The organism is Streptomyces sp. NPDC050856 (genome assembly GCF_040653855.1).
In the GTDB taxonomy this organism is placed as follows: domain Bacteria; phylum Actinomycetota; class Actinomycetes; order Streptomycetales; family Streptomycetaceae; genus Streptomyces.
In genome coordinates this window covers 55,850-104,200 of record NZ_JBFAGV010000023.1, presented here as the reverse complement: position 1 = coordinate 104,200, position 48,351 = coordinate 55,850, and the positions used below count along the sequence as shown (strand labels likewise).

47 protein-coding genes and 6 pseudogenes are annotated in these 48,351 nt (G+C 70.1%); 17 read left to right on the top strand and 36 right to left on the bottom strand.

What is annotated here, in order from left to right:
- Positions 1-508: 508 nt before the first annotated feature.
- Both AB0H53_RS20785 and AB0H53_RS20780 read right to left on the bottom strand, forming a co-directional pair.
- Positions 509-802 carry a hypothetical protein gene (locus tag AB0H53_RS20785; RefSeq protein WP_362115163.1) on the bottom strand — a complete coding sequence of 98 codons (294 nt, stop codon included), beginning with the start codon at positions 800-802 and terminating at the stop codon, positions 509-511.
- Between the two features lie 65 nt (positions 803-867).
- Positions 868-1,062, bottom strand: coding sequence for a hypothetical protein (locus tag AB0H53_RS20780; RefSeq protein WP_362115161.1), 195 nt, complete (start codon positions 1,060-1,062; stop codon positions 868-870).
- A 283-nt stretch (positions 1,063-1,345) separates the two neighbouring features.
- Here AB0H53_RS20780 and AB0H53_RS20775 point away from each other — a divergent pair, with 283 nt between their 5' ends.
- The 4 genes from AB0H53_RS20775 (at position 1,346) to AB0H53_RS20760 (ending at position 5,881) form a co-directional block, all read left to right on the top strand.
- Positions 1,346-4,273, top strand: a complete 2,928-nt coding sequence (locus AB0H53_RS20775) for a Helicase associated domain protein (RefSeq protein WP_362115158.1) — start codon at positions 1,346-1,348, stop codon at positions 4,271-4,273.
- Positions 4,273-4,440: a hypothetical protein gene (locus AB0H53_RS20770; RefSeq protein WP_362115155.1), complete on the top strand. Its 168-nt coding sequence runs from the start codon at positions 4,273-4,275 to the stop codon at positions 4,438-4,440. Before AB0H53_RS20775 ends, AB0H53_RS20770 begins: the two co-directional genes overlap by 1 nt.
- Positions 4,441-4,559: 119 nt before the next feature.
- The gene (locus AB0H53_RS20765) at positions 4,560-5,561 is read left to right on the top strand and encodes a hypothetical protein (RefSeq protein ID WP_362115152.1); all 1,002 of its coding nucleotides are present in this window, start codon (positions 4,560-4,562) and stop codon (positions 5,559-5,561) included.
- Positions 5,562-5,641: 80 nt separating this feature from the next.
- Positions 5,642-5,881 (top strand): hypothetical protein, encoded by a 240-nt coding sequence (locus tag AB0H53_RS20760; RefSeq protein WP_362115150.1) that lies wholly within the window; start codon positions 5,642-5,644, stop codon positions 5,879-5,881.
- Between the two features lie 62 nt (positions 5,882-5,943).
- Here the strand turns inward: AB0H53_RS20760 and AB0H53_RS20755 are convergent, their stop codons facing one another.
- On the bottom strand, positions 5,944-7,011 hold the full coding sequence (locus AB0H53_RS20755) for a hypothetical protein (RefSeq protein ID WP_362115148.1): 1,068 nt from the start codon (positions 7,009-7,011) through the stop codon (positions 5,944-5,946).
- Positions 7,012-7,130: 119 nt separating this feature from the next.
- A complete protein-coding gene (locus AB0H53_RS20750) occupies positions 7,131-8,765 on the bottom strand; it encodes a replication-relaxation family protein (RefSeq protein WP_362115146.1) in 1,635 nt (544 codons plus the stop codon).
- Between the two features lie 696 nt (positions 8,766-9,461).
- Between AB0H53_RS20750 and AB0H53_RS20745 the strand changes: the two genes are divergently transcribed.
- A complete protein-coding gene (locus tag AB0H53_RS20745; RefSeq protein WP_362115144.1) occupies positions 9,462-9,908 on the top strand; it encodes a hypothetical protein in 447 nt (148 codons plus the stop codon).
- A gap of 391 nt (positions 9,909-10,299) precedes the next feature.
- Here the strand turns inward: AB0H53_RS20745 and AB0H53_RS20740 are convergent, their stop codons facing one another.
- Both AB0H53_RS20740 and mobF read right to left on the bottom strand, forming a co-directional pair.
- Complete coding sequence (locus AB0H53_RS20740; RefSeq protein ID WP_362115142.1) at positions 10,300-11,256, bottom strand: hypothetical protein; 957 nt, start codon at positions 11,254-11,256, stop codon at positions 10,300-10,302.
- Positions 11,257-11,333: 77 nt separating this feature from the next.
- Positions 11,334-12,341: a MobF family relaxase gene (gene mobF / locus AB0H53_RS20735; RefSeq protein WP_362115140.1), complete on the bottom strand. Its 1,008-nt coding sequence runs from the start codon at positions 12,339-12,341 to the stop codon at positions 11,334-11,336.
- A gap of 295 nt (positions 12,342-12,636) precedes the next feature.
- Here mobF and AB0H53_RS20730 point away from each other — a divergent pair, with 295 nt between their 5' ends.
- Positions 12,637-12,990 (top strand): hypothetical protein, encoded by a 354-nt coding sequence (locus AB0H53_RS20730; protein ID WP_362115138.1) that lies wholly within the window; start codon positions 12,637-12,639, stop codon positions 12,988-12,990.
- Positions 12,991-13,274: 284 nt separating this feature from the next.
- Here the strand turns inward: AB0H53_RS20730 and AB0H53_RS20725 are convergent, their stop codons facing one another.
- From AB0H53_RS20725 to AB0H53_RS20690, 8 genes and pseudogenes are all read right to left on the bottom strand, one after another.
- Positions 13,275-14,393: a methyltransferase domain-containing protein gene (locus AB0H53_RS20725; protein ID WP_362115136.1), complete on the bottom strand. Its 1,119-nt coding sequence runs from the start codon at positions 14,391-14,393 to the stop codon at positions 13,275-13,277.
- Between the two features lies 1 nt (position 14,394).
- Positions 14,395-14,529, bottom strand: coding sequence for a hypothetical protein (locus AB0H53_RS20720; protein ID WP_362115134.1), 135 nt, complete (start codon positions 14,527-14,529; stop codon positions 14,395-14,397).
- A gap of 477 nt (positions 14,530-15,006) precedes the next feature.
- Complete coding sequence (locus AB0H53_RS20715; RefSeq protein ID WP_362115131.1) at positions 15,007-15,591, bottom strand: Scr1 family TA system antitoxin-like transcriptional regulator; 585 nt, start codon at positions 15,589-15,591, stop codon at positions 15,007-15,009.
- A gap of 85 nt (positions 15,592-15,676) precedes the next feature.
- Positions 15,677-15,856 (bottom strand): annotated as a pseudogene (locus AB0H53_RS20710) (helix-turn-helix transcriptional regulator); the annotation flags it as partial.
- Positions 15,857-15,902: 46 nt separating this feature from the next.
- Complete coding sequence (locus tag AB0H53_RS20705) at positions 15,903-16,400, bottom strand: hypothetical protein (RefSeq protein ID WP_362115128.1); 498 nt, start codon at positions 16,398-16,400, stop codon at positions 15,903-15,905.
- Positions 16,401-16,830: 430 nt separating this feature from the next.
- Positions 16,831-17,667, bottom strand: a pseudogene (locus AB0H53_RS20700) (helix-turn-helix transcriptional regulator).
- Positions 17,664-18,200, bottom strand: coding sequence for a DUF6879 family protein (locus AB0H53_RS20695; protein ID WP_362115125.1), 537 nt, complete (start codon positions 18,198-18,200; stop codon positions 17,664-17,666). The pseudogene AB0H53_RS20700 and the gene AB0H53_RS20695 overlap by 4 nt, the downstream one beginning before the upstream one ends.
- A gap of 1 nt (position 18,201) precedes the next feature.
- Positions 18,202-18,402, bottom strand: coding sequence for a hypothetical protein (locus tag AB0H53_RS20690; RefSeq protein WP_362115122.1), 201 nt, complete (start codon positions 18,400-18,402; stop codon positions 18,202-18,204).
- A gap of 534 nt (positions 18,403-18,936) precedes the next feature.
- Here AB0H53_RS20690 and AB0H53_RS20685 point away from each other — a divergent pair.
- A pseudogene (locus AB0H53_RS20685) lies at positions 18,937-19,280 on the top strand (transposase); the annotation flags it as partial.
- A gap of 38 nt (positions 19,281-19,318) precedes the next feature.
- Here AB0H53_RS20685 and AB0H53_RS20680 read toward each other — a convergent pair.
- A pseudogene (locus AB0H53_RS20680) lies at positions 19,319-19,431 on the bottom strand (IS5/IS1182 family transposase); the annotation flags it as partial.
- Here AB0H53_RS20680 and AB0H53_RS20675 point away from each other — a divergent pair.
- A pseudogene (locus AB0H53_RS20675) lies at positions 19,431-19,552 on the top strand (IS5/IS1182 family transposase); the annotation flags it as partial. The pseudogenes AB0H53_RS20680 and AB0H53_RS20675 sit on opposite strands and share 1 nt — an antisense overlap.
- A gap of 115 nt (positions 19,553-19,667) precedes the next feature.
- Here the strand turns inward: AB0H53_RS20675 and AB0H53_RS20670 are convergent.
- The 4 genes from AB0H53_RS20670 to AB0H53_RS20655 form a co-directional block, all read right to left on the bottom strand.
- Complete coding sequence (locus tag AB0H53_RS20670; RefSeq protein WP_362115120.1) at positions 19,668-20,369, bottom strand: hypothetical protein; 702 nt, start codon at positions 20,367-20,369, stop codon at positions 19,668-19,670.
- Positions 20,370-20,603: 234 nt separating this feature from the next.
- Complete coding sequence (locus tag AB0H53_RS20665; protein WP_362115117.1) at positions 20,604-20,831, bottom strand: hypothetical protein; 228 nt, start codon at positions 20,829-20,831, stop codon at positions 20,604-20,606.
- 18 nt (positions 20,832-20,849) lie between these two features.
- A complete protein-coding gene (locus AB0H53_RS20660) occupies positions 20,850-21,290 on the bottom strand; it encodes a hypothetical protein (RefSeq protein WP_362115114.1) in 441 nt (146 codons plus the stop codon).
- Between the two features lie 260 nt (positions 21,291-21,550).
- A complete protein-coding gene (locus AB0H53_RS20655; protein WP_362115111.1) occupies positions 21,551-22,018 on the bottom strand; it encodes a hypothetical protein in 468 nt (155 codons plus the stop codon).
- Between the two features lie 448 nt (positions 22,019-22,466).
- Here AB0H53_RS20655 and AB0H53_RS20650 point away from each other — a divergent pair, with 448 nt between their 5' ends.
- Positions 22,467-24,149, top strand: a complete 1,683-nt coding sequence (locus tag AB0H53_RS20650; RefSeq protein ID WP_362115108.1) for an IS1182 family transposase — start codon at positions 22,467-22,469, stop codon at positions 24,147-24,149.
- Positions 24,150-24,307: 158 nt separating this feature from the next.
- Here the strand turns inward: AB0H53_RS20650 and AB0H53_RS20645 are convergent, their stop codons facing one another.
- Positions 24,308-24,622, bottom strand: coding sequence for a hypothetical protein (locus tag AB0H53_RS20645; protein WP_362115105.1), 315 nt, complete (start codon positions 24,620-24,622; stop codon positions 24,308-24,310).
- A 512-nt stretch (positions 24,623-25,134) separates the two neighbouring features.
- On the opposite strand from AB0H53_RS20645, the gene AB0H53_RS20640 reads away from it, so the two are divergent.
- Positions 25,135-25,281, top strand: a complete 147-nt coding sequence (locus tag AB0H53_RS20640; protein WP_362115102.1) for a hypothetical protein — start codon at positions 25,135-25,137, stop codon at positions 25,279-25,281.
- Between the two features lie 308 nt (positions 25,282-25,589).
- Here AB0H53_RS20640 and AB0H53_RS20635 read toward each other — a convergent pair whose 3' ends face one another.
- Positions 25,590-26,426, bottom strand: a complete 837-nt coding sequence (locus AB0H53_RS20635; RefSeq protein WP_362115099.1) for an endonuclease — start codon at positions 26,424-26,426, stop codon at positions 25,590-25,592.
- A gap of 75 nt (positions 26,427-26,501) precedes the next feature.
- Here AB0H53_RS20635 and AB0H53_RS20630 point away from each other — a divergent pair, with 75 nt between their 5' ends.
- On the top strand, positions 26,502-27,935 hold the full coding sequence (locus tag AB0H53_RS20630) for a DUF6207 family protein (protein ID WP_362115096.1): 1,434 nt from the start codon (positions 26,502-26,504) through the stop codon (positions 27,933-27,935).
- 102 nt (positions 27,936-28,037) lie between these two features.
- Here the strand turns inward: AB0H53_RS20630 and AB0H53_RS20625 are convergent, their stop codons facing one another.
- The 9 genes from AB0H53_RS20625 to AB0H53_RS20585 all read right to left on the bottom strand — a co-directional run bounded on the left by AB0H53_RS20625 (position 28,038) and on the right by AB0H53_RS20585 (position 37,088).
- Positions 28,038-28,565 (bottom strand): hypothetical protein, encoded by a 528-nt coding sequence (locus tag AB0H53_RS20625; RefSeq protein WP_362115093.1) that lies wholly within the window; start codon positions 28,563-28,565, stop codon positions 28,038-28,040.
- Positions 28,566-28,697: 132 nt separating this feature from the next.
- Positions 28,698-29,687, bottom strand: coding sequence for a NucA/NucB deoxyribonuclease domain-containing protein (locus tag AB0H53_RS20620; RefSeq protein WP_362115090.1), 990 nt, complete (start codon positions 29,685-29,687; stop codon positions 28,698-28,700).
- Positions 29,688-30,282: 595 nt separating this feature from the next.
- The gene (locus AB0H53_RS20615) at positions 30,283-30,684 is read right to left on the bottom strand and encodes a DUF6009 family protein (RefSeq protein WP_362115087.1); all 402 of its coding nucleotides are present in this window, start codon (positions 30,682-30,684) and stop codon (positions 30,283-30,285) included.
- Entirely contained in the window at positions 30,681-32,201 is a 1,521-nt protein-coding gene (locus tag AB0H53_RS20610; protein WP_362115084.1) for a phage/plasmid primase, P4 family, read from the bottom strand. The genes AB0H53_RS20615 and AB0H53_RS20610 overlap by 4 nt, the downstream gene beginning before the upstream one ends.
- Positions 32,198-33,307: a bifunctional DNA primase/polymerase gene (locus AB0H53_RS20605; protein ID WP_362115081.1), complete on the bottom strand. Its 1,110-nt coding sequence runs from the start codon at positions 33,305-33,307 to the stop codon at positions 32,198-32,200. Before AB0H53_RS20605 ends, AB0H53_RS20610 begins: the two co-directional genes overlap by 4 nt.
- Before the next feature lie 560 nt (positions 33,308-33,867).
- Positions 33,868-33,996, bottom strand: coding sequence for a hypothetical protein (locus tag AB0H53_RS20600; RefSeq protein ID WP_362115078.1), 129 nt, complete (start codon positions 33,994-33,996; stop codon positions 33,868-33,870).
- Positions 33,997-34,389: 393 nt separating this feature from the next.
- A complete protein-coding gene (locus AB0H53_RS20595; protein ID WP_362115075.1) occupies positions 34,390-35,484 on the bottom strand; it encodes a helix-turn-helix transcriptional regulator in 1,095 nt (364 codons plus the stop codon).
- A gap of 969 nt (positions 35,485-36,453) precedes the next feature.
- A complete protein-coding gene (locus AB0H53_RS20590; RefSeq protein WP_362115177.1) occupies positions 36,454-36,822 on the bottom strand; it encodes a hypothetical protein in 369 nt (122 codons plus the stop codon).
- A gap of 8 nt (positions 36,823-36,830) precedes the next feature.
- Positions 36,831-37,088: a hypothetical protein gene (locus tag AB0H53_RS20585; RefSeq protein WP_362115072.1), complete on the bottom strand. Its 258-nt coding sequence runs from the start codon at positions 37,086-37,088 to the stop codon at positions 36,831-36,833.
- 239 nt (positions 37,089-37,327) lie between these two features.
- On the opposite strand from AB0H53_RS20585, the gene AB0H53_RS20580 reads away from it, so the two are divergent.
- Together AB0H53_RS20580 and AB0H53_RS20575 are read left to right on the top strand one after the other, a co-directional pair.
- Positions 37,328-37,579: a hypothetical protein gene (locus AB0H53_RS20580; RefSeq protein WP_362115069.1), complete on the top strand. Its 252-nt coding sequence runs from the start codon at positions 37,328-37,330 to the stop codon at positions 37,577-37,579.
- 43 nt (positions 37,580-37,622) lie between these two features.
- On the top strand, positions 37,623-37,961 hold the full coding sequence (locus tag AB0H53_RS20575) for a DUF6233 domain-containing protein (protein WP_362115066.1): 339 nt from the start codon (positions 37,623-37,625) through the stop codon (positions 37,959-37,961).
- Here the strand turns inward: AB0H53_RS20575 and AB0H53_RS20570 are convergent.
- Together AB0H53_RS20570 and AB0H53_RS20565 are read right to left on the bottom strand one after the other, a co-directional pair.
- Positions 37,958-38,869, bottom strand: coding sequence for a Ku protein (locus tag AB0H53_RS20570; RefSeq protein WP_362115063.1), 912 nt, complete (start codon positions 38,867-38,869; stop codon positions 37,958-37,960). The two genes, AB0H53_RS20575 and AB0H53_RS20570, sit on opposite strands and share 4 nt — an antisense overlap.
- A gap of 128 nt (positions 38,870-38,997) precedes the next feature.
- Positions 38,998-39,453, bottom strand: coding sequence for a lamin tail domain-containing protein (locus AB0H53_RS20565; protein WP_362115060.1), 456 nt, complete (start codon positions 39,451-39,453; stop codon positions 38,998-39,000).
- Between the two features lie 306 nt (positions 39,454-39,759).
- Between AB0H53_RS20565 and AB0H53_RS20560 the strand changes: the two genes are divergently transcribed.
- A complete protein-coding gene (locus AB0H53_RS20560; protein WP_362115058.1) occupies positions 39,760-40,422 on the top strand; it encodes an HNH endonuclease family protein in 663 nt (220 codons plus the stop codon).
- A gap of 111 nt (positions 40,423-40,533) precedes the next feature.
- Here the strand turns inward: AB0H53_RS20560 and AB0H53_RS20555 are convergent, their stop codons facing one another.
- Both AB0H53_RS20555 and AB0H53_RS20550 read right to left on the bottom strand, forming a co-directional pair.
- Complete coding sequence (locus tag AB0H53_RS20555) at positions 40,534-41,070, bottom strand: hypothetical protein (protein WP_362115055.1); 537 nt, start codon at positions 41,068-41,070, stop codon at positions 40,534-40,536.
- Positions 41,067-44,711, bottom strand: a complete 3,645-nt coding sequence (locus AB0H53_RS20550; protein WP_362115052.1) for a hypothetical protein — start codon at positions 44,709-44,711, stop codon at positions 41,067-41,069. Before AB0H53_RS20550 ends, AB0H53_RS20555 begins: the two co-directional genes overlap by 4 nt.
- 1,162 nt (positions 44,712-45,873) lie before the next feature.
- Between AB0H53_RS20550 and AB0H53_RS20545 the strand changes: the two genes are divergently transcribed.
- Positions 45,874-46,317, top strand: coding sequence for a hypothetical protein (locus tag AB0H53_RS20545; RefSeq protein ID WP_362115049.1), 444 nt, complete (start codon positions 45,874-45,876; stop codon positions 46,315-46,317).
- An 88-nt stretch (positions 46,318-46,405) separates the two neighbouring features.
- Positions 46,406-46,540, top strand: coding sequence for a hypothetical protein (locus AB0H53_RS20540; RefSeq protein ID WP_362115046.1), 135 nt, complete (start codon positions 46,406-46,408; stop codon positions 46,538-46,540).
- A 236-nt stretch (positions 46,541-46,776) separates the two neighbouring features.
- Here the strand turns inward: AB0H53_RS20540 and AB0H53_RS20535 are convergent, their stop codons facing one another.
- Positions 46,777-46,950 (bottom strand): DUF6420 family protein, encoded by a 174-nt coding sequence (locus AB0H53_RS20535; RefSeq protein WP_362115043.1) that lies wholly within the window; start codon positions 46,948-46,950, stop codon positions 46,777-46,779.
- Between the two features lie 357 nt (positions 46,951-47,307).
- Positions 47,308-47,532: a hypothetical protein gene (locus AB0H53_RS20530; RefSeq protein WP_362115040.1), complete on the bottom strand. Its 225-nt coding sequence runs from the start codon at positions 47,530-47,532 to the stop codon at positions 47,308-47,310.
- Between the two features lie 208 nt (positions 47,533-47,740).
- Here AB0H53_RS20530 and AB0H53_RS20525 point away from each other — a divergent pair.
- Positions 47,741-48,351 (top strand): annotated as a pseudogene (locus AB0H53_RS20525) (hypothetical protein); the annotation flags it as partial.

Genomic DNA, 48,351 nt, shown 5'->3' with positions numbered 1-48,351 from the left:
CCCAACCCACCAAAAGAATTATCTAAAAACATCACAGAACTCTGTTATTCTTGTTTTTTTGAGACTATTTCATTCGTGCTATCTTCGTATTGGGTGCCCCCCGGCTTCGCCGGGGCCGGCCCTTTGGGCCGTCAGGTTCCGCGCTTCGCTTGGAACCTGAGCCTCGCTCAGCTCGGCTGGGTGGGGAGCGGGCGCTTCGCGCCCGCTGGGGGCAGGGTCGCTGCGCTCCCCTGCCCGGCTTTCCGGCTTCGCCTCCAAGCCCTGGCCCGCTGCCGCGGGCCTGTCTGGCTACACCCAGGGGTGCTCGGTTTCGTGGCGGAGCTGGAGCCGCTGGTCGCCCGGACGGCTGCAGCCGGGGTGGGGGGCACCTGGGTGTGGCGGTACTCGCCCACCGGGCGCGGGCGTAGCCGACCAGGGATCCAGTCAGCGCTGAGCGGTGCCGACCGGGTCTCGGCAGCTCGACTCGGGCTTACTTGACTCGTTGAGGAGCTGTCCGGTTGGCGGCAGGTCAGGCATGCGCGTGGTGTGGGGCAGTCGTCTTTCGCGATGCGGCGTGGCGGACGGGCCTGCTCGCGCCTGCGGCTTCGAGGCGCCGTAGCCACAGGGAGGCGGTGACCAGGAGACCGGTGAAGACGGCCAGGAGGAGGACGGACACCCACATCCGGCGGCTCCCGGGAGACTCCCAGCCCGTCCAGGTCGCCGCCGCTGCCCACAGCGCGGCGCCCATCACGTAGAAAGCACGGACCCGGCGCAGCTGCCGCACGGCCCTCAGGGACATGACGCGATCAGTCTTCGATGCCATGCCGGCCCGTGTACCCAGGTGTGAGCCGTTCACCAGTCGGAGGAGGCCTGTGACTGGGGGCTGTCTCATCCTTGGTGTTGCCGCTCAGTGCGTCCTTCGAAATCGCGTCGTACTGCCGCGCCCTGGTCTTCGCTCAGCCCTGCCTCGTCGGGGAGGTCCAAAACGGTGCCGCAGTGGTTGCACAGCTTCCCGTCTTCGGCCGGCGTGCCGCACGCCTTGCAAAACCGGTTGCCTTCCTCATGCTCGTTCTTCTCCGTCATGATTCTCCGGTGATGGTTGCGGATGGTGACGGATGTGGAGTACCCGCGGGGCCGGTGTTGATTCCTCCGGTAGTTTGCTTCATTTTTTGCCTCCGATAGACTCTGGGATAATGCGGTCTCAGCGGTGTTAGTGTTCATGAGTCGATGAGGCGCGGTTGCCTTCCCGGTATCACGAAGGTGCACCTGGTGTCCTGGCAGGGGCGCCGTACCCCAACTGTATGGACGCATAGGCGTGTTGGTGTGTGAGACGCCTTCTTCGGTCGGCGGGAAAAGGTGAGCTGGAATGGCAGTGCAGGAACTCCGCCCCCACCAGCGTGAAGCGGTGGACGCGGTACTCCGCGCACTTCAATCGCCTGCAAGATCTACTGTGCCGGAGCGGGGTCTCCGGACGCAGGTGCTCATGGCGACCGGATCGGGCAAGACCCTCGTCGCCGCACGCAGCGCCGAGGAGCTGCGAGCGGGCCGTGTGCTGGTGCTCGTACCCTCCCTCGACCTGCTGGCGCAGACGGAGGCCGCGTGGCGCGAGGGAGGCCGCACCGGGCCGATGGTCGGAGTGTCGTCCCTGCGCGGGAGCGAGGTGTCCTTCCCCAGCACCACGGACGTGGACGAGCTGGTCGACTGGGTGCGGCCGTTCGACAAGGTAACCGTGTTCGCCACCTACGCCTCGCTCGGGCTGGGCACGCTGGAGCGCGCACACGCCGCCGGCCTTCCGGGTTGGGACCTGATCGTGGTCGATGAGGCGCACCGGACGTCGGGCCGGATCGGCAAGCCGTGGGCGGTCGTCCACGACAACACCCGGATCCCATCCTTGCGGCGGCTGTACATGACCGCCACGCCCCGCCTGTGGCAGCTCGACGAGGACTCCGAGCAGGGCGCGCCGGGTGAGCTGGTGGCCTCGATGGAAGACGATCCGGACGGGCCGTTCGGCAGCAGGGCGTTCATGTTGACGCTCTCGGAGGCCATCGACCGGGGCATCTGCGCCCCCTACCAGGTGGTGTGCGTGGACATCGTCGACACCCAGCTCCAGGCCGCCCAGCTCCTGGGCACCGAGGGGCGTTCCGAGGAAATGCGCGGGGCGCGGCTCGCCGCTCTGCAGACCGCCCTGGTGAAGGCGTCAGCCGAGGAAGGCTTCCGGCGCACGCTCGTCTTCCACCACGTCGTCCGCGAGGCCGAGGCATTCGCGGCCGGCCTCCCGGACGTCGCCGCGAAGCTGTGGGTCGACGATCCGGAGCTGTACCCACGCACGGTCTGGGCCAACTGGCTGTGTGGCGAGCACAAGCCGGGCCACCGCCGCCGGGTCCTGGACGAGTTCGCGGCCGGTATCGCCGCGGACGGCACCGTCGTGGAGAAAGGCTTCCTGGGCTCGGTTCGAGTTCTCGGAGAAGGGGTCGACACCAAAAACTGCGACTCCGTCTACTGGGCCGACGTACGCGGCTCCATGCCCGACCTCGTCCAAGCCGTCGGCCGCGCACTGCGCATGCAGCCCGGTGAGGGCAAGGTCGCATCCCTCGTCGTGCCCGTCCTGCTCGGGCCCGGGGAAACACCGGACAACATGCTCACGTCGCGGGCGTACGGCGGGCTGGCGAAGCTGCTGGAGGCGCTGCGGGCGCACGACGCCCGGGTGGTGGAGCAGCTCGCCGAACAGCAGGCCCAGAGCCGCGTGAGAGGCGTACAGAGCCGGGGTGGGGAGCAGGAAGGTGACGGGGTCGAGAGCGACCGAAGCGACCGTGGGCTGTCCATGCCGGCACGGGCACTGCTGAAGTTCTCCACGCCCCGCGACCCCGCGGCCCTGGCCGCGTTCATCAACCTACGCGTCCTCAACCCCGAGCACGAGCACTGGCGGCGTGGGGTGGAGGCCGCCGTCATCTACCACCGGGAGCACGGCAACCTGCGCGTGCCGTTCACCTACCGCGTCCCCCGCCGCGAGGAGCAGGCGAAGGCGGGAAGCAGGGACGGAGCGAGTCAGAGCACGGCCGCTGCCCGGGTCGACGCCCAAAGCGGAGTCAGGAACGGTGCCAGGACTGCGGGCGGGTCCGGAGCGGCGGTGCGGGCCGAAGTCGCGGGCAGAGGGGGCACCGTATCCGGAATCGGAACAGGAGCCGGAGCTGCCAGAACGGGCACCGCAGCCCGGGCCGGAGCCGGGAGTGGAGCCGGGAGTGGAGCCGGGAGTGGAGCCGGGGCGGGGGCGGGGGCGGGCCTCAGGACCGGAGCAAGTGCCACAGCGAGGACCGGAGCAGGCACCGGTGCCGCGGATGCGGCCGGAGCCACGGACGCCGCGGACGCCACGACGGGAGCTGAAATCGGGGCCGCCGGGATCGTGGCCGGTGGTGAGGTCAGCACCGGGGGTAGGGCGTGGCCGGCCTCGCTGGCCGCCTTCCCGCTGGGGCAGTGGATCGCCGACGCACGCCGCCTCTACGCCCGCGGAGACCTGACCGAGGACCGCATCACGCAGCTGGAGAAGCTCGGCATGATCTGGTCCCACTACGACGTCGCCTGGGATGAAGGACTCGCGGCGGCGCGCGGATGGGCCGCTGAACACGGGCACCTGCTGGCGCCGCTGGACGCCACCCACCAGGGTTACCGGGTGGGCATCTGGCTGAAGAACGCCCGGGCCGCCGCCCGCAAGGCGGCCGAGATCGAACAGCGGCGTGCCCAGGGCCTGCCCGTTCCGTCGACGGCCGGGGCGCTGTCGGAGATGCGGCGCGAGCAGCTGGACGACATCGACCCCGCCTGGTGCCCCTCGTGGCCGGTCACCTGGCAGCGGTGCTTTCACCTGGTCCGGCTCCACTTGGACGCCGGTGCGGTACTGCCCACCGAAGCGGGCGACGTCGTGCGCCAGGGCGAGGACCTCGGACGGTGGGTGCGGGCGCAGAGGCTGGGCTGGGACCAGCTCACCGGTGTGCAGCAATGGATGTGCGCACACGTCCTCGGCATCACACCCGCGACCGAGGACGAGAAACCGCCCCCGCGCCGTGCACAGGCCGACAAATGGGCGCTGAACTACCAGGGCGCCAAGCAGTTCTTCGAGCGCGAGGGGCACCTGCGCGTGCCGCGCAAACACATCGAACGGATCGTCGTCGGCAGCGGCGAGGGCCAGGAGGTTCGGGAGCTTCGGCTTGGTGCATGGATCGGGAACCAGCGCAGCCGGGTCGCGACGCTGTCCCCGGAGCGGGTGGAGTTGCTCTCCGCGATCGGGATGCGGTGGTCCTGATGGTGGGCGTCGTCACCGCGGCCGCCGCGCTCGCGGCCGGCTATCTGCTCGGGCATCTGCGTCCGTGGCGGCGCCTGGGCGACTGGGCGGCCGATCAGATCCGCTTCACCGGGACGTGGGCCCGGGGCGGCGCCGGGCGGCAGGCCGTTACCCGAGTGGATCAGTAGGGGCCGGCTCAGCGTGGTGGGCGGTCATCACAGACTGTGCGCGTCACGCGGAAACCTGATGCGGCGGGACCCCGGGCACCGTCACAATTTCAAGCACATCACCATCCCCTGGAGTTTTTATGGCGCTGCCTCTTGATCCGCTTACGGTCCAGCGGCTCGCGTACGTCCGGTACCTGTACCGCGAGGGAGTCGAGCAGAGTAGACAACCGCCGCCGCTGCGATCCCGGGCCATTACGTCCTTCCACGACGCGGTGGAGAACTTCATCGGACTCGCCGCACAGCACCTGGGTGTGGACCTGCCGAAGGGGACGGAGTTCCTTGGTTACTGGGCGGCGGTTAAGCCACGCTATGAACTCCCCAAAAGGGATCAGATGAAGCGTCTCAACGACGCCCGCGTCGCTCTCAAGCACAACGGGACCTTCCCGTCCGCGCATCAGATCGAGCAGGCCCGCGAGACCGTCGTAGATTTCTTCACCACGGTCACGCCCGACATCTTCGGCATCGAGCTCGACACCGTCGACATGGTCGACCTGCTGACTCAGCCTGAGGTCAAGCAACTGCTGCGCGACGCGCAGACGCATGCCGACATCGGCGACTACGTCCAGGGTATGGCTGGCCTCCATTTGGCGTTCGAGGCACTGCTCACTTACTACCGCCGCGGCGAAGGGGCAACCAGGTGGTCAGCCTTCAACTTCGGCGAGAAGCTGTCGCCCTTGGATGAGCCGCGTATCACGCCCTCGCACGGCATGCAGCGGCTCAAGAAGCTCGGCGACTTCATGGAACTCGCCCAAGACGCCCTCGGAGCCATCAGTCTCGGCATCGACTACCCGAGCATGGCCCGCTTCCACATCCTGACCCCGCAGGTGAACACCTACGGGGACGGCAGCAAGCGCTACATCGTTGGGAAGGACCTTGAGGCGGTGACCCCCGACGACTACGACTGGGCGCGGCACTTCGTCATCGAATCGGGCCTGCGCGCGGCAAAGGCCGACGACCTTCAGGCCATGGCCAAGAAGGCCTGGGATGCCAACATGAAGGCCGCGAAACCCCTGCCTCAGCGTTCATGGACCGGGCCCGTCAGCCCTGAGGACAGGAGCGTAACCGTCTTCGACGTCCTGTGATCCAGAGGGCTGAGCATGCAGCGCGGTGATGACACCGCTCGGATGCCAGGGGTGGAGCAGCTGTCCGAGGTGGGGATGCGGTGGTCATGATGGGTCACCGCGCCCGCCTGGAAGAGCTGCTGCGCGCGTACGGGCCGGGCAGCAGGCCCGCCTCGCACGGCCGGTACGCGCTGGTCGGTCAGCCCGAGACCCTGGTCATCCTGGAGCGGATGGAGAACAACCCGTTCGGTCTGCGCAGCGAGTGGGAGAAGGAGCTGGAGACCGTCTTCCTGGACGACCTCGAGTTCGCGTGGGGGCCGCGCATCCGGCTCAGCCGGTGAACAGCCGGGACCCAGCAGCGGGGCCGGACAGGGTGATCGTGTCCGGCTCCCCTGTCGTCGGGTCAGCCGAAGTCGAGCGTGTCCTGGGCGAAGTCGGCCGGGGCCGGGGTGGGCGGGGGCGCCGGCGGTCCGTCCGGACGGGATGCCTTCCAGCGTTCGGCCAGATCGTGCTTCCAGCCCTTCGGCGGGGGCCACGGCACGCCCCAGGCGGCGAGCTGGTCGCGCTTCCAGCCGCCGGCGGGTGTGCGGGCGGCTTCGATCTCTTCGGGTGAGGGGAGGTACGTCATGGATGGTGCGCTCTCCGTGTTCAAGAGTTGTCCCGCAATGCGGTGACGGAAGACCGACAGGTCAGATGCCTTACTCAGAGGGAGCCACCCCTCGGGCATGGGAGAGCTCGCGAGCGAGGGAGGTTCAGCGCCGACGGGTGCGTAGTACATCTCGGCACGTTCTTCCCACACGGTCGACTTCAAGGCGACCTGCTCGTCGAACACTTCCTGTCGAAGGTTGAGCGTCCCGGTCTCGTTCAGCGCCCGGACGAAGTTCAGGAGTTCGATCGTGCCGACCATCGCCCAAGCCACCAGGGGTACAGCGGCGCGAAACCGGTCGCGCAGTCCGAAGGTGTCGCCCTCCTTGCGTCGCTCTGGGTCGTGATGCACCACGTCTCCGTAGATCCAGGCCATGGCCAGCCCGTGCGCATCGAGGTCACGCTCTTCGCCCGTGGACGTGTCAGCGACCATGACCCAGTAGCCGGATTGGTCGCGCGTGGAGGGGCTCACCCGTGTTCGCCACTCAGCGCGTGCGGCCCGTATCCACGCCGCATCTTGTGGCGCTGCTCGACAGGCGTAGCCCAGAGCCGAGAGCGCCTTCATGTGAAAGCAGTCTTCCTGTTCCAGCAGAATCGGCCTGATACGCGCTGCCGCAGACTCGACCACTTCCTCGGGCGGAAGCTCGTACGAGATCCGGACCTCGCCTCGGTCGACACGAACGTTGATGCTCATGCGGGTCAGCTCGACAAGAGCGTCCCAGTCTGCGGCCAGCGAGTGCTCCTCCACCCTGCGGGCCCTCAACACGAAAGCCTCCAGCAAGCGCTGGTGCTTCTCGTCAAGGGTTTCCGTCTGCCCGCGGCTCACGCGTCCCCCCTCCCATCGATCGCTTCCAGCATGACGTGCCTTCTCCGTCGTATCCATCCAATTCGCCAGGCGGTCCTTCCAGAAGGAGAAGCGCGGCTGGTCGAAAGGCGTGCCCCAGCTCAGCGGCGCAGGCGCGAGAGCCAGCCGGTCTTCTGCTCGGGCACGGCCGGCTCCTGCTCCTGGTCGTGCTCCTCCTGCCGGTGACTCACAGCCCAGCTCTGCTCCAAGTCGGACTCGAACCGCTGGTCGCAGTCCCCGCACAGAGACGGACGCTTCGCCGGGGAAGGGCCCCAGCCGACGCGCGCGGTCGCCTTCCACCGTTCGTCGGTGAACGCGGCACCGCACTCGGTGCAGACGGGACGCTGGGGGTCGGGCCAGAAGTCATCTGGCCCTGTCTCACCGCGTACCGGCTCCTGGCGCTCCTGAGTGTCGGCCGCTGGGCTGACGGCGGCGCCGGCCTTCTGCTTGCAGGCGTCGCACAGGTGCGGGTGGGAGTCCTTCGTGGCTCCCCAGTCCGTCGGCTGTACCGCCTGCCAGCGGGCGTCGGTGAACCGCGCCCCGCAGCTGGAGCAGACGGGCCGGCGGGCCTCACGCTCGGCTGCCTGCTTCGCTGCCTGCTCCTGGGCTGCCCGCCGCATCTCTGCCTGGTACGCCGCCGCATGGGCCTTCACCCTCTCTTGCTCACGGGCGTCGGCGGCCTCGCGGCGCGGGTTGCCGATCGCCTCCAGGAGGGTCTGCGGGCCGCTGCGTCCGAAGCGGGCGAACACCGGGCCGGCCGGGCCGTGCTGGCGCAGCTGGTTCAGCCCGACCGCGATGATCGGGATCTTCCGGTCGTAGAGGTGGTGGCCGCCGGGTAGCCGCTCCCCCTGCCACAGGTGCCGGGTCAGCTCTTGCAGGCGCGGGACGGTGAGGTTGGGGTTGCGCTCGCCGATGCGGTTGAACACCAGCAGCACGGGCGGATGCGGCTCATCGCCGTACCGGCCCTTGGGGACCGTCCAGCGCGTACGCCACATCGGACGATCCTTGCCGTCGGTGTCCTTCACCTTCCGCTTGAAGAACCGGGCGTACTTCTCCAGCTTGTCGGCGAGCTCCTCGGCGGTCTCGTGGCAGTTGTCGACCTCGATGAACAGCAACGGCACCCCGTCCTGCGGGGCGGTGAGCACGATGTCGGCCTGGGCGCCGCCCTTGCCCGGCGCGTTCCACGTGCCGGTCGCCGGCAGCGGGACCTCGGTCCAGAACGAGGCGATCGTGCCGATCCCGTCCGCGGAGTCGACGGCGGCCTGAGCAGCGGCCTGGACGTGCGGCAGGTCTTTGACGAGCCTGGCCATGTTCGGCTTCGGGCGCAGCATCGCGATGACCGTCTCGTTGACGGCCATCGGATGGGAGGCCCCTGACGAGCCCGCGCCGCGCGCGGTGGAGCCCATCTCCGTCACCGGCCGGTTCAGCTCGTAGGAGGCGGCCAGAAGGCCCTTGGGCGTCAGGTTCCGCAGGGCGTCGCCCGTCTCGGTGGAGCCGCCGTTCTCGACCAGGCCGTGCCCCCGCATGTCGGAGAGCGCGGCCGTGTGCGAGGCGGTGCGGGCCTGCTTCCGCTTCGACGGGGTCTCCTTGTCGGCGTGCCGGAACGTCAGGTGCGGAGCACCGATCCGCTGGATCTGATCAGCCGTCGCGACCTTCAACGCTCCCAGCACGCGCAGCACATCGCCGCGGTAGCTGTTCGTCGACCCCGCCGGGTTGTTCTTCCTCTTCCCCGCCATCAGCTCTGCTCCCTCGTCGCTCGCGACCGGCCGCCGGCCGACCACCGCCGCTGCTGCCGCCGCTGGCCGCGCCCGGCCGGGGAGGGCGTCCGGGCCCCCCGGAACCCGATGCTCTCCTCCAATACGGACAACAGGAGGAGAGAAAAGGGTTGTGACGGCGCAGATTTCGCGCCGATTCGCGGCCTGACAAGGGGTTTTCCCCCGGCCCGGGGTGCCGGGCACCAAAGGGGGTTCCCAAGGGCCCTTCGAAGGGGGCACCCAGGGAGTCCCCTTGGGCTTGCCCAGCACGGGCCGGCCTTCGAGTCCCATCGGCCCGCGCGGTGCCGCTGCCCGGCCCTCGGGTGGGTGCTCGTCATCGTCTGGTCTCCTTCGCTGCCCCGGCCGGGGCGGTCGGGGCGAAGGAGCAGCGTGCAACCGACCCCCTTGTCCGCGGTCTGACCGTGGCCGGTAGCGGCCGCTGTCTAGGGGAAACAGGGCCGTGGTCGGGGCGGTAGCAGAGGTGGACAAGGGGGTGCGGCCGGGTTCGTGGTCGGGCCGACCACCCTGGACAAGGGGGCCCGGTTTCGCCCTTGCAGCCCCGATTCGTCCAGTTCGGGTTGGGGGGAGAGATCTCCGTCCCTCTGTCCACAGGGCAGCGCGCCCACCCTACGAAGACGACGCCGTGAACCGCACGGCGGTCATCGTGAGGAGAGCTTCATGCCGTACCTGATCCCGACCCGTACGCCGCTGACGCCCGAGCAGGTGGAGCGGGGCTTCGACTACCTCCTGGCGCTGCAGACGGGCGGCGGTACCTACGCCGCTGGTCGGGTGGAGGCGACCCCGGAGCTGGCGTTCATCCTGCTGCGGCTCGCCGAGGACATCATCTGGCCCGTCACAGCCGTGGACGGAGAGGCCGCCGACCTGTGCGCGGACTCCTTCGTACTGGACGAGGTCGGGTGCGTCCTGCTGTCCGCGCTGCGGGACTGGGCGCGGGACTCCCCCACCACGGCGGTGCTCGGCATCGCCCGCAGCATCATCCGGTTCATGGTGAGCGTCGTCCCGGACCCCGACCACGAGGACTTCGCCGACACCTTGGAGGCGTCGCGCGACGCTCACCTGGCGCTGGCGCACGCGGTGCACTCCGCACCGGGTGCGCACCGCTGACCGCACCAACCGCTCCACCGCACCGGATGGGAGCGCACCGGTGCGGTGGTGCGCCCATCCGGTGCGCACCACCGTCCATCCGGTGCGCCTCCACTCGGTGGGCGGTGCGCGCACCGGTGCGGCCGGCGCGCGGGAGTGGTGCCCACCGGGTGGAGGCGGTGCGGTGGAGTGGAGACGGTGGAGGCGTTGCGTTTCTCCTTGACCTGAGCCGAGGTCAAGGAGAAACGCACCGGGTGGAGGCGCGGCACCACTCCCGTCGATGGCGTCCACTTCCACTCGGTGGGCTCCACTCGGTGGCGTCCACTCCCGCACGGTGGACTCCACTCGGTGGAGTGGACGCGGGGCGTCGCCGGTGCGCACCACCGCACCGGGTGCGCGCCATCGGGTCCACTCAGTGGCCGGCCTCCCGACCGCGGTGCGGTCCGGGTTGCTGTGGGCGGTGCGCCTGCTGGTCGTCCGGGCGCACCACGTCGGCGTCAGCCTGTGCGGCGGTGCGGTCCGCGGGGACGCGGTCGGCGCGGGCGCGGGCGTCGTTGACCATCTTGGTGGCCGCTTCCTGGAGGCGGCGCAGTCGGTCGGCGGTGAGATCGAGGGCTTCCACGTCCGTGCGGGACTTCCGCAAGGCACGCAGCGCCGTCATGTCGATCGCTTCCCCGCGACCGGCCTTCGGCTCCTGGTCGTCGTGCTCGGGGTCGGCCGGCTCGGACGCGAGCAGCTGCTCGGGCATCGCCGCCTGCTGGTGGGCGACGAGGTCGTACGCCCGGCCCCGCACGGCGGTGGCGGTGGTGGTGCGCAGCTTCTCGCGGACCACCGCGCCGGCGAGGACGGCGCGCTCGTACTGGAGCGGGATACGGGGGATCTCCCACTCCCCCGCGTCCTGGTCCGGGGGCCACGGTTCGGCCGGCTCGCCGGGATCGGCCGGGGGTTGCCGGTCCGGCTCGGGCGCGGGGGCCGGGGGGCGGGGGCGTGCGGGGAGGTCGGACAGGGACCACCGGGCGGTGTAGAGGCGGTAGTCCGACAGCAGGCCGATGGTGGTTGTCGGCTCGGTGATGTCCAGGCAGTGGGTGGAGATGGAGGCGGCCACGATCTCCTCGTCCAGGCCGGGGTCGCGGCGGCGGCCGCGCAGGACCAGGGCGAGGTGGCGGCGGGCTTCGGCGAGCGGGTGCCGGCGGTGGAAGCGGCCGCCCTCGTTCATCACGAACACCGTCGCGGTGACGTCGACGGCCGCCAGGGCGACGTCGACCACGGCCGCGACCCGGGCCCGGATCGCGGCGGCCGCGGCGCGGGCGTGCTCGAGGAGGGAGTTGATGACGTCGGCGGCGACCTTGGAGGTGAGGATCGCGCTCACCTTCCACCAGACACGCAGTTGCGCGAGAGGCTGGGTCTTCCGCTTGGGCGGGCGGGTCTTGCGGGCGGCGATCCGGTTCAGCTTGGCCCGCGGGCCCGCTCGGAAACCACGGGCAGGAACTTCAACTCGCCGTCGTCGTCGACGGCGGTGACGTACTCGTGCTCCAGCTCGGTCAGGCAGGCGGCGATCTGGTCGCTGCGCCGGGAGGTCCAGACGTACTCGTGCTCCAGCTCGGTCAGGCAGGCGGCGATCTGGTCGCTGCGCCGGGAGGTCCAGCGGATCAGCTCGTTGGGCACCCCGGCAATCTCCATCACCGGCCGGCGCCCCCGGGTGACGGTGCGCGGCTCGGTCGCCAGCCCCAGCGCCTCGCAGACCTCGGCGGCCACCAGCTCGGTGTAGAGCGCGGAGGCCGCGACCGTGTTCTCGTGCAGGGCCAGGGTGTGGATCGAGCCCCACTTCCCGTCCAGGCGCTGCCCCTTCACCGACAGCAGCAGATGGTCATGAAGCAGCGGTCGACCTGAGCGAGCCTCGTAGTGGCGGAAGCGGGCGGCGACCAGACCGCCGGGCGGCCGTACCCGGTAGATGCCGTCCTTGCCGTAGCGGATCACCGCGACCTCGTCCTCGATCCACTCCAGTACCCGCTCGATCGCCCGCTCGTGCGCGGCCTCGATCACCAGACGGGTCTCCTCATCCCCGAACGCCCACAGGAGGTAGATCGTCGGCTGCGGCCGGAAGACGAAGTCCACGCCCGTGACCGTCACCCGGCGTCCGAGGGCGCCGGCCTTGAACGCCTTCTTCGGGGAGTCGCCCGCGGCGAGCCGGTCGGCCTCGATCCGGTCCGCGTCCGGGTGGCGGCCCCGCTCGCCGAACAGGTTCCGCAGCTGCGCCTCGGTGACCTCCTCACCCGGCGCCAGTCCGAGCACGGCCAGGCCACGGCCCATCCAGCGCCCGACCGGAACACCGGCCTGCTCCTGGGCGGCAGGCAGCGGTGTGCGGGCCGGGCGGCGGCCGTCGCCGACGACGGTCTCGCGGAGGTAGTAGCGGTACATCTGACCGGCCCGGACGATCCTGATATCCACTGTCATGCAGACCACGCCACACGGCCCTGACCTGCAAGAAAAAGCCGATCAGCGGCACGTCCCGCCAGGCGGGAGCAGCAGCCGAACTATCTTCACCGAGGCCCGCCGGACGGGAAGCGGACCCGGGCCGGACGCGAATGTCATCGCTCTCCGGCAGCCCGCACACCACGACCCGAACAACACCATCCAGCACCACTGAGCACCACCACGCGCCAAGGAAGACGCACCACCAACGAGCACCGCCTACAGCAGCCCCCGGCAACCGCCGGGGGCTTCGTCGTGCTGCCCGGAGGAGAACACCGTGCCCACCTTCGAGACCTGCCCCCGCTTCACCGCCGACCTCCAGCACCTCACCCCCGCCCAGCGCCGGCGCTTCCGCCGCGTCGTCCTGGACGCCTTCGTCCCCGACCTGCGCACCGGCCGCCAGTTCCGCCCCGGCTTACGGATCAAGGGGGTGCGCTGCGCGCCGGGCGTCTACGAACTCACCTGGGCGCCGGACGGGCGCGCGACGTGGTCCTACGTCCGGGCGGTGGTCGCCGGGCTCCCCCACGTCGTGTGGCACCGGATCGGGACCCACAACATGCTGGACCGGCCCCTGACCCAAGGCCATCTCGCGGGCTCCGGTCGCCGGTTGGTTGGTCAATCGTTCCGATGACCCGGAGGACAGCAGTGAAAAAGACGGGACAGCTGAAGTCGCTGATCATCCACCCTGCGCAGGAACTGCGGGAGGACAAGGACGCGCTGGGGAAGTTTCTCGGAGTCCGGGAAGGCAGCCGCAGAGACCTCCCCGGGTCTCGATGGCTGCACTTCGAAAGCAGATTCGCTCGAAAGGGTCACGACCGCAAGATGTCTTGACCTCTCACGCCGGCATCCGCCCGTGCCCCAGAGCGCCGGAGCCCCGGCCGGCCGTGACGGGGGACGCAGCCGGCCGGGGCGGTCTCATGCGGCTGGCTCGCGGTCTGGTGCGGCCTCGATGATCCGTTCCAGGTTGTGCAGCCACACCTGCTGCCCTCGGGCGGTCACCGTCAGCCCAAAGTCGCGGGCCTCGGGTGAGCCGAGGGCGATGTACTCACGGTGGGCCTGCTCGACTTCCTGCCACAGGTTGCGCACGCCGTACTCGTAGGCGTCTTCACCGGTGGCGGCGGTGGCCGCGCATCCGTCCTCGTCCTGCACCCAAACTTGGGCGCCGTCGGCTTGGCCCGTGTGGACCATGCGCATCTTGGGGTGCCGGGTGCCGGCGTACAGCGCGAAGCCGAGGCTGAGCAGTTCGCGCGGATCGACGGAAACCGGAGCGGTCCGGCACGTCGTGGTGTCCACCGGCATGGGCACGGGCGGCCGGTGGGAGCGCATCGGCATGTACGACGCGCCGCCCTGGAACCGGCCTCCGGCCTGGCCCTGGCCGTCGGCGGTGAGCTGGACGACGGCGCCGCTCCAGAAGTCACGGGCCATTGGGGCGACGAGGATGCCGCCCGGGGTGAGCTGCCGGATGAGCTGGTGTGGCACCGTGCGGAGTGCGCAGGTGGCGAGGATCCGGTCGAACGGTGCCCGGGCTGGCCACCCCCATTCCCCGTCCGAGCATGCGAGGTGGGGCCGGAAGCCGGCCGCACGGAGGGCGCCGGCCGCGTGGTCGGCGAGGCCGGGGTCGATCTCCACGCTGTACACCGTGGAGTCGCCGAGGCGGCGGGAGAGCAGCGCCGCGACGTAGCCCGAAGCCGTGCCGATCTCCAGCACCCGTTGCCCGGGCTCGACGCTCAGCAGCCGCAGCATGCGGGCCACCATCGACGGCTGGCTGTTGGACGACGTGGCGATGCCCGGGCCGTCCGGCTTGCCGTCATCGACCTGAATGATGACCGGCTCGTCGGCGTGGATGAGGGCGAGCCGGTCGGCCTCGGTGGTCAGCGGCTCGCACTCGGTCGGGCCCTGGCGCCAGGCCCGGCTGGGGATGAAGGGTTCGCGGGGGACGGCGTGCCAGACGGCGCGCCATGTGTCGTCGAGCAGGCCGCGCTCGTAAAGGTTTTCTACGAGCGCGGCGTGCCCGCCCAGTTGGGCGGCGGTCACTTCAGCTCCCGTCGGTCTTGGTCTCGGTGTACTTCTGCGGGCCGGAGCCGTCGGGGGACGGCGGGGTCGGCGGGGTCCACGGCTTGTCGGAGGGCTCGCCGCCGTGCTTGCCGCCGTCGGCCATGGTGTCGCTCATCTGTACCTCCTGGGCAGGTGGTGCCGGATGGGTGGCGGGGTGGTGGTGCCCGCCGGCCGCGCCGTCCCCGCCATCGGTCACACGCAGCGGACGGAGTCTTACCGGGGGGCGGTGCGGCGCTGGTGCTGGTACCAGGCGATGGCGGCCACGGGGGCGGCCAGCTTCGCGGCGTGGGCCCGGCAGGCGAGGACGTCCTTGGGTCCCGGACGGCGACCGGGCGCAGCGGCACGTGGGGTACTGAGTGGACAGCGGCGGCGCGGTGGTGTCGGCGGCCACCGTGCGCTCGGGCTGCACGTCCTGGCGGGTGCCGTCGGGGGGGACCCGCTGGACGGGGCGCCACGACCATGCCTTGGGCCGGAGTTCTTCGATGGGCCGCGATGATCGCCATGGGTCGCCTCACTCTCTGCCTAGGAAGCCTTGCACTCTGTGCGGGGATGCGTACCCGCTTTCGCGGGAATCCGCGTCGGCTGGGGGTCGTCACGGCCGGTCTGCGGGGAGCAGAGGGGTGCCGGCCTCGAAGGCGGCGCGGGCGCGGCCGATCCAGTAGTAGCTGTCCTCCGTGCCGGCGGCATGGTCATCGACGCGGTTCAGCCAGGCATGCAGGGGCGCGCCGTCGGGACCGGTGGTGTAGTGGGTGCCCAGGAGCCGTTGCACGTACAGGTAGTGGCCGTGCAGAAGCAGCTCGGTGACCACGGCCGAGGGGGCCACGGTGGACTGAGAGAGCGGCACCACGCGGATGTCGGCCAGGCCCTGGTCGATCAAGGTCTGGAGGTGGGCGAGCTGACCGGCCATGACGGGACAGCCACCGATGGGCCGGGCCAGCACGGACTCGCGCATCAGCAGGGTGAGCTTCTGGTTCTTCCCGGGCTGGCGCGGCTGGAGATCCAGGTGCATGGATCCGGGCGTCTCCAGGGTGCGTGTCTGGGCCGCTACGGCGGCGTATGCGGGGGTGCGGACGATCGGCGGCAGCCAGACGAGGGTGGAGATCCCGCTGGGCGGCGGCGGTGTGCTCGCAGACCTCCAGCCGGTCGCGCGCCCCGTAGTCGTGGTCGGTGCACTCACGGTGCCCGGTCGCCACGGTGGCGCCCGCAGGGGGCAGGAGCCGCGTGATCGACTGGCTCTCCAGGTGGCTGCGGATGCCGTAGGCCCACAGCAGGAGCTCGACAGCCGGCTTCGGTAGCGGGATCTCGGCCCGCTCCATGCGGAAGACGGTGGAGACGGTGCGTCGCAGGTAGCGGGCCGCGTCCTGGGAACTCACGCCGCCGGCGGTGCGCAGAGCGCGTAAGTAGGTGCCGACGATCAGGGCACCCGGGGGCCGGCGCGTCATCGAACGCGGTGATCGTGGGTGTGTCAGTCATGGGACGTTCCGGTGATCAGAGGCGGTAGCCACGGACGGTGAGCGGTTCCAGCCGTCCTCGCAGAAGTCCGGGGTCGGTCAGGAGGCCGTCGCCCGAGGGCGGGTAGAGCCAGGTGCGGCCACGGCTGGTGACGCCGGGGACGGGGCAGCGCAGGGTGGCGCCTCGGCCGGCGCAGACGGTCAGGTGCAGCGGCTCCCACATCTCGGCGGTGCCGGCCGGGACCAGGAACTCCAGGCTCTGGCGAGGTTGGCAGTGCAGTACCGGGCCCAGCGTCACCGTGGAGGAGTTGGCGAGCTGGTCGAGCACGGGCAGGCCGAGGCGGTCCACGACGCGCAGGACGTCGAAGTGGATGCCGAGGGGGATCTCGGCGAGGTGGTCGGGGGTGTCGGCCCACTCGGCGTGGATGATCGACGGCGGGTCCATGACCGAGGCCAGCCATGAGGCGCCCGGGTGCGCCGACCCAAGTCGGGGCCGCACGGCGTACCGCCGCCGCGCTGCTGGCAGCCGGGTCACCGGGACACCACCTGTCGGCACCGAGGGCACTCACATTTCGGGAATCCGCCGGCCATGAGCACGGCGGTGGAAGGCTTCACCGTGATCTGAGGTTGGGTTACCTCGCGGGCGCCGTCGGGGCGGACCCGGTACACCTTGATGGTCATCACTGGTTGGCCTCCTCGCGCTTGGGCTCCAGCAGCATGTACAGGACCGGGACACCCCCGCTGCTCGGCACACGAGCGGTGGGCGAATACGGGGCCGGTTGGGGCCGCTGTTCGCGGCGACGAGACGCACGCACACGTCCGCGCCATCGTCTGGGCAATAGGTACAGCTCGTCATCGGAATCCCTCAGATCCGCAGTGGCTGAACTGCCTCAGACCGTAGGGAGGTTGCCGAGCATCGCCGCTGAAATTGCGTGCTATTTCTCCGATTGCCCATCAGATTGCTGCTACGCGGCGGACTTGTCCAGAGCTGTGGTCAACAGCCGCCGGGCATCCTGGCCATACCGGGCCATCACCGCCAGCCGATCGAAGACGTTGCGGTACAACCGCAGTTCTTCCGGCTGTGTCAGGCGCATCTCCGCGGCGAACGTCTCGACCATGACGATGCGGTCATCGAACAACCAGAACCCGTGGATCGGGCTGACGGGCAGCCGCACTCCGAAGGGCACGACCCCGAGGCGCACCTACTGCAGGGTGGACACACTCACCAGTCGGTCTATCTGCCCGGCCATAACGTCGCGGGGCGCGGTCCCGTAGCGCACAGCCGCCTCGGTGATGAGGAAGTGGAACCGCCGCCCCGGCCGGTAGAGGGTGGCCTGCCGCTCCATTCGGGCCTGGACGCCAGCGTCAATGTCGTTGGTGACCCCGTACAGGTCGACCACCTCGGTGAGGCGGCAGCGGGCGTACTCCGGCGTCTGTAGCAGCCCGGGAATCCAGGCCGGCTCAAATGCGCGGATGACGCGGGTGGTGGCATCGACCTCGGCGAGGGCTTGCTGGCGCAGCTTGGTGCCGTCTCGCAGCTGACGGCGCCAGTCAGCGTACTGCGTCTCGAGGTTGCGCAGAGCGGCGATAAGGGAGGAGACCTGGTCGCCGGCGTCGCAGGTGGTGGCCCAGGCCTGGATATCCCCTTCGGAGGGGGTCTGCTTGCCCAGCTCGATCTTGCTGACTTTGCTGGGCGGCCAGCCCAGCACCTCCGCGAGCTGCTTGCCGTTGAGGTTGGCATCGCGGCGCATTTCGCGGAGGCGGTGGCCGAGCGCTTCACGCGCCTCGTGGACCTTCGTCACGGGGCTGCGGCCCGCCCGGCGACATAGTCGGCGTAGGGCACGGCGTGGTGCCAAGCCGCGTCTCGCAGGTAGCTGTGCTGGACGACCGCGCCGGGGTCCTCAATGATCTCCGTTCCCAGTGGGATGCCGTCGTCGGTGAAGTGCATGAGCCCAAGACGGCGCGAATCGAACAGCCAGTAATCGTAGGCGGGGAGCTTCAGCCGGTCGGCCTCCTGCTGGCGTAGATAGCGGATGTCCTCGCCGGCCTTGACGTTGAACTGGCAGAGCCAGAGCTCGAACTCGAGGTATTCCGTCAGCACGTCGGGCACGACCCTCACGCGCTCGATCCGCTTCCCCGTCTCGATGCCGCGGCGCATGGTGTCGAGCCAGGGCTGGAACCAGTCCGTACCGGGGTCCTCCCCGCGGCAGTGCCGGGCGAACGGCTCCTGCTCTTCATCCACCGTGTAGACGGTGCGGGTTTCCAGGCGCCAGGCGGTGTGCTCGAAGTCTTCGAAGAGGCGACCGAACGCCTCCCCAGTGAGCAGGTCGGGCACGTCACTCCTTGGGTGCGAAGCGGATGAGCAGCTCTCGGGGGATCTCGACGATGTCCTCGCCGTCCAGGACGTCGCGCAGCTGTGCGCGCGCCTCCGGGTCGGTGACCTTGTAGCCCTGGACGACGATGGTTCCTCGGTCGGTCTCGTACAGCGTCGGGCAGTTTCCGCCGCCCGAGGTGGTGCCGATGAAGCGTAGCTCCATGGTGGTTCCCCTCTCGCTGAGATTTCTCGAAATTGCAGCAGCTTGCGAGGGCGCCAGCAAGGGCGACGTTCAGGACACGACGAAACCGCCCCCTGCCCGGCCCGGAGGCCAAACAGGGGGCGTGACGTTCACGGGTACTGGCGGCGGTACGGCTCGAAGGCGAGCAGGGCCGGTGGCTGCTCCGGCGGGGGCTCGGACGGCGGCGGGGCTCCGTCGCGGCGGCACACCAGCGCGTCCGGGTCGTCGCGGGCGGGTTGGAGGGAGTAACCGGCCGGGCACGGCTGCCCGTCCTAACCTGCCTCCCCGGCTCCCCGGGCGGGCCCTGCGGTCCGGACGGGCCGGACGATCCGGGCGGGCACGGCTCTCCCTGCGGGCCTGCGGGCCCCGGCTCGCCCACCGGGCCAACGGGGCCGCCCTTCCCTGCGACTCCAGGTGTGCAGGGTTGGCCGGCCCCGGTCGGGCCGGGCGCTCCGTCGGCGCCGGCTGGCCCGGTCGATGTACGGGTCGACGGCGGCCAGGACCAGGCGCTGCAGCTGGACCGAGGCCGGTGTCTGGCCACGCCTGCATGCCACCCTGCTGACCGAACTGCGCCGCGCCGAACTGCTGGACCTGGACGACTGCTCCGTGGACGGATCGCACGTCCGGGCCCTCAAAGGGGGGATCACGTCGGGCCCTCGCCCGTCGACCGCGCCCGCCCCGGCTCCAAGCACCACCTGATCGTCGACCGTCACGGAACCCCGCTCGCCGTCATCCTCACTGGCGGCAGCCAGCACGACGTCACCCAACTCCTGCCGCTGCTCGACGCCGTCCCGTCGATCCGGGGTCGGCGGGGACGTCCCGGCCGCAAGCCCCGGCGCCTTTACGCCGTCCGGGGCTACGGCTTCGACAGGACCGCCGCCTGCTGTGGAAGTCCCGCAAGCCTGCGCCAGGCCGTGACTCCGGAGCAGCCCACGGTCTCGGTCGGGACGTCGCGTCAGGCCACCCCGGTCCCACACCGGCGAGAGCCGCCCGGTCCGGAATGCGAAGCCGAGCGCGGCATCAAACCGCTGATCGCACGACGTGGCGTCGCCCACGGGCCCGGACTGGGCAAGGCGCGCTGGGTCGTGAGCGAGCCTTCGCCTGGCTGCACCAGTTCAAACGGCTCCGCACCCTCACGCACGAGTCGTTCCTGTGGGCAGGGGGCGGGGTGCTCCGAGCGATGCTGAATCGTTCCCCGAGTCCTGGTTGCCGGACCTTGGTACCGGGCTCAGCGAGCCGGGAGCGGATCAGCCGGGCTGCGCGGCCGAACGCGGGTCGGAGGTGTCGATACGTTCGGCGAACCGACGGACCTGGTCCTCGACGGGTTCGTTGCCGGTGACGGCCATGGTGTAGCGGCGAAACGCCGTGGCGAGGAACGAATCCTCGACGCGGAACTCCATCGTGATGTGGGCCTTCTCGCCACGGTCGCCGACCGATACGCCAAGGCCCCAAGGCTGGGGCAGGCAGTTCCACCGCTGGTACCAGTCGAGGGCGACCAGTTCCCGGACCAAGAGGCGTGCGGCGGTGTCGACCGGCTCCTCCCAGCTGTGGTCGGCGACGAAGCGGGCCAGCTCGGCGTCGTACCGGTCGGCGTCGAAGTGGGAGTCCGGTGGCAGCGGCACCCGGATGTCGTCCGTATTTTCCCACGTCCACACCACCAGACCACCACACCGCTCGATGGTCACGAAGACGCCCCCGCAGCAACCGGTGTCGCAGTAGTTGTTCGACAGCTCGACCCGCCGCGGTTCGCCGCCGGCCCTCAGCGGCCACGTTTCGGGCGGGCCGATCAGCATCTCGTTAAAGAGACTCGAATCGCTGTCGGGGTGGATCGTCTCCACGACATCCACCCCGTCGACCATCAAGCGGATCCGCGCCGACGATCGCCATGACCCCGAATCCGCAGGGACATGGCCAAGGGAAAGGACATTGAACGGCTCGGGAAGTTCCATCTCCTCATAATCACACCTTCGGACCCGAACCTCCCGGTGCCCGGGGGCGGCCAGGCCGGGCACCGGGGCCGGTGGCCGGGGGTCACCGGCCCGAGCACGACGCGCCGGGCGGGACTGGACCGCAGGCCGGGGACACACCCCTCGTCCGCTACCTCCGGTAGCGGACGAGGGAGCGCCACGAGCAGCTCCTGGCGTCGGCTTCGCTACCGCAACGGGCTGTGACGAATCGTGAGGTCACGGCCGGCGGCGCAGAGCGGCGACGATAGCGGCGGCGACCGCACCAACAGCGCCGAGGAATGTGGCACCGACGTTCAGCGGGGCGACAACGCGCGGATGCTGCCAGGCGATGTACGTGACGAACACCGCCGCGCCAAGAAGGAGAGCCACGCCCAAGACGATGACGACGGTGGTGGTGAGCACAGTGCTGTCCTGGCGGGGGTCGGAACCGGTCGGGGTGGACATGGGGTGGCCTCTTTCAGGTCAGGGGAGGCCGGCCGTCAGGTGGGCGAGCGCCTCGTGGAGCAGGTGCAGGGCCTCGTCGGTGCGGCCGGTGCCGCGCAGCGGGGTCGCGGCCTCACGGGCCGCGGCGGTGAGCACCACCGCGTTACCGGAGCGGATGACGGCAGCGCCGGCCCGGGCTCCGTACGCGCCGGCGGCCTCGGTGCGGCCCTGCTTGACCACCAGCTGGGAAGCCAGCACCCACACGCCGGCGGCCCGGGCGGCGCGGCCGAGCCGCGTCCGGTGCTGCGCGGCGGCGGCGTCCAGGAGCAGCGGCAGCGCCCGGCGGGCGTAGTCGCCGGCCGCGAACAGCTGGCGCGCCGCGGCGATATAGCCAGCCGACAACCGCGGCGCCGGGGCCGCCCACACCGCCGTCGGAACCGCGAGCGCCCCGACCCCCACCAGCACGCTGCGTCGCTCCACACCCGTCTCCTCGCCCGGCTCCCGGCCCGGTGCCGCCTCGACGCTACGGCCAGTCGGACCGTACGGGCAGGGCGCACGACGCCGGCGCCGTGCGCCCCGGGGCCTCGGCCGGCGCGCGTCGGCGCCGCTCCCCCACCACGACGTCCTGGGGCGGCTGGGCAGGGGGGCGGGCCGGAGCGTCCGAAGGAAACAGCCCCGGACCCGGACGTCGTGGGCCGGGACACCCCGGCAGTACAGGTGGAAGCCGAATGGCGCGAGGGCTACGTCTCCTCGACGTGGCGCAGGACGACGGTGCGGCGTACGCCTGCCTCCACCATGGCCTGGGCCCGGTGCTGGCCGTTGATGTAGCCGGTGCTGCTGGAGGGCTGGATGGTATCCGCGATGTTGAACAGGGTGGCCAGCGCCTCGGTCTCCCAGCGGCTGGCGTCGGTTGTAGCCGCGTGGGCGGTGGCGAACTCCTCCATGTCGTCGGCATCCACGGACTGCGTCCGGGTCCGCTGGAGGACCTCTAGCGCCATCGTGTTGACCCGGTGCCAGTCGCCGCCGTGGTACCAGCAGCAGATGCGGGCGTCGCCGCGGCGCGGCAGGACCTGACGCATCCAGCGCCGCCACCAGGGCACACCGGTCGGCATGCAGACCGGCTCGCGGAACGGTGCCGGCCGGGCGAGACGGGTCACCGCGAACTCGGCGAACACCAGCAGCGGTTCCGGCTCGGCGGCGCGCGGCACGTAGCTGGCGCCACGGTCCGTGGCGACAGATGCGCCGACCAGGTCCTGCAGCTGCTCGTGGGTGATCAGCTACCAGCGCGGGTCCTGCGGCTGGTAGCGGTCGGCGCCAGCGAACACCACGCGCCGAAAGCGGGTCACCTGGCGTGAGTAGCTGACGCTGTCGGGGATCTTGAAATCCGGAGCTGCTGACCATGGCAAGCGCGTCGAGTGGGCGCTTCGTTTCCCCTGCTCAGGGGGTCGGCGTGCGGGTTGGTTGCCCAGCGAGGACTCGCTGTCGTCCTGGTGACCGTTGGGCGAACGCATCGTTCGTGCTCTGTGATGCCCGTGCGACTGCGGTGGCTGGTGTGTCGATGGGCGTTCACCCGTTCGTGGTGACCGCCCCGAGAATCACGGATCGGGCTGTCTGCGCGGGTGGCACGGTTGGGGCCCGCGACTTCGGAGGTCGGAGATGTGCGTTCGCTCCCGTACCGGCTGCATGGTTCCCGAGCTGACGGTGCGGGTGGCGCGGGCATGCAACCCGCACGGCACCACGGCCATGGCCATCCGTGACCACCTCAACGGCCTCTGGAGTGATGAGGACTTCGAGGAGTGGTATCCCAGGGACGGCAAGCCGGGCCTGTCGCCGGCCCAGTTGGCCACCGTGTCCGTCCTCCAGTTCCTGCTGGAGCTGTCCGACCGCCAGGCCGCAGAGTCTGTGCGCAACCGCATCGACTTCAAGTACGCGATGGGCATGGAGCTGGAGGATCCCGGCTTCCATCACAGCGTCCTGGCCGACTTCCGCGAGCGTCTGGCCCAGGAGGGCCGGGCCGACAAGCTGCTCGACCTCGCGCTGGAGAAGATCCGGGCGGTCGGCCTGGTCCGGGAGCGCGGCCGGCAGCGCACCGACTCCACCCACGTCCTGGCCTCGGTCCGCGACCTGACACGCCTGGAACTGGTCACCGAGGCCATGCGCGCGGCCCTGGAGGAACTCGCCCGCCGGGCGCCGCACGAGTTGGTCGGACTCGTGAACGAGGACTGGGGCAAGCGCTACGGCCGAGCGGCCCGGCTCGGCAAGAACCCCTCCAAGCCCAAGACCCGGATCAAGGAGACCGGCGAGGACGTCCGCCTGCTCCTGCGCTACGTCCACCGCTACCTGCCCGCTCTCCGCGACGGCGAGCAGGTCCAGGCCCTGCGGCAGATCTTCTTGCAGAACTACCACCTCGATGCCCAGGACCGTCCGAAGTGGCGCGAGCCCGAGGATGCCGGCCTGCCGCCCTCGGCCGTCGCCATCGTCTCGCCCTACGACGTCAGCGCCCGCTACGCACGCCGCGGCGAGACCCGCTGGAAGGGCTTCCTCGCGCACGTCACCGAGACCTGCGACCCGGACACCCCCAGCGTGATCACCGACGTCACCACCACCAAGGCCCCCGTCCACGACACCAAGGCCCTCCCCGGCATCCTGGCCAACCTGGATGCTCGGAACCTGCTGTCGAAAGAACACTTCGTCGACGGCGGCTACCTGTCCGTCGCGCTGAAACAGCAGGTCGCCCGCGACCACGGTGTCGGCCTGGTCGGACCGATCCGGGCCAGGAGCACCCGCCAGTCCCGCAAGGGCACCGTCTTCTCGCGCGACGCCTTCACCATCGACTGGGACGCCAAGAAGGTCACCTGCCCACAGGGCAAAACCAGCAGGCCGTGGACGACGCCGCCGTCCATCGCGCCATACTTCCAGGCCAAGTTCTCCAAGAAGGACTGCGGTCCATGTCCGGTCAAAGCCGCCTGCACCCGCAGCGACATGCGCCTGCTCTCGTTCCTTCCCCGCGAGCTCCACGACATCCAGTCCGAGTCCCGGACTGAGCAGCAGACCCAGGAATGGCTCTCTCGTTACTCGCTGCGGGCCGCCATCGAGAGCACGATCAGCGAGTTCGTCAACGGCCACGGCATGCGCCAGTGCCGCTATCGCAGCGAAGACAAGGCTCACGTCCAGCATGTCCTGACCGCCATCGCGGTCAACCTCGAACGCATCGACGTCCACCTACCGCCGACACTCGCCCGCCAACCCCGGAACCCGACAGCTCTCCAAGGCTTCCTCGACTGGCAGCACATCCCCCGGCCTCGGTCCTGGCGCGCCGCCACCCACCCCGCCGGATGAACTGATCATTCTGAAGGTGCTGACCAGCACCTTGCCTCAGACCGGTCCGAAGACCGAAGGCATAACCCCACACTGGCACAGCACTCCAGCGAGGATCGCCCCGTTCAGCTTGTTGATCTCCCAGAACTGCGTCCGACCAAGATCCCCGACAGCGTCACTCACTGAGTCCTCCGGCCACAGCTGCCGTTCCACCCACACCGGTGGCTGGTCCTCGGCGGGGCAGTGCTGCTCCCACACCGCGCCTGCGACAGGCTCATGCCCTCCGCGAGGTCGATCTGGGTCGCCACCGCGACCGGGCGCGCCCCAGGAGTGGTGAACAGCTGCAGCCGGAACGTCCCCGGCAGCCCGGGGGCGGTGAACATGTGGTCGTCCACGCTGAGCCGGCGTGGAGCTCGCAGGGCGCGAAGCTCGTCCGGGCCGTGGGGGCGCGGCGCCGGTTCGGGGGCCGGGCCGGCGGGCAGGTCATCGCTCATCCCCTGATCATTCCCGACCCCGACCCGGTGGCGCCGGGCCCGGGTCGGTCAGCCGGCCGCCGTCGTGGTGGGCGGTGGCGCTGGAGGCCGGCCTGTCGCCCGGCGCCCTCGCCGCCGTCGGACAGCGATTGCGCGCGGCGGTCACCCGGCGGCGGCCCGGCCGGGGATCAGCAGCCCGACGGCCCCTCCCGGCGTCGGGCACGCGGTGACGCGGCCGCGGGACGGCGGCACGGCGGCAAGACAGTGGCGGGAGGCAGCGGAACCCGGGGCTACGGTAGCGGCGCCCGGCCCGAGAGTGGCAACGGCTGGACGGCGGCCCCGGGAAGCAGGCCACGTCGGGCCCGGCCTACAACGACACCGGCAACGCGCATTGTTGGGAAGCCGACGGCCGCCCGGCGATGCCGGCAGGGCAGCGGGACAGCGGCGCGGCCCGAGCGAGCGTCGGGGCGGGACGGTGGGGCCCGGCAGGACGGTATGGCCCGGCACTGGGAGGCACACCGCGGCCAGCGAGCGTGCTGGACGCAGCCGCGCGACGGCGCCAGGCCGGGGGCAAGGGTGGACAGCGCAAGGTGGCGCAGGACGACGGCACGGCGTACGCCGGTCTCCACCTCGCCGGCGGTGACCAGCGCCTCGCGCAGGTGCGCGTCCTGTGTGCGTGATCGGTCCCGGGCACCTTGGCCTGGAACAGGGCGCAAACAGAAAAGGAGGACAGCCTGCGGCCGCGCCAGGCGAGGTTGCCGAACGGCAGTCGAGGCGCCGGGGCGGTCCTGGCCCAGGCCCTCTGGAGAACGATCCGGCGGCCCCTGGTCGGACCGTGGGCTGGCGGTCGCCGTCAGGTGGCCTTGCGCCTCCTTCAGCAGGCGCAGGGCCTGCGGGGGGGCCGGTGGGGCGCAGCGGGGCCCGGGCCCCGACACTCGCAGGCGTGCCGGGGTCAGGCATGTTCCTCGGGTTGGGGGCCGGTTGCCGGTTACTTCCAGATTGCGCTGACCCACTCGGGGTGGTCCACGAACGGGTTCCGGTTTTTCTGGATCGCGAAGATCTTGTCGTTGCGGGACTTTTCGAAGGCGTCGGGCGGGTCGGCGTCGTTCCACTGTTTGAGGACGGACAGGCGGCCCATCGCCGGCGCGCTGCCGTTGTCGACCCGGTCGTTGGGTTCGAGGTCGGGGAAGCCGTCGGATCCGTCGTAGCGGACCGCCATGTAGAGGATCATGCGGGCCACGTCGCCCTTGACCGCGTCCCTGGGCTCGAACGAGTCGCTGTCGGAAAGGCTGCCGGGAGCTTCGTTGACCGGGTCGCCGCCGTTGTCGAAGTCCAGGTTGCCCCGGTCGGCGTTGACCGAGGCGTCCTCGGGGCGCAGGTGGTGGATGTCGGTGCCCGGGCCGGTCGACGTACCGAAGTCACCGTGGCTCTTGGCCCAGACGTGCTCCCTGTTCCAGTCGTCCGTGCCGCCGCCGTGGGCCTCCTTGGCCTGCGAGCGGCCGCTGTAGAGCAGGATGACGTTGCCGGGATGGGCCGGGTCCTCGTCGGTCGCTTTCAGCGCGTCCCAGACCTTGGCGTAGGAAAGCTTGGTCTGCTGGCTGATGATGGCGTGCAGGGCAGTCTTCAGCTCACCGCCGCTCTTGCCGACGGCACTGTCGTAGTAAGCCTCATCCAGCGGCACAGCCCTCGCGGTGGTCGTGTCGGCATCGGGGACGGCCGGCGGGGCGCCAGTAGCGAAGGCGGCCACGGGTGTGGCGAGAGCGACGGCGGCGATCACGGCCAGAACGGGACGGCGCCAGGGGCGCCGCTGTCGGTGAGCGGACATGACGTGGGGGTGTCCTCTCCTTCTCAGTGGGCACGCTGCACCGTCGCCGTCCCGGCGATCTGCCGGACCTCGGCTATGTGCCCGCCAGACGGATCACAGGGAGCAGTTCAGGCCACGGAGCCTGCCACGTCCCGGCAACCCATAAGTGGACAGCACGAGATCATCCTGTGCCGACACCGTGCAGAACGCCCAGGCGTGCTCGAAAACCCTGCCGCAGTGCGAAGCCTGGTGGCCGATGCCGGACGGGGGCGGTGGCACCGGGTGGGCCCCGCAGCCGACCCGTCGCCCGGCCGGTTTATTCCCGAACAAGCCATGGCTGCCGCGCCGTGTCAGCCCCTGGTGAAGAGGGTCAGCGCGGTTGGATGCGGCAGAGGTCCCGCAACCTGGGATCCCCCCGTGCGCACCGCGCCACCCGGGCAGGCTCTGGTGGTTCACCGGAGTACGCATGCCCGGAATAGCGCGGACCCCGACGAGAGGGCAGCCGCCTTAAGGCCCCGTCCTGTCGTCGGATCGCATCTGCCCGGCCCTGTCTACGGGTCCGGCCGCACCCGCGCGATCGGCGAGTGGCAGCACGCCTACGGCCCTCACCCGTCCGGGCGGTCGTACAACTGCTGGCGAACCAGACCGCTGCTGCGGGTCGTCGCCAGGAGCATGCGCATCAATGAGCAACACATCGCCGAACCGGGCCTGGTGGTCCTGGACGTCATCGCTGCGGACGAGGGCACCGTCCGCGCGGTGATGGACGGTCTCCAGCAGTTGTGGGCGACTTCCGGGATCACCCCGGTATGGCGTACGCCGGGGAGAGCCCGGGGTGCGGGCGCGGGTATACGGGGACCTGCGCCACCACCAACGCCCGCCCAACTAGCTGCGCTTCAGCCGCCTGTCGGTGCACCCATCTGCGTGGCCGCTGCCGGCTACTGCGAGGCGCGGGGCGGGAACTTAGCCCCACACGGTTTGCGCACCGACCGCCGTGCCTCCCGCTCCGCGGGCCGACACCCGTTTCTCCTCACGCTTTGGTGCGGACGGCTTGGCGGCGGAAGAGCAGAACCGGTGGGGCGCGGCAGGGTGTGGATCAGTACGAGGGGCGGCCCCGGCCGGACGGCAGACAAAGCTGCATACCGGCCCGCGCAGCCACAGGCACCGGGCCACCCGGGGCCCCGGGACCGACGGTGGGTATGGCGCCAGGACCGGCGGCGCGGCCCGGGCAACACGGCGCATCTGGCGAAGCATCGGGCGGCGGCTACGCTGCCGCCACCAGCCGGACGACCCGGCCCGGACGCCCCGGTAAACCCGAGACCCCGGGGACACGGCGCCGCAGTCGGCCAGACCCCGGGAGGCGCACGGCCAGCACAAGCGGCCGATGCAGGCGGCGGGCGCGGGCAGCTGGGACGATACGGTCGGCCGGGTCGGCCCGGGATGCCGGGCAGCACAGAGGGACACAGATGGCCGGATAGCCACCGCGCGTCGTCACTCGGCGGTCGAACTACGAGGCGGCCGCACCGCAAGTAGCTTGCCGGGCCGGGCCGGGTCGATCCGGCGACAAACGGGTCGCCAGCGGTAGCGGAGCCGGCGGCGCGCGAGGCTCAGACTCGCGAGCCGCTCATCCAGCCATTACCGGTCTGCTCGTGAGCGTGCTCCGGTCGTATCGGTGACCTTGTACCGGGTCTCCGGGGCGTAGGGCGCGGGCCAGACCTGGATGAGGTGCTGCTCAAGTGGGGCGCCGTCTGGTTGTGTGGGGTGGTCACCCGCTGCGGAGGCCGCGTCGCGTCCCCGGGCATGGAAGCGGAAGCGCCACCGCTTCTCACCAACGGCCCGAGGCAAGGGAAGCACCTCGAGGTCACCGGTGATGAGGCTGCCCAGGAGGGGCCCGTCGCCGGTGAAGTGCAGGCTGACTTCGACGATCTCGTCCCAGCTTTCCTCATCCACGTTGTCGGGAGCGCTGGTGCGCATGTCGACGGTCGTGTCGATGGGCCCCCAAGCGGTTCCGGTCATCACGTTTGCCTGGTTGGCGTCGGCGTTGACCCATACGAGGCCGTTGCTGTCCGGAGCCATGTCGTCGGGTTCTTCGGCGTCGGTGTCGGTGACGACGTACAGGTTGTGGGTGACCTCGAGCCGCAGGGTTTGCTTGCGGTCCGTCATGGCAGTTCTCCCGAGGTGGGCTGCGGGTCGGCTCTCCCGCATCATGCCGGCCGAGGGCCGGCATGATGCGGGCGGTCCCCGCACATGTGCGCGGGGACCGCCTCATCAGTGTGCGCTTCGAGCGTAAGGGCGTCAGACCTTTACCCAGAAGCCGTCACCGTGGAGGATGCGCTCTTTCTTGTGGAAGGTCTGGATGCGGCCTCCCTGCTTGCGCTGTTCGTCCACGGGGACCCATGCGGTGCCGCGGCTGTTGGCCGGCACGTTGGTGCCGCCTTCGAGGGTGGAGGCGAAGGGGTACTCGTCGCAGCTGAGGCCCGGGCGGGGCGGGCGCTGGCTGCTAGGGCACACCGCGTTGCGGTTGGCCTGGATCTTGGCCTCCTTGGCCTCGCGCCGGATCACCGCGCCGCCCGGGACCCCGAGTTTACGGCCGCGGGACTGGACGTTACGGATGTTCTGCGAGATGCCCGGCAGGCTCTGCATGGTGGTCATGGTGGAGGTGAAGCTCGGGAAGACGCATCCCGGGCTGAGGATGCGTGCGGTGTTGGCCCGGTTCCAGAAGGTGTCGTCGCACCGGAACTTCAGGCTGGTGTAGCTGATGACGCCGGGGGTGAATCCGGGCTTGGTGAACGTGAAGGTGTATTTCGCGGTGGTCGCGTCGTGCTTGTTCTTCTGCACACCGCTGGTGTAGCCGACGCTGCCGTTGATCGCCGAGGAGCCGAGCGTACGGCCGACGGGGAAGTTGGAGGTCGCCTTGCACTTGCCGGCGCACGAGACGGCGAGACTGGCCCGGATGCCGCTGGCGTTGACCAGGGTCGCCTTGCTGATGGCCGTGGCTTCCGACCACTTCAGCTTCTTGTGCTGCAGGGTCATTCGGTTGGTGATCTTGAACTTGGCGTTGCCGACCGGCCTGCCGTTGCGCAGCAGGGTCACGGTGGCGTCGCCGACCGCGCAGCTTTCGAACCGGTTGTAGACCACGTGGCTCACCCGGCACGACACGGCCCTCGCCGAGGGCGAGCTGGGCGGATCGATCTTGACGCTGATCGAAAGCTTCTCCGGCGCCGACGGCGCCGCCTGGGCTGGCACGACTACCGTGCCGGCTAACGCGAGCGCCGCGACGCCCACTCCCCCGAGTCTCTTGGCTGACGTCATTGCTGCAGTCCCCCAACTCCTGCCGCGTCCCCCGGCAAGCCCCGTGCTCCCGGAGCCACGGCAAGGCCCCTGACGCTACGACCTCGACTTCCCTCACGTCAGACGTCCGGCGGTAAGTGACCGGAATCAACAGACAACATGACCAAAATATCCGTCACGCGAACGGGGCCTTGACGGTAGGGACTGACCAGGGTTCTGGGCGACTGGCGTTCCGTCCAACGTGGCCGCAGCTCCGGTCAGGTATTCCTGCACCGCGGACAGCACAGCGGAGGCCGGGCCCGGCGGGATTTTCCGCATGCCTGAGACGGACGGCGTGGGTAGGCCCAGGGGGGCGGGGTGCCTTCTTCGCGGGCTGCGGCGTTGCCCAACGATCGGGCGCGTGCGGTCCCGCCCGCAGGAGGGGCAATCTGGGGCAGCGGTGGGACGGCGGTGCAGGACGGGCAAGCGGAAGTACGACGAACGGCTGGCACAGGAAGGGTGGGCAGCGGGCTGGGCGGGGTTTGGGCACCGGGCTGGCGAGCTGGGTTGCCAGCCCGGGGGGACGTCGTTCGTCTGCTCTGGGAGGGGTTTAGAGCGGGAGCGTTATCCCGAGTTCTTCCATCGCGGCGGAGGGCGGGCCGCCTTCGGAGCGTTCGGTCTTGCGGCCCCGGCTGCCCGCTGCCAGGGTGCGGGGGTCGACCGCTTCGGCCGGGGCGCCGGTGGCGTAGAGGCCGTCGGGGGCGGTGTCGCGGTCATGGGGCAGGAGCCAGAAGACGCGTCGTCGGAAGGTGCCGGAGGCCCGGGAGGCTTTGGCTTTCGGGGAGAGGATGGCGTAGCCAACCATGCGTCCGTCGCGGAAGTAGGCGGGTTTGCCGCCGCGGGTGGGCAGGCGGTCCAGGCTTTGGCGCACGTAGTCCAGGTGGTCGATGTCCTCGAGCCAGACCAGTTCGGTCTCGTGCTTGATCTCGTCGTCGCTGATCAGGGCGCTCATGCCATCTCCTCGTCGGCGAGCAGTCCGATACCAGGGTAGTACTTCCGCGAATTGGACAAGATCATCTCTTTTGGGGAGGACAGACCGACCAGTTCCCGGGCTCGGGCGGCGAAGGCGCGGCTGGATACCGGTGGGGCTCCTTCGCTTTGGCACCAGGCCTTGTACGCGGCGTACAGGCGGGCCTGTTCGGTGCGGTGGTCGGGGTGCAGGGTGCAGGCTTCGTCGAAGAAGCGGCCGGTGTGGTCTTCGGTTTCGGCGTAGGCGGTGGTGGCGATGCGGACCTTGTCGGGGCCGGTGAGGTCTTTGTCGCCGCTGAGGTAGCGGCGGGCGCCTTCGATGAGCCAGTTCAGGATGCCGGGGCCTTCTTCGGCGACGAGGATGTCGGCGAGGTTGTCGATTTTGCGGTCGTCGGAGACGGTCCGCTCGAAGGGGATCAGGCGCATGCGGCGCCAGAAGGCGAAGCCGCCGGTGCCGACCTCGGGGCGGTGGTTGCCCAGCAGCCAGAGCTTGTGGGTGGGCTGGAAGCTGAAGAAGTCCTGGCGCATGCGGCGGGCTTTGATCCGGTCGCCGCCGGTCAGGAGCTTGACGCGTGCTTCGTCGAACTTGTCGCCGGGCTTGACCTCGGAGCAGACGATGACGCGTCGGCCGTGGAGCTCGGCGAGGTCGGTGGGGTGGCCTTCGTAGGGGCGTGCCATGAGGAAGCCGGGTGGGGCGGCGTCGGCGTAGTCGCCCAGCAGTTTCATGAGGACATCGAGCAGGACGGACTTGCCGTTCTTGCCGGCGCCGAAGAGGAAGGGCATGACCTGGCCGCCGACGTCTCCGGTGACGGAGTAGCCGAGCAGGACCTGCAGGAAGCGGATCATCTGGGCGCCTTCGGCGTCGTCGCCGAAGGTGTCGGTCAGGAAGCGGTTCCACCGGGGAGTGGACATCGGCGAGGGGCCGGTGGTGGTGGAGCGGGAGTAGAAGTCCTTGTTCGGATCGGGGGTGCGCAGCAGGCCGGTGCGCAGGTCGACGACTCCGGCCGGGGTGCACAGGGCGTAGGGGTCGGCGTCGAGGAGGGCTGCGTTGAGGACCATGCCGGGGGCTGATTTGGCCTGGGCGAGCATGGCGTTGATGCCGGAGGTGCTCAGGGCGCGTCGGCGGTGCTTTTTGAGGGCTTCGGGGGTGTAGAGGCCGCGGGGGTCGGTGGTGGCGATGTGTTCGCCGAGGTCGCCGGCGGCCCAGAGCACGGTGTCGTCCTCGTCCATCTGCCAGCGGGTGGTGTCCCAGCGGTACCAGCCCAGTCCGGGGACGTGGCGGAAGTCGGATGCGTAGATGCGGACGAATAGTTTGGCGTTGCCGCGGTCGGTGAGGGTGTCCGGCAGGAGGCCCTGGGCGGTGGCCGGGCCCTGCATGGGGGTGGTTTCGCCGATGGCCTGGGTCGGCAGTGGGGTGATGCTCTTGGCGATGATCTGTTCGGCCATGGCCTGGGGGTCGAAGTCGAACAGGAGGTTCTCGCCCCCGGTGGGGGTGGTCACAGACGGCTCCCGGGGTTCAGGGGGCGGCGGGCGCCGGCGGTCATACCGCTGCGGATGATCTGGGCCGCGCGCCGTTCCTGCCCGGGGCGGGCCAGCAACGCCGTTTCGAGAAGGAGGCGCTCGGCGTCCGGTTCGCTGAGGTGTCCTGCGGCCGCCAGGCCTCCTGCGGTGAAGGCGGCGCGGTTGAGTTTGTCGGAGAAGCCGGCGCCTTCGGGTTGCGCGGCGCAGGCGGCGACTTCGGTGAGGACTGTCGCGAGGGTCCTGGTGGCGAGGTCGCGGCCGCCGCCGGCGGCGACGACTGCCTGTCGGGCGCGAGCGGGAACGGGCCGGGGAGCGGGGATGTGGGCGGCGGGCAGGTGGTGGGTCCGCTCGAGTTCCTTGGCGAGCCAGTCGGGCAGCGGTGCGGGGGTGCGGGCTGTGCCGACGGGTGTGTAGATGCCGGCGGAGGTCTTAGTGCCGGGGGCGATGATGTAGCCGCCGTGGGCGCGGATGTCGACCTGCCAGGCGAGGGCGCGGCCTGCGCTGGTTCCTGCTGAGCAGTGCCAGCGGCGGGCGTCCGTGGCTCGGTACCAGATGTGCAGGCCTCCGGACGGGGTTCGGACACGCAGTGTGGCGTCGTCGTCTGCGGGGTTGGGCTGGCCGCGCAGGGCGGCGAGGACTGCCAGGGTGTGGAAGCCCGTGGTCATCGCGGAGACGTCGATGCCTTCTGCGATGGGGATGCCGGGCAGGAGCTTGTCACGGGCCGGCGCGGGGGCGGTGTGGGCGTCGACATCGATGACGACCAGGCCTGCCGGGCCGCAGGCGACGCCGACACCCATCTGGGGGCGGGCTCCCCACCATTGGTGGATGCGGGTCATGTCCAGCGTGGCGGCGTGGAAACCGTGGCACCAGCGGCCAACGGAGCGGCAGGTGCACGTCTCCTGCTTGTGGCCGCGCTGCTGGCAGGCCTCGCAGTTGGCGGCCGGGGTCTTCCTGCCGGGGGCGAGCGGGTGGACCGGCCAGCCGTGGCTGGCGCACCATCGCGCGATGGCGAGCGACCCAGCGACCGGAACGGCAGGCTCGGTCGGTCCTGAGTCGCTGCAGGAAACCTGCAGGTCAGAAGACATGTGGTTCCCCCATCAGCGACCGAAGCGACTCAATGACGGAGACAGCCTAGCGAAAACGTCAGTTCGGGGGATCAACCTACCCTCGCGGCGGCGTGCCGGTGCCCGGTTCAGCGACCGAAGGCAGAGCGCAGCGACCGAGCGACTCTTCGGTGCTGCTGACAGTAGCTTGCGAAAGAGCAGGTCAGAGGCTTGCAGACGCACAAACAGCGACTCAAGCGACTGAAGCTCCCTATATATGACGCACACGCGCACATGCATTACTGCTCATATACCTGACCCTTGAGTCGCTTGGGTCGCTGATTACGGCCATATACGGCTGTGACCTGCGGTTTTTTTACAGCGACTGAGGCACCTGTGAGTCGCTGCGGTTCAGTCGCTGCTCGGACTTGGTGTCAGGTTCCAGTGACTGAAGCGACTGAAGCGACCCAAAGTCCGAGATGGCCTGAAAATGGTCACCGCACCGGCCTGCGCCGCCAGCGACCACCATGGAGCGGTGGAGAGGGACGTTGCCACGCCTCCCTCGCTGGCTCCGGTACTCGAGGCATGCCTCGCGCTGTTCGTCACAGGGATGACGGCTCACCGCTGGTGGCCCGCCTCCAGCGGTGCAGGAAGTACCGGACCTTGCTGAGGTCCTGTCCAGTGGCCTCAGCGGTGACGGCCAGCGAGCAGTCGGCGAGGTCGTGCAGCACGACCACTTGGTACTGCAGCGCGCATTCGGCCGGAATGGGCAGAGGCCAGGACCGGGCCGCGATCCACTGGGTGAAGTGCTCCCAGGCTCCGGCAGCCGGGTTGTGGCTGGCGACGATGGTGGACCAGTGGGTTACCAGATCGCCGAACGCTTCCGCTACCGCGTCAGCACCGGCCGCGGCCCCCCAGGTGGGCCTGGGCGTAAGCGAGGTACGGGGTGCGCCGCAGGATGCAGAAGGCCTCGAAGGCCAGGGGCAGGGCCAGCAGCGGGGACTGAGGCGCCGGACTCGCGGGCACCCGACGCCCCGGAGGGCTCCGAAGTGGCCGCAGGCAAGCACCGCGGCTGCTGGACCAGTTCGTCGGCATCGCGTTGTCCCCCTTGGGCAGATTGATCGTTATCCGAACGCACTGGCCGGCAGACGCGGCCCACCAGTCCCCGCTGCTGGCCGGGTGGTACTGGTGCGCGCGGTGTGAGCGGCGTCCCACAGGGGACGGATGGTCTCCGGCCGGCCGCGCAGGGCGTCGACAAGGTGCCCCACGACCTCCCATTCGGGTACGCGCAAGCCTTCCAGCACATCCCGGATGTCCTCCACGGACAACCTGCTGCGGGCGCGGGCCTGGATGAGGGTGTAAGCGGGGCGAGCTGCGGACACATGCAGTCCGCGCAGCGCGGCGTGCAGGGTGGCGGGCTCCGGAGAGCGGTGCCCGCGGGCGGCGTCCCACAGCGGGCGCAGCTCGGTCGGATCCCCCCCACAGGCCAGGGTGATGGTCCGGGTGACCTTCCACGAGGGCGTGCGCTCGCCTGACAGGACGCGCGAGATGTAGCTGGCGGATACGCCGGCTTCCTTGCCCAGCGCCCGGAGCGTCTTGTCGCTGGTGCGCTGCAGGTGCGACAGGGCCCGGGTGAGGGCGGCCGATGGGCTGTCACCGGGAGGTCCGTGGGCGGTGTCGGCGACGGCGCTGGGCTGGCCGCAGGGGTTGGTTCCGGGGCGCACGTCGCGAGGTCGAGGGCCCTTCCGTACGGGCTCGGGCGGCGCCATGGCCGGGCCGCGTACGGACTGGCGGCGCTGACGGCGCCGGCCGACACCCTCGGTGGAGAAGTCCCGGCTGAGCTTGTCGGGGCTGATGTGGAGCGCGACAGCGATGTCCGAAGCCTTCGTCTTCCGGTCGCGGGCCTGCTGAACCACGGCGGCGCAGACATCGTCGTGATCGCGCTGAGCCTCGGTGAGCTGCTGCAGCGCCTCGAGCGATTCGCCGTCTCGCACCAGGCGCACGATGGCCTGCAGCCGCTGGGCGTACTCCTCGGCGGTGCGGACCGCGTGGTCGTCGTTCTCGGCCGTCTCACACTGCGTACTGCGCGACCTCCGGTACGCCCGGCCGCAGGCCTCGCTGCAGTACTGGCGCGGGCGTCCGGAGCCGGCGGTCTGGTCGACGGTGTTGGGGCAGCCCGGGTTAGGGCACGGAAGGCTGCCCTGGCCCTTCGGAGTCATTCGATGTAGTCCATTTCGGGGTGTGCTAGCGGGAACCTGGGTCCGGAAACGGCAGCTTTCCGCTGTCAGGGGTCACCCGTTCTGTCCCTGCTGAACCTCCGGCCAACCGGTCACCGCGCACAGCCACATTCGCCTCGTGTTTGGCGGGAGTTCGGTCGCGACATGGCGAGGTCCTTCGCTCTGAGTCGGGCTTGGTGCGGTCCCCGGGCAGTTGCACGGCCCCGGCGTAATCACCCGGATTGGGCCGGACCCTCGTCGGCTATGGGCCGGCCAGTGAGCACCGCCCCCCGGCCGGCCATCAGGAGCATCTCCTGGTCCCCCTCGACGCCAAGGACGTCGTCGCACTTGGCAGGGACGGCGAGTAGCCGGCCACCCGCAGTCGGTGGCGTGGCCGGCTCATCGCATGGTGGGCATACCTGCGCACCATGCGGTCAAGAAACGATGGGGGCCGTTCCATGGAGGGACGGCCTCCGTCACCTGGTGCGCCGGGCAGTGCGTGTACGCCCGTGTGCGGCGAAGCGCTGTGTGACGCGTTGCGGTTCCCGTCTCAGCGGGACGGGAACCGCTTACCTGCGGCGCCTTGAGCGTCGCAGGCTGATGACGCCGGCGAGCGAGACACACCCGGTGCCGAGCGCAGTCCACCAGACAACGGGCTGGTTGATGGCATTGGGAGAGAAGACCACGAGGGCCGCTGCAGAGATGATCAGCAGTAATACGATTGCCGAGTACTTCGTTTGGTTGCTCACGTAGCTCTCCCTAGGGGTCTCGCGGGGCCCGGACCAGCGAGGGTCGGCAAGGCGGCAATCAACAAGCGTTGTCGTCGTAGACGCCACATGCGACGGCGCCAACAAGAATTTGGCGAGTATGCCGATGGCGACCCGCCCGCCCCTGGGAGAGTTCGCCGAAGGCACACATCAACGGTCGCCCCCGGTCCCGGCTCGTTACCCAGGTGGGGTCAGTGCCGGGCGGTCAGGGGGTGAGGTCCAAGATCCTTACCGGCTCCCCGGCCCATCGGTTTGGGGCGGTGGTGGCGATGATCGCTCCGTCGGGCCGGTCCGCGGTGGGCTGCGCCGCGTGCTGGCTGTGGGCCGCGGCCCAGGTCTGCTGCCCGGCCACGGCCAGGGCAGCGGGCAGGTCCAGGTCGATGACGGTGATGCCGGGCAGTGAGGCCAGGTGTTCGGCGGTGCCGGGCCGGGCCCGGTCGGCTTCGACTAACGCGCACGCGGGCGCGTAGAGGAACCAGCCGGCTTCGGCGTGGGCGCGGTGGATCAGGCGGGAGGCAAGGACGTTGCCCTGGCCGGCCGCGGTCATGGCGGTGTCGTCCAGGACGATGTGCATGGCGTCGCTCACCGGGCGGTCACCCGGGCCAGCCGCCGATCTAGCTCACTGTCGATGTCCTGCTCCTCTGCGGCCGTCGGCGCGTAGCCGCTCCACTGCCTCAACGTGGCCTTCGCCGTCTCGGCCCGCTCCGCCCGCTCGGCCGGCGTCAGCAGCGTCTCAGCGAGACGAGCCAGATACGCGCGCAGCGACAGACCTTCCGCAGCCGCTATCGCGGCCAGCCGGTCCTTGGCTTCCTCAGGAATACGGACATTGGCATCGGGCATCAGCGTGCTCCTTCCTACTCACACAGGGTACGGGTACGTACCCGTACCCGTACTCCTGCCGACCCAAGCTGCGACCCGCGACCACCAAAGCACGAGCGACCGCTTCCTGGGCGCGCCAGCCACTCCCCCGACGTACGCCCATGTCCGCCGCCACGGCGTTCGGCCGACCAGGGGGGTGCCGTCGCCCCGTCTGCCGGGGCTGCCGTGCGCCGGGTGGTGAGGCGGCTTACGCTCCGGCCGTGGCGGATGAGCAGGAGCAGGAGCACCGGGAGTCGCACGCCCGGCTGGTGGCACTGAAGGTGACGTCGGTGGCGGCGCAGGCGAAGGCGACCGCGGACGGCTACAGCCGGGAGGCCTGGGACGGGTGGCGGGCGGCGGCTGAGGAGTGCCAGGCCGCAGTGACATGGCACGCGCAGCGGTTCGGGCTGAACCGGCATGACGTGGAGCGGGCGATCATGGCCGAGGTGCTGCACCCGGAGCCGAAGGAGTAGGACCCCGGCGTGCTGGTGGTGCGGCACCTCCATAGACTCGAACATGTCCGATTCTTTGCCTGATCTGCCGCCCGACCTGCCGCGTCTCGAGACGCTCGCTACCTGGCTGCGCTACACACTGGGCCGGGTCGAGGCGCGGATCGCTGAGGTGCGGCAGGCCGAGGCGGCCCGGGCCCGTAGAGTTCCGCCGCCCGGACCGGACTACCGGATCCAGCGCGGCCTGAGCGCCGAGCGGGCCCCGGTGCGCGTGCACCTCGGGGACTGCGGGATGGCACAGAAGGCCCCCGGCTGCACCCAGGACATCGCACGCCAAGCCCTGGCGCAGGGTGTGGAGGCGTGCGCGGTGTGCCGGCCCGACACCCAGCTCGGGGTGTTGGACTAGCCGGCCTTCCGTGGCTTGCGGGCAGAGGCTTTCTTCGCGGTGGTCTTCTTGGCTGTCTTCTTCGCGGCTCGCGCCCGCTCGGGCAGGTCGTGCACCGTGACGTGCTCGGTGTCCTCGCCGGTTTCGCCGCGGCTCTTCTTGGCCTGCTCGACCGACGCGCTCAGCGCGGCCATCAGGTCGACTACTTGGCCGCCCGGCTCGGCGGCAGGCTCCGGCTGCTCGGGCCGGTGCCCCTGCGCCTTCGCCTCGATCAGGTCCTGGAGAGCCTTGCGGTACTCGTCGTGGTACTGCTCCAGATCCTCAGTCGTCATCGCTTCGATGAGGGCCACCGCCCCGTCGATCTCACTCTGATCGACCTCCACCTGCCTGGGGGCGAGCTCGGCGGGATCGCGGATCTCGTCCGGCCACTTCATCGAGTGCAGCACGATGGCGCCCTCCTTCACCCGCAGCAGACCCAGGCGCTCCCGGCCATGCCAGGCGAACTTCGCCACGGCTACTTTGCTGGAGCGTTCCAGTGCCTTCTGCAGGAGCTTGTAGGGCTTGGCCGCGACCTGGCCGTCGGCGGCCAGGTAGTAGCTGGTGTCGGCCAGACGTACCGGGTCGACCGACTCGGCCGGCACGAAGGCGACGATCTCGATCGCCTTCGCGGTCGGCAGCGGCATGCCGTCGAGGTCCTGGTCGGTGATCTCGATGATGGTGTCCTTGGAGACCTCGTAGCCCTTGCCGATCTCCGACTGGTCCAGGACCTTGTCGTCCAGGGTGCAGACCTTCTGGTAGCGGATCCGGCCCTGGTCCTCCAGGTGGATCTGGTGGAAGGACACCGCGTGGCTCTCCACAGCCGGGACCACCTTGATAGGGATGGTGACCAGGCCGAAACTGATCGCGCCGGACCACACGGGACGGGGCATCACACACCTCCACCAGACCCCCTCCTGGACGGACGACCAGCCTATGACTGGGCCGCCCGGCCAGCACCCCGAAGCAGACACACCGGCGCCCGCCCCGGTGGGGCGGGCGCCGGTGTGCGTGCGGCTGGTCAGCACATCGTGTAGTCGACCCGGGTGGAGTTGTACGAGCAGGTGTCGACCCGGGTGCCGTTGGCCCGCTTGAGGGTGGCGGTGTCCTTGTCGTTGTTCCACACGTACCAGGAGCGGCCCTGGTGGAGGTACCCGGCGGTGTTGGTGCCCTTGCCGGTGCGGATGGTGACCGTCTTGCCCTTGCCGAGGGTGAAGGCGCCGAAGACGTACGTGTGGTGGGAGGCGTCGGTGAGGGTCCAGCCCCGCAGGCTGACCGCTGCGCCGGTGGTGTTGCGGACGACGACGTACTCGGCGTTCAGGCTCGAGTTGGCACCACGGTCGGTGCCGGGGCTGTCGTAGTAGATCTTGTACAGGTGGACCGAGCCGGCCGCCTGCGCGGGAGCGGCGGGCAGCAGGGCGAAGCCAGCGGCTGCCGCGACGGCGGTGGCGATGGCAACAGAGCGGGTACGGAGCATGCGCGTCCTTCACAGGTACGGGCCGGGCACCCCCCAATACGGGCCCGGCGGAAACCCCAGACTAGGGAGCCGGCAGGCCCGGCCGGCCCCGGGTTACAAGATCGGGACATCTGCACACCTGTGCGCACGCGCGACGCAGGATACGGCTGCACCCAACCTCGCCAGGCGGGCAGTCCGGGCTATGCGGATGCCGCGTTGTCAGGTTGACGCACGGGATCGTTTCTCCGGTGAACTACGCCACCTTCCCGGGTGACCCGACCTGTATCTCGACCCTGCGGCGGCCAACGTGCCGCTACTGCTCGGTGCATGACCCACACCCTGACGCGCGCGACCATGGCCGCCGCGCTCGCCGTCCTGTCCCTGACCATGGCCCCGTCGGCGCACGCCGCCGCCCAGACCCTCCCCCTCGGTGCTGCCGTGGCCCAGCTCCCCGTCGCCGACGAAGCCCGCGCAGGCTACGAGCGGACCAAGTTCAAGCACTGGAACAGTGGCGCGAACCCCAGCGACGGCTGCAACACGCGCAACGAGGTTCTCCTCGACGAGGCCCTCCAGCCCCCGACCGTCGGCGCCGGCTGCAAGCTCACCGGCGGCACCTGGTGGTCGTACTACGACGCCAAGGAAGTCACGGGCCCCTCCGGCCTCGACATCGACCACATGGTCCCCCTCGCCGAAGCCTGGGATAGCGGTGCCTCGACCTGGACCGCCCAGCGCCGCGAGGCCTACGCCAACGACCTCGGCGCCGAAGCCTCCCTCGTCGCGGTCACCGCCCAGCAAAACCGCCAGAAGGCCGACCAGGACCCGCGCGAGTGGATGCCGCTCAGCAGCGACATCCACTGCCAGTACGCCGCGGAATGGACCGCCACCAAGTCCCGGTGGAACCTCGCGGTCGATCCCGCGGAGAAGGACGCACTCCTCCGTCTCGCCGCCGCCTGCCCCGGCACGACCGTCACCTACCAACCTGCAGCGTGAAAATCTGACGTCGGCTTGGAACCCTCACTGGTGCACGGTGAGGAGCCGGTTCCCCCGGGCCCCCAGCGGAGGGTGTGCCTCCGCTGGGGGCCGTGCCGGGCACCTCGGTGGCTACGGGGTCCAGAGGTGCTCCCTCAGGGGCCCGAGCGGACCCGGTTTCTCCCGTTCGTCCGCGAGCCATGTCTCGTAGGCTCCGGCGCCCTGAAGGCGGATGCCCCAGTGGTAGCCGGGGTCGACGAAAAGGCGCTGTTTGTACTCGAACTGGAACTCCGCGCAGCGGACCGTGCCGGCGGTCAGGTCGGATTCGGCGTTGAGGATGTAGCGGACGGCAAGGACGGCCTGGTCGGTGAGGTCACCGAGGTACTGCGGGCCACAGCTGCCCACGGTGAACTCCTCGTCGTCTCCGTCCAACTCGTACGGGAACTCGTAGTCCGCCACTTTCCGGATGCCCAGCTGGCCGTGGTTGCCGAGGGATTCCAGCCGGACGTGACCGCCTGAGTCCAGGGCCAGGTACACCTGGCGGCCCAGGGGGGTGAACCGGGGCACTTGCTCGTCCCGGTCGGTGTAACCAGCGATCCGGACGTCGTAGATTTTCTCGCCGCGCAGGGCGCCGAAGATCTCCTCATACCGGAGCGGTCCGTTCTTCATTCCGCCCTCGCGATCCACTGCAGGCTCTTGACGAAGCCGGTGTCGCCCTTGAGGAGCGACCAGAAGGTTCCGTTCATGTCGAGTACCAGGGTAAGGTCCTCGCCCTGGAAGATTAGGGCGGGCGGCTGGTCCTTCTTGATGGTGGCGACGCCCTGGAACTTAAGGCGTCCGCTCTTGATCATCTCGAGCCAGTCGTCGAGCATCTCCGCCCCTTCGTCCTCCTTCCACTTGGGGTACTTCTTGCTCAAGTGCGCCTCCATGATCGACTTCTTGCTCTGCCAGTGCGCCTTCCAGTTCTTGTTGGTGCCGATCTTGGTGAGGCACGGCGGCTTGACCGGGTCGTCAGCGGCCAAGGCAACGCGCGCCCCGGCGGCACCCGGCGCTGTCTGCATTGCCGACTTGGCAACCGATTTCGGCTTGGCGACGGACGGGCAGAAGGGCGCGGAGGGCCCCTTCTTGCGGACCTTCTCGACCAGAGCGTTGAGGCGCTTGAGAGAACGGGCACCAACCTCCGCCGCGTCGAAGAACTTCGATATCCGGGTGACGACGGTGTAGATCGCCTCGATGACGTCCCCGATCTTCTTCACCGGGATCAGCGCGCTGGCCACGTCAAACAGCGCCCACAGGCAGCTTTCAATCTCACGCGTCGCGAAGCACGCCTTGATGTTGTCGGCTCCCAGCATGGCGATGAGGATGTCGGCGCCGTTGGCCTTCACCCAGTCCAGCACGCTCAGAGCCACGGCTGCCTGGGCGAAGCGGTATTCGTCAACGCAAGTCTGGCCGCACTCGGCCATGAGGATCTGTTCCTCGTTGGCGCCTAGGGGGGCCCCTGGCTGAACATCAGCGACTCCGACGTTGCCGGTCGCCATCGCCTTCTTGCGGGCCTCTTCCTGCTCGCGACGCTCTTCCTCTTCCGCTCGGTCAGCGGCGGCGTCGGCGTCCTTGGCGGCTTCGTGGGCGCCTGCGGCGGCCGAATCGGCCTGGAGGGCCCAGCCCTCAGCGCTCGTCGCGGACTTGTTCGCCGCGTTCGCGTCGCGGGTGGCGGCGTCGGCGGAGGTGTGCGCGTTCGCTGCGCTCTTTTCAGCCTCCGTGGCCTCGATGTCGGCTGCGGTGGCCTCGGTAGCGGCGTCCTTGGCCGCGCTGTCGGCGTGGAAGGCGTCCCTCCCGGCCTGGGTGCTGTACTCCTTCGTCTTCACGTCCGCCTTTTTGGCGGCGTCGGCGGCCCGGGCGGCATCGGCGGCCGAGGCACGGGCCGCGGCCATGGACTTGAGCGCGGCGGCGGCGTCCGCCGCGGCCGCTGCTGCGGCCTGGGCGGCGATCTTGGCATCGCCGGCGGCCTTGTCAGCCAGTACCTTGGCGGCTGCTGCGGCCTTGGCCGCCTCGTTGGCCTTGGCAGTGGCCGCCGATGCCTGCTGTTCGGCGAGGGTCTTCGCCGCTTGGCCGACCAGGACGGCGAAGACCGCCGCAGAATCGGACTCGCGGTACGGAGTACCGATCGCGATGGCGGTGTTGGCCGGAGCGATTGCCTCGGCAGCCGAGTCACGGGCGGCCGACGCTGCCTCACCGGCGGCATAGGCATGCCCGGCGGTCACGGCCGCCCACGCTGAGGCCTTGATGGACTCGGTGCGCGCGGCACTCGCCTCCTCACTCGCCTTCAGGGCGGCGCCTTGGGCCTTCTTCGCCTCTTCTTCAGCCTTAGTGGCGTTCACCGACGCCGCCGCAGCGGCATCGATGGCGTCGGCGGCGGCCGCGTGCGAGGTGGCGGCGGCAGCAGCACTGCTCTGGTATGCAGCCCAGGCTCTGTCTGCTGCCAGGCGGGAGCGCTCCATCGCCGCATTGGCGCGCGTAGCGGCGGCTCGTGCGTTCACCGCCGCGCTGCTCGCCTCACCAGCTGCCGTATGGGCACGGGCAGCCGCAGCAGCTGCCTCGTTAGCGGCGGTACGGGCGGCGGTGGCCGCGTCACGGGTCGCCTTGGCGGCTTCGGTGCCGGCGTTGGCCGCGGCGGCCGCTTCTAGGGATGCGGCGCGGGCGGCGGTGGCCTTCTTCTGGCGTTCGGCTTCCGCGGCGGCGCCGCGAGCCTGGACGGCCTGCCGTTCTGAGTCTTCCGCTTTTTCCAATTCGACCCAGGCCGTCTGGGCGGACCCAGCGGCGGCCGTCCGCGCGTGTCCCGCCGTCTCCCGCTCGTTGGCCGCACGCTGTTCGGCTGCCTGTGCCTTCACGCGCTCATTTGCGGCGTTCAACCGTTCCTTCGCGGCCAGTGCCTTTTCCTGCTCAGCCTTCGCGCGCTGGGTCTTGGCAGTCTCTGCCGCGAGGCGGGCCGTCTCCTGCGCCGCCTCTGCAGTGGCTTGCGCATTCTTCGCCTTGGTGGCGTTCGCGGCGGCTTCCTTGGCCTGGCCAGCGGCGGCGGTGGCCGCCGCCTTGGCCTGGACTGCGGCTTCCTGTGCGGCAACACGACGGAACTCGGCATTGATGGCATGCGACTGCGTCTGCGCCAGGCCGTAGAGCGCCTTGCTGTCGGCCACAGTGGCCTTCGCGGCGTTCGATGCGGTCAGCGTGGCCTTCGCGGCGGCCTCGGCGGCCGCTGCGGAGGCCTTGGCAACCTGCATGGACTGTTGGGCGAACTGCAGTCCACGGCCCCGCGGGGTTTTCATAGCGTCGGCGATGGCCCAGGCGCTGGTCTGCGCCGTGTTCGCCTTGTCGGCGGCATTCTTCGCGGCCGTCGAGGCGATCGCGGCGAGCTTTGCCTGGTCGGCGGCGCGGGTGCGTGCGGTCGTTAGATCCTTGGTCGCCTGGGCGAAGACCGCAGGTTTGGGCCGGTGGTCCGAAGGCTGACCTGCCCAGTACTTCTGCCACCTGAGAATTTGGTCGGCGAGCCACGCCTGACCGAGAGACTCGATCATGGCGTCCGTGGCTTTGCGGACCTCATTGGCCGCGGCGACCTCGGCGTTGATGATGTCGGCCCGCGGCTTGGCCTGTGCGGCGTACTCCGCTTCCCACTCCATGTGCGCGGTCACGACCATCGGCGACATCACACGGTAGAAGTCTTCGGGGTTCCGGCTGTCGCATGAACCCCAGGCGACCTTGAGTGCCTCGACCTCGATCCGGAACTCGGCAGAGTCCTCGGCGGGTGTTTTCGCCAGGAAGCCACCGTGTCGCAGGAGGCGTGCGATGTCGCTCGCCGTCACGCTTCGGTAGTAAGGGCTCTCCGCATCCGTCAGCATGCGTTCAATGAGCCAGTCGTTGTTCTCGTCCTTGCCCTTGATCTCGGCCGCGACCGCCTTTGCCCGGTCGAGGGAGGCCTTGGACGCCATGGCATGGCCGTCAGTGCCGATCTTGGCCCACAGGTCGCGCTGGGAGCTGAGGGTGAAGGCGGCGATGTCACTTCCGAACTGCGGGGCGTCCTTCTCGACACTTCCCCAGCCTGTTTGCCAGTACGTCTGATTGGCGGCCTCCCAGCGGAGACGACGCTCAGTGCTGACGCCCGGGAAGCTCTCGGGGTAGTCACGGTCCTTGACCATCGCCTGGCTCAGCGGCCACATCGTGCCGACGGGGTCGGTGGCGGCGGCCAGGTCCTCCGGCGGGCCGGTGAGCACCTTAGCCGCGACCTTCTTGAGCTCTGGTCCCCCCACATGCAGGGCCACACCGGCTGAGCAGCGGTCGAGACGACCCTGTTCGCCGATACTAATAGGACGGTAGGAGGGCTCGGTGTCCGGCGGGACCTCCACGGCCGACGCCGGGACGGCTTGGACAAGGCCAACGAGGACGGCGGAGGCCGTGGCCAGGGCCGTGCCCGCCAGGCTGCGCCGCAAGTCGGCGCGAGTGACGCGCCGTCTGCCTCGTAAGAGGTTGAATCTTTGCACTTGTTTACCTGTCTGTAGAGCTGATCTAGGTCAGCCCGGAAGAAGAGCGTGCACAGGCGCACTGCTGCACGGCGACAGGTGTGTTTCCCCCTGAAGTGCTGGTCAGGCACATGATCCCCGTTGCCCTCTCCCCCAGGGCGACTTCAGGTTTTCACGATCAAAATGCCGCCGACAGTGGATATTAAGCCTCGGTCGACTGGTTTCAGCCCTCGTCGCGAAGTGGAACCGGACGGTCGTCGGGACCGGGGGACGCGCAATCTGAACTGGTGTGATCCTCTTCGGGCCCGTCACCGTGCCAGCGGGACTAGTTATCGCACTGGCGAAGAAACAATCGCGCACTTTGCACGAGCGGATGGTTGGGCGGCCAGCATTGACATGCGACTCCACTGAACCTGGTTGGACGCGGGTTCGAAACCCTGGCGAGATGGTCAGCGGCATCGACACGGCCGGGCATCCGTCGACAACGCCCTGTCGGAGCTGGCCGACGAGGTGTTGATCGTGCGGGCCGGTCACGGGATCTGGTCACTCCCCGAGTAACCGGCCCCCAGCAGCCCCGGCCGCCGCCATCCTGGCCGGATGGAGGAGTTCGAGTTCGAGTGCTGGAACTGCTGGGAGACCAACGTGATCATGGGGCGACCCAAGGGGGTTCTGGACGACCCCCCACTATGAGCTGCCCAGGCAGTGCACGTGCTGGAACTGCGGTGCCGAGAACACCACCCCGGATGGCTGACGCCCGACCACACACCGCACAGCAGGGCCCGGAGCACCCACCACTCCGGGCCCTGCCTCATGCCTCACAAGGAACTCCCTGTCATGCACGAGCCCACCGCGTACCCTGGCCGTCCAGGCGCCGGCCGTCCACCAGCCGCAGCCGCTCCATCCCCTCGCCCCGTACGCGCAGCAGGCGTACCCGGTCGTCGCGGCCGCCGACCCGCGCCGCGCCTTGGTCCAGGTCGAGGGCGGCCAGTGGGTCATCGCGCACGTCCCGGCCGCGCTGCCGGTCATCGTCCCGGCCGCTCCCAAGGCCGCCCCGCGCCGCCCGCTGTCCGCCCTGGAGCGCGGCGCGATCGTTGTCGTCTCCTCCGTCTGCTCCCTGACCCTCTCCGTGGGAGGACCCCTCACCATGGCCGGTCCCTACCTCGCCGACGTCGCCACGCTGATGTTCAGCACCGCCGCCGTCCTGGGCGCCGGCGCCCAGGCGTGGGTCGGGTGCCGGATCATCGGCGGCCTGTCTCCCGCCACGCACCACGAGGCGTCACCGGCAGCCGCGACCGCGCCGGTGGAGGTGACCATCACCGGGCACGGCGGCCAGGGCGGCCGCTTCGGTTCCCGGGGCGGCACCGGGGTCCGCATCGACTCCCTGACCATCAACGGCGGTGGCCGGTGACCACCACGCCCGCCACCCCGGCCGACCGCCTGGCCGCCGCGCACACGGGCGTCTGGCGGAGATCGGCCGCACCGACACGAAAGCCGGGATGCTCCTGACGACGTTCTCCCCGCCCCTGGCCGCGCTCGTGGCCACCGTCCCCGGTCGGGAGCTGCCGACCCCGGCGGCCGTCCTGGTCGGCCTCGGCACCGTGCCCTGGTCGCGGCCATGCTCCTGGTCCTGATCGTCGTCCGGCCCCGGATCGACGGCGCCCCGCGCGGCTCGTACCTCCACTGGGCGCAGTGCACCCCTGACGCAGTCCTGGCCGACCTGGCGTAGCCGACCGGCCAGGCCGAGCACCTGATCCGCCTCTCGCAGATCGCCCGCCGCAAGTACGTCGGTCTGCGGGCGGCGGTCGGCGTCACGCGCGGCGCGCTGGTGCTCCTGGCGGCCGCGCTCCTCACCGCTCTGCGGTGACCCTCATCCCGGGCCCCGGGCTGCCCCCGTGTCAGGGCGGTCCGGGTGGCCCTTCTTGCGTTGCCCGCGGGGCCGGCGGCCGGGCAGCAGGGGCAGGTCCGTCTCCGTGGCGTGCAGGACAGGCAGGTTGTCGTACTCCGTGTATGGGCCGGCGGCGCCGCGGTGCTGGATCGTCATCAGGTACTCATCTCCTTCACTCGGTCGACGGCGAGCTCAAGCTCCTGGTCCTCGTCGTCCTGGTGGTCGTCGGCGGGGCCAGACGCCGAACGGGCCGGGCATGCCGGAACCGGTGGCGCCGAGCTGGGCGGCGCCACCCTTGAGCCGGTGGTGGGCACGGATCAGGCACGGATCTCCCGCGGTCGGCGGACGTTACTTCCCTATGGTGGCTTCTGCCGCAGGCGTGCACGGCACATTCCAACCTCCACACGCGGCGGAGAGCAAAGGCCCCCGCTGACCGGCAGGTGACGGCCGCCGCCCGGACGAGGCCCCACCGCGATGAGGCGATCGGGTCCTTCCTCTGCGGCTGAGCCGGGGTCAGCCGATCATCTGGTGCAGCACTGGGATGGACCCACCGAAGCCGGCCAGGCCGGCCAACACGGCGCCGGCGGCCGGTCCGCCGGCGAGGAAGGTCAGCCCGCCAGTGACCAGGCCGATGAAGGCGGCGGCGAGCAAGACGAGCGCGGTGTGTGGGGTCAGGAGCGGATCGGCGTTGGCGGGAGAAGAGGTGTGGTCGGGGGCGTCCTTCACATTGTCGGTCATGGCATCAGCTCAGCCCGCCCGGAGCCGTGGGCCATCATCAGACGGACGATTCCGTGGGAAAACGGCTAGCTCCGCAGCCGACCGGAAGGCCGTGCACACCGCCGCCTTACGGTGCCGTCCGGAGACTTCCGGGAAAGTCCGTCGCGGCCCGCGGGCCCGGCCCTACTGTTGGCCCTCAGCAGGAAGGCGCGGGAGGTGTGGAGCCCAAGTGGCCAACGCGAACACGAACAGCGAGCAAGGGGACTTCGCCCGAGAGTTGGAGGCGTTCGCGGCCGACCTCCGCTCTCTGCGGATCGACCAGGGGCATCCCTCCTACGCGGCGATCAGCAAGCGCGCCGTCGGCCGGCCGTTGTCCGTCTCCGCTCTGAGCGACGTGATGACCGGGGCCTACCTGCCGGGCCTGGACTTCCTCATGGCGCTGGTGCGGACCCTGCTCGGCTCCGAGTCCGAGCAGGGGCGGCCCGTCGCTCGGGACGACCCGCGGCTCGCTGAGTGGAGGGCCCGCTGGGGCAGGCTCAAGACGCTCCAGGACCGGAGCAGGCGCGCCGCGGGGCCCCGGCCCGCGGCAGCCGGCGCCCGTGCTCTCCGCGACGACCAGTCCGCGCCCGGCCGAGCGACCCCGTCAGCACAGGAGGCCGCTCTCTCCCCTGAGGGTGTGTCCACGCCTGCGGACGTCACGGGCCCCGCCGAGGAGACCGCGCGCCTGCAGCGGATCCTCACCTCGCAGGGCCTCGCCGCCCGCACCGTCTTGGGAGCGCTGGAACATGGCAGGCGGATCGACCTGGAACCCCTAACGGGCCACACCGGAGGCAGCTTCGG

What these genes read in the sequence shown, in the direction of transcription:
- AB0H53_RS20780 (WP_362115161.1), bottom strand. Translation starts at nt 1,062, where the DNA reads ATGACGGAGAAGAACGAGCATGAGGAAGGCAACCGGTTTTGCAAGGCG.
- AB0H53_RS20765 (WP_362115152.1), top strand. Translation starts at nt 4,560, where the DNA reads ATGGCGCTGCCTCTTGATCCGCTTACGGTCCAGCGGCTCGCGTACGTC.
- AB0H53_RS20690 (WP_362115122.1), bottom strand. Translation starts at nt 18,402, where the DNA reads ATGGAGCTACGCTTCATCGGCACCACCTCGGGCGGCGGAAACTGCCCG.
- AB0H53_RS20605 (WP_362115081.1), bottom strand. Translation starts at nt 33,307, where the DNA reads ATGTCTTCTGACCTGCAGGTTTCCTGCAGCGACTCAGGACCGACCGAG.
- AB0H53_RS20775 (WP_362115158.1), top strand. Translation starts at nt 1,346, where the DNA reads ATGGCAGTGCAGGAACTCCGCCCCCACCAGCGTGAAGCGGTGGACGCG.
- AB0H53_RS20750 (WP_362115146.1), bottom strand. Translation starts at nt 8,765, where the DNA reads ATGGCGGGGAAGAGGAAGAACAACCCGGCGGGGTCGACGAACAGCTAC.
- AB0H53_RS20615 (WP_362115087.1), bottom strand. Translation starts at nt 30,684, where the DNA reads ATGAGCGCCCTGATCAGCGACGACGAGATCAAGCACGAGACCGAACTG.
- AB0H53_RS20720 (WP_362115134.1), bottom strand. Translation starts at nt 14,529, where the DNA reads ATGAGCGACACCATGGCCGACGGCGGCAAGCACGGCGGCGAGCCCTCC.
- AB0H53_RS20770 (WP_362115155.1), top strand. Translation starts at nt 4,273, where the DNA reads ATGGTGGGCGTCGTCACCGCGGCCGCCGCGCTCGCGGCCGGCTATCTG.
- AB0H53_RS20650 (WP_362115108.1), top strand. Translation starts at nt 22,467, where the DNA reads ATGTGCGTTCGCTCCCGTACCGGCTGCATGGTTCCCGAGCTGACGGTG.
- AB0H53_RS20535 (WP_362115043.1), bottom strand. Translation starts at nt 46,950, where the DNA reads ATGACGATCCAGCACCGCGGCGCCGCCGGCCCATACACGGAGTACGAC.
- AB0H53_RS20745 (WP_362115144.1), top strand. Translation starts at nt 9,462, where the DNA reads ATGCCGTACCTGATCCCGACCCGTACGCCGCTGACGCCCGAGCAGGTG.
- AB0H53_RS20565 (WP_362115060.1), bottom strand. Translation starts at nt 39,453, where the DNA reads ATGCTCCGTACCCGCTCTGTTGCCATCGCCACCGCCGTCGCGGCAGCC.
- AB0H53_RS20540 (WP_362115046.1), top strand. Translation starts at nt 46,406, where the DNA reads ATGCTCCTGACGACGTTCTCCCCGCCCCTGGCCGCGCTCGTGGCCACC.
- AB0H53_RS20630 (WP_362115096.1), top strand. Translation starts at nt 26,502, where the DNA reads ATGTGCCCGCCAGACGGATCACAGGGAGCAGTTCAGGCCACGGAGCCT.
- AB0H53_RS20585 (WP_362115072.1), bottom strand. Translation starts at nt 37,088, where the DNA reads ATGCCCGATGCCAATGTCCGTATTCCTGAGGAAGCCAAGGACCGGCTG.
- AB0H53_RS20560 (WP_362115058.1), top strand. Translation starts at nt 39,760, where the DNA reads ATGACCCACACCCTGACGCGCGCGACCATGGCCGCCGCGCTCGCCGTC.
- AB0H53_RS20785 (WP_362115163.1), bottom strand. Translation starts at nt 802, where the DNA reads ATGGCATCGAAGACTGATCGCGTCATGTCCCTGAGGGCCGTGCGGCAG.
- AB0H53_RS20555 (WP_362115055.1), bottom strand. Translation starts at nt 41,070, where the DNA reads ATGAAGAACGGACCGCTCCGGTATGAGGAGATCTTCGGCGCCCTGCGC.
- AB0H53_RS20595 (WP_362115075.1), bottom strand. Translation starts at nt 35,484, where the DNA reads ATGACTCCGAAGGGCCAGGGCAGCCTTCCGTGCCCTAACCCGGGCTGC.
- AB0H53_RS20665 (WP_362115117.1), bottom strand. Translation starts at nt 20,831, where the DNA reads ATGTCCACCCCGACCGGTTCCGACCCCCGCCAGGACAGCACTGTGCTC.
- AB0H53_RS20575 (WP_362115066.1), top strand. Translation starts at nt 37,623, where the DNA reads ATGTCCGATTCTTTGCCTGATCTGCCGCCCGACCTGCCGCGTCTCGAG.
- AB0H53_RS20590 (WP_362115177.1), bottom strand. Translation starts at nt 36,822, where the DNA reads ATGCACATCGTCCTGGACGACACCGCCATGACCGCGGCCGGCCAGGGC.
- AB0H53_RS20530 (WP_362115040.1), bottom strand. Translation starts at nt 47,532, where the DNA reads ATGACCGACAATGTGAAGGACGCCCCCGACCACACCTCTTCTCCCGCC.
- AB0H53_RS20670 (WP_362115120.1), bottom strand. Translation starts at nt 20,369, where the DNA reads ATGGAACTTCCCGAGCCGTTCAATGTCCTTTCCCTTGGCCATGTCCCT.
- AB0H53_RS20570 (WP_362115063.1), bottom strand. Translation starts at nt 38,869, where the DNA reads ATGCCCCGTCCCGTGTGGTCCGGCGCGATCAGTTTCGGCCTGGTCACC.
- AB0H53_RS20625 (WP_362115093.1), bottom strand. Translation starts at nt 28,565, where the DNA reads ATGACGGACCGCAAGCAAACCCTGCGGCTCGAGGTCACCCACAACCTG.
- AB0H53_RS20635 (WP_362115099.1), bottom strand. Translation starts at nt 26,426, where the DNA reads ATGTCCGCTCACCGACAGCGGCGCCCCTGGCGCCGTCCCGTTCTGGCC.
- AB0H53_RS20645 (WP_362115105.1), bottom strand. Translation starts at nt 24,622, where the DNA reads ATGAGCGATGACCTGCCCGCCGGCCCGGCCCCCGAACCGGCGCCGCGC.
- mobF (WP_362115140.1), bottom strand. Translation starts at nt 12,341, where the DNA reads ATGACAGTGGATATCAGGATCGTCCGGGCCGGTCAGATGTACCGCTAC.